54 protein-coding genes and 6 pseudogenes (1 of these 60 running past the window's edge) are annotated in these 51,010 nt (G+C 59.5%); 33 read left to right on the top strand and 27 right to left on the bottom strand.

The window, feature by feature from the left end:
- Positions 1-201: glycosyltransferase (locus tag NKH30_RS21610; protein ID WP_352996974.1), on the bottom strand; the 201-nt coding region annotated here is incomplete at its 3' end.
- 758 nt (positions 202-959) lie between these two features.
- Here NKH30_RS21610 and NKH30_RS21605 point away from each other — a divergent pair.
- Entirely contained in the window at positions 960-1,085 is a 126-nt protein-coding gene (locus NKH30_RS21605) for a hypothetical protein (protein WP_352474836.1), read from the top strand.
- A gap of 867 nt (positions 1,086-1,952) precedes the next feature.
- Here the strand turns inward: NKH30_RS21605 and NKH30_RS21600 are convergent.
- From NKH30_RS21600 to NKH30_RS21590, 3 genes and pseudogenes are all read right to left on the bottom strand, one after another.
- Positions 1,953-2,180 (bottom strand): annotated as a pseudogene (locus NKH30_RS21600) (helix-turn-helix domain-containing protein); the annotation flags it as partial.
- Positions 2,181-2,511: 331 nt separating this feature from the next.
- Positions 2,512-2,884 (bottom strand): annotated as a pseudogene (locus NKH30_RS21595) (type II toxin-antitoxin system VapC family toxin).
- Positions 2,884-3,141: a type II toxin-antitoxin system VapB family antitoxin gene (locus NKH30_RS21590; RefSeq protein ID WP_352474834.1), complete on the bottom strand. Its 258-nt coding sequence runs from the start codon at positions 3,139-3,141 to the stop codon at positions 2,884-2,886. Before NKH30_RS21590 ends, NKH30_RS21595 begins: the two are co-directional and overlap by 1 nt.
- Before the next feature lie 258 nt (positions 3,142-3,399).
- On the opposite strand from NKH30_RS21590, the gene trbB reads away from it, so the two are divergent.
- The 16 genes and pseudogenes from trbB to NKH30_RS21510 all read left to right on the top strand — a co-directional run bounded on the left by trbB (position 3,400) and on the right by NKH30_RS21510 (position 19,231).
- Positions 3,400-4,416 carry a P-type conjugative transfer ATPase TrbB gene (gene trbB, locus NKH30_RS21585; protein WP_352996972.1) on the top strand — a complete coding sequence of 339 codons (1,017 nt, stop codon included), beginning with the start codon at positions 3,400-3,402 and terminating at the stop codon, positions 4,414-4,416.
- A gap of 74 nt (positions 4,417-4,490) precedes the next feature.
- Positions 4,491-4,754, top strand: a complete 264-nt coding sequence (locus NKH30_RS21580) for a TrbC/VirB2 family type IV secretion system protein (RefSeq protein WP_352474837.1) — start codon at positions 4,491-4,493, stop codon at positions 4,752-4,754.
- Positions 4,754-5,017: a VirB3 family type IV secretion system protein gene (locus NKH30_RS21575; protein WP_352474832.1), complete on the top strand. Its 264-nt coding sequence runs from the start codon at positions 4,754-4,756 to the stop codon at positions 5,015-5,017. Before NKH30_RS21580 ends, NKH30_RS21575 begins: the two co-directional genes overlap by 1 nt.
- 11 nt (positions 5,018-5,028) lie before the next feature.
- A complete protein-coding gene (gene trbE / locus NKH30_RS21570) occupies positions 5,029-7,536 on the top strand; it encodes a conjugal transfer protein TrbE (protein WP_352996970.1) in 2,508 nt (835 codons plus the stop codon).
- Entirely contained in the window at positions 7,533-8,282 is a 750-nt protein-coding gene (trbJ, locus tag NKH30_RS21565) for a P-type conjugative transfer protein TrbJ (RefSeq protein WP_352542695.1), read from the top strand. The genes trbE and trbJ overlap by 4 nt, the downstream gene beginning before the upstream one ends.
- Before the next feature lie 12 nt (positions 8,283-8,294).
- Positions 8,295-8,663 carry a putative entry exclusion protein TrbK-alt gene (trbK-alt, locus tag NKH30_RS21560; RefSeq protein WP_352474828.1) on the top strand — a complete coding sequence of 123 codons (369 nt, stop codon included), beginning with the start codon at positions 8,295-8,297 and terminating at the stop codon, positions 8,661-8,663.
- Positions 8,660-10,027 carry a P-type conjugative transfer protein TrbL gene (gene trbL / locus NKH30_RS21555; protein WP_352474827.1) on the top strand — a complete coding sequence of 456 codons (1,368 nt, stop codon included), beginning with the start codon at positions 8,660-8,662 and terminating at the stop codon, positions 10,025-10,027. The genes trbK-alt and trbL overlap by 4 nt, the downstream gene beginning before the upstream one ends.
- Positions 10,027-10,713 (top strand): conjugal transfer protein TrbF, encoded by a 687-nt coding sequence (gene trbF / locus NKH30_RS21550; RefSeq protein WP_352996968.1) that lies wholly within the window; start codon positions 10,027-10,029, stop codon positions 10,711-10,713. The genes trbL and trbF overlap by 1 nt, the downstream gene beginning before the upstream one ends.
- The gene (trbG, locus tag NKH30_RS21545) at positions 10,713-11,774 is read left to right on the top strand and encodes a P-type conjugative transfer protein TrbG (protein ID WP_352996966.1); all 1,062 of its coding nucleotides are present in this window, start codon (positions 10,713-10,715) and stop codon (positions 11,772-11,774) included. The genes trbF and trbG overlap by 1 nt, the downstream gene beginning before the upstream one ends.
- On the top strand, positions 11,771-12,985 hold the full coding sequence (locus NKH30_RS21540; protein ID WP_352542694.1) for a TraB/TrbI/VirB10 family type IV secretion system protein: 1,215 nt from the start codon (positions 11,771-11,773) through the stop codon (positions 12,983-12,985). The genes trbG and NKH30_RS21540 overlap by 4 nt, the downstream gene beginning before the upstream one ends.
- Positions 12,982-13,098 (top strand): annotated as a pseudogene (locus tag NKH30_RS21535) (DUF2274 domain-containing protein); the annotation flags it as partial. The gene NKH30_RS21540 and the pseudogene NKH30_RS21535, both read left to right, overlap by 4 nt.
- Before the next feature lie 32 nt (positions 13,099-13,130).
- Positions 13,131-13,418 (top strand): DUF2274 domain-containing protein, encoded by a 288-nt coding sequence (locus NKH30_RS21530; protein ID WP_352474823.1) that lies wholly within the window; start codon positions 13,131-13,133, stop codon positions 13,416-13,418.
- Between the two features lie 307 nt (positions 13,419-13,725).
- Positions 13,726-14,487, top strand: coding sequence for a Tll0287-like domain-containing protein (locus tag NKH30_RS21525; protein WP_352474822.1), 762 nt, complete (start codon positions 13,726-13,728; stop codon positions 14,485-14,487).
- Positions 14,484-17,276, top strand: a complete 2,793-nt coding sequence (locus NKH30_RS21520; RefSeq protein ID WP_352542693.1) for an ATP-binding response regulator — start codon at positions 14,484-14,486, stop codon at positions 17,274-17,276. Before NKH30_RS21525 ends, NKH30_RS21520 begins: the two co-directional genes overlap by 4 nt.
- Complete coding sequence (locus NKH30_RS21515) at positions 17,273-17,644, top strand: response regulator (RefSeq protein WP_352542692.1); 372 nt, start codon at positions 17,273-17,275, stop codon at positions 17,642-17,644. The genes NKH30_RS21520 and NKH30_RS21515 overlap by 4 nt, the downstream gene beginning before the upstream one ends.
- 24 nt (positions 17,645-17,668) lie before the next feature.
- Positions 17,669-19,231 (top strand): adenylate/guanylate cyclase domain-containing protein, encoded by a 1,563-nt coding sequence (locus NKH30_RS21510; RefSeq protein ID WP_352996964.1) that lies wholly within the window; start codon positions 17,669-17,671, stop codon positions 19,229-19,231.
- A gap of 424 nt (positions 19,232-19,655) precedes the next feature.
- Here the strand turns inward: NKH30_RS21510 and NKH30_RS21505 are convergent, their stop codons facing one another.
- From NKH30_RS21505 to NKH30_RS21445, 13 genes are all read right to left on the bottom strand, one after another.
- Positions 19,656-20,048: a hypothetical protein gene (locus tag NKH30_RS21505; protein ID WP_352542690.1), complete on the bottom strand. Its 393-nt coding sequence runs from the start codon at positions 20,046-20,048 to the stop codon at positions 19,656-19,658.
- Positions 20,049-20,279: 231 nt separating this feature from the next.
- Entirely contained in the window at positions 20,280-20,918 is a 639-nt protein-coding gene (locus NKH30_RS21500) for a ribbon-helix-helix domain-containing protein (protein WP_352996961.1), read from the bottom strand.
- A complete protein-coding gene (locus NKH30_RS21495) occupies positions 20,915-21,217 on the bottom strand; it encodes a beta-barrel domain-containing protein (RefSeq protein ID WP_352996959.1) in 303 nt (100 codons plus the stop codon). The genes NKH30_RS21500 and NKH30_RS21495 overlap by 4 nt, the downstream gene beginning before the upstream one ends.
- A 202-nt stretch (positions 21,218-21,419) precedes the next feature.
- Positions 21,420-22,013, bottom strand: a complete 594-nt coding sequence (locus tag NKH30_RS21490) for a hypothetical protein (protein ID WP_352542687.1) — start codon at positions 22,011-22,013, stop codon at positions 21,420-21,422.
- Positions 22,010-22,594, bottom strand: a complete 585-nt coding sequence (locus NKH30_RS21485; RefSeq protein WP_352996957.1) for a L,D-transpeptidase — start codon at positions 22,592-22,594, stop codon at positions 22,010-22,012. Before NKH30_RS21485 ends, NKH30_RS21490 begins: the two co-directional genes overlap by 4 nt.
- A complete protein-coding gene (locus tag NKH30_RS21480) occupies positions 22,584-23,741 on the bottom strand; it encodes a CpaE/TadZ family protein (RefSeq protein WP_352996955.1) in 1,158 nt (385 codons plus the stop codon). Before NKH30_RS21480 ends, NKH30_RS21485 begins: the two co-directional genes overlap by 11 nt.
- Complete coding sequence (locus tag NKH30_RS21475) at positions 23,738-24,373, bottom strand: TadE/TadG family type IV pilus assembly protein (RefSeq protein ID WP_352473002.1); 636 nt, start codon at positions 24,371-24,373, stop codon at positions 23,738-23,740. The genes NKH30_RS21480 and NKH30_RS21475 overlap by 4 nt, the downstream gene beginning before the upstream one ends.
- Positions 24,374-24,375: 2 nt before the next feature.
- Positions 24,376-24,894, bottom strand: a complete 519-nt coding sequence (locus tag NKH30_RS21470; protein WP_352473017.1) for a TadE/TadG family type IV pilus assembly protein — start codon at positions 24,892-24,894, stop codon at positions 24,376-24,378.
- Positions 24,895-24,908: 14 nt separating this feature from the next.
- Positions 24,909-26,462 (bottom strand): TadE/TadG family type IV pilus assembly protein, encoded by a 1,554-nt coding sequence (locus tag NKH30_RS21465; RefSeq protein WP_352996953.1) that lies wholly within the window; start codon positions 26,460-26,462, stop codon positions 24,909-24,911.
- The gene (locus NKH30_RS21460; RefSeq protein WP_352542684.1) at positions 26,459-26,725 is read right to left on the bottom strand and encodes a hypothetical protein; all 267 of its coding nucleotides are present in this window, start codon (positions 26,723-26,725) and stop codon (positions 26,459-26,461) included. Before NKH30_RS21460 ends, NKH30_RS21465 begins: the two co-directional genes overlap by 4 nt.
- Before the next feature lie 10 nt (positions 26,726-26,735).
- Positions 26,736-28,181 carry a type II and III secretion system protein family protein gene (locus NKH30_RS21455; RefSeq protein ID WP_352542683.1) on the bottom strand — a complete coding sequence of 482 codons (1,446 nt, stop codon included), beginning with the start codon at positions 28,179-28,181 and terminating at the stop codon, positions 26,736-26,738.
- A 55-nt stretch (positions 28,182-28,236) separates the two neighbouring features.
- Positions 28,237-29,274: a Flp pilus assembly protein CpaB gene (cpaB, locus tag NKH30_RS21450; RefSeq protein WP_352502861.1), complete on the bottom strand. Its 1,038-nt coding sequence runs from the start codon at positions 29,272-29,274 to the stop codon at positions 28,237-28,239.
- Positions 29,275-29,357: 83 nt separating this feature from the next.
- Entirely contained in the window at positions 29,358-29,531 is a 174-nt protein-coding gene (locus NKH30_RS21445; RefSeq protein ID WP_352472996.1) for a Flp family type IVb pilin, read from the bottom strand.
- 529 nt (positions 29,532-30,060) lie between these two features.
- Here NKH30_RS21445 and NKH30_RS21440 point away from each other — a divergent pair.
- From NKH30_RS21440 to NKH30_RS21400, 9 genes and pseudogenes are all read left to right on the top strand, one after another.
- The gene (locus tag NKH30_RS21440) at positions 30,061-31,443 is read left to right on the top strand and encodes a TadA family conjugal transfer-associated ATPase (RefSeq protein ID WP_352816887.1); all 1,383 of its coding nucleotides are present in this window, start codon (positions 30,061-30,063) and stop codon (positions 31,441-31,443) included.
- Positions 31,443-32,414 carry a type II secretion system F family protein gene (locus NKH30_RS21435; RefSeq protein WP_352542681.1) on the top strand — a complete coding sequence of 324 codons (972 nt, stop codon included), beginning with the start codon at positions 31,443-31,445 and terminating at the stop codon, positions 32,412-32,414. The genes NKH30_RS21440 and NKH30_RS21435 overlap by 1 nt, the downstream gene beginning before the upstream one ends.
- Before the next feature lie 45 nt (positions 32,415-32,459).
- On the top strand, positions 32,460-33,377 hold the full coding sequence (locus NKH30_RS21430; protein WP_502898822.1) for a type II secretion system F family protein: 918 nt from the start codon (positions 32,460-32,462) through the stop codon (positions 33,375-33,377).
- Positions 33,378-33,431: 54 nt separating this feature from the next.
- On the top strand, positions 33,432-33,983 hold the full coding sequence (locus tag NKH30_RS21425; protein WP_353045347.1) for a tetratricopeptide repeat protein: 552 nt from the start codon (positions 33,432-33,434) through the stop codon (positions 33,981-33,983).
- A 9-nt stretch (positions 33,984-33,992) separates the two neighbouring features.
- Entirely contained in the window at positions 33,993-34,499 is a 507-nt protein-coding gene (locus tag NKH30_RS21420; RefSeq protein ID WP_352816890.1) for a prepilin peptidase, read from the top strand.
- A gap of 147 nt (positions 34,500-34,646) precedes the next feature.
- Positions 34,647-35,582 (top strand): MBL fold metallo-hydrolase, encoded by a 936-nt coding sequence (locus NKH30_RS21415; RefSeq protein WP_352996950.1) that lies wholly within the window; start codon positions 34,647-34,649, stop codon positions 35,580-35,582.
- A pseudogene (locus NKH30_RS21410) lies at positions 35,546-36,364 on the top strand (IS630 family transposase); the annotation flags it as partial. The gene NKH30_RS21415 and the pseudogene NKH30_RS21410, both read left to right, overlap by 37 nt.
- Positions 36,365-36,485: 121 nt before the next feature.
- Positions 36,486-37,283 (top strand): sterol desaturase family protein, encoded by a 798-nt coding sequence (locus NKH30_RS21405; RefSeq protein WP_352542677.1) that lies wholly within the window; start codon positions 36,486-36,488, stop codon positions 37,281-37,283.
- Positions 37,284-37,302: 19 nt separating this feature from the next.
- Positions 37,303-37,932: a methyltransferase family protein gene (locus NKH30_RS21400; protein WP_352816893.1), complete on the top strand. Its 630-nt coding sequence runs from the start codon at positions 37,303-37,305 to the stop codon at positions 37,930-37,932.
- A gap of 34 nt (positions 37,933-37,966) precedes the next feature.
- Here NKH30_RS21400 and NKH30_RS21395 read toward each other — a convergent pair whose 3' ends face one another.
- A complete protein-coding gene (locus NKH30_RS21395; RefSeq protein ID WP_352816895.1) occupies positions 37,967-38,251 on the bottom strand; it encodes a hypothetical protein in 285 nt (94 codons plus the stop codon).
- Between NKH30_RS21395 and NKH30_RS21390 the strand changes: the two genes are divergently transcribed.
- The 3 genes and pseudogenes from NKH30_RS21390 to NKH30_RS21385 all read left to right on the top strand — a co-directional run.
- On the top strand, positions 38,250-38,939 hold the full coding sequence (locus NKH30_RS21390; RefSeq protein WP_352542674.1) for a phosphatase PAP2 family protein: 690 nt from the start codon (positions 38,250-38,252) through the stop codon (positions 38,937-38,939). The genes NKH30_RS21395 and NKH30_RS21390 overlap by 2 nt on opposite strands.
- Positions 38,940-39,017: 78 nt before the next feature.
- A pseudogene (locus NKH30_RS33225) lies at positions 39,018-39,217 on the top strand (hypothetical protein); the annotation flags it as partial.
- Between the two features lie 484 nt (positions 39,218-39,701).
- A pseudogene (locus NKH30_RS21385) lies at positions 39,702-39,882 on the top strand (helix-turn-helix transcriptional regulator); the annotation flags it as partial.
- 258 nt (positions 39,883-40,140) lie between these two features.
- Here NKH30_RS21385 and NKH30_RS21380 read toward each other — a convergent pair.
- Entirely contained in the window at positions 40,141-40,947 is an 807-nt protein-coding gene (locus NKH30_RS21380) for a class I SAM-dependent methyltransferase (RefSeq protein WP_352996947.1), read from the bottom strand.
- A complete protein-coding gene (locus NKH30_RS21375; RefSeq protein ID WP_502904340.1) occupies positions 40,941-41,381 on the bottom strand; it encodes an RNA polymerase sigma factor in 441 nt (146 codons plus the stop codon). Before NKH30_RS21375 ends, NKH30_RS21380 begins: the two co-directional genes overlap by 7 nt.
- Positions 41,382-42,323: 942 nt before the next feature.
- Between NKH30_RS21375 and NKH30_RS21370 the strand changes: the two genes are divergently transcribed.
- Both NKH30_RS21370 and NKH30_RS21365 read left to right on the top strand, forming a co-directional pair.
- Positions 42,324-42,980, top strand: a complete 657-nt coding sequence (locus tag NKH30_RS21370) for a GHMP family kinase ATP-binding protein (protein WP_352996945.1) — start codon at positions 42,324-42,326, stop codon at positions 42,978-42,980.
- Positions 42,977-44,020: a cysteine synthase family protein gene (locus tag NKH30_RS21365; protein ID WP_352996943.1), complete on the top strand. Its 1,044-nt coding sequence runs from the start codon at positions 42,977-42,979 to the stop codon at positions 44,018-44,020. Before NKH30_RS21370 ends, NKH30_RS21365 begins: the two co-directional genes overlap by 4 nt.
- Positions 44,021-44,064: 44 nt before the next feature.
- On the opposite strand, the gene NKH30_RS21360 is transcribed toward NKH30_RS21365, so the two are convergent.
- From NKH30_RS21360 to NKH30_RS21335, 6 genes are all read right to left on the bottom strand, one after another.
- A complete protein-coding gene (locus tag NKH30_RS21360; RefSeq protein ID WP_352542329.1) occupies positions 44,065-44,796 on the bottom strand; it encodes an amino acid ABC transporter ATP-binding protein in 732 nt (243 codons plus the stop codon).
- Positions 44,793-45,449: an amino acid ABC transporter permease gene (locus NKH30_RS21355; protein WP_352542328.1), complete on the bottom strand. Its 657-nt coding sequence runs from the start codon at positions 45,447-45,449 to the stop codon at positions 44,793-44,795. The genes NKH30_RS21360 and NKH30_RS21355 overlap by 4 nt, the downstream gene beginning before the upstream one ends.
- A gap of 107 nt (positions 45,450-45,556) precedes the next feature.
- Positions 45,557-46,303: a substrate-binding periplasmic protein gene (locus NKH30_RS21350; protein WP_352996941.1), complete on the bottom strand. Its 747-nt coding sequence runs from the start codon at positions 46,301-46,303 to the stop codon at positions 45,557-45,559.
- A gap of 167 nt (positions 46,304-46,470) precedes the next feature.
- Positions 46,471-47,763, bottom strand: a complete 1,293-nt coding sequence (locus tag NKH30_RS21345) for a threonine synthase (protein WP_352996939.1) — start codon at positions 47,761-47,763, stop codon at positions 46,471-46,473.
- Positions 47,760-48,953 (bottom strand): M24 family metallopeptidase, encoded by a 1,194-nt coding sequence (locus NKH30_RS21340; protein ID WP_352816220.1) that lies wholly within the window; start codon positions 48,951-48,953, stop codon positions 47,760-47,762. Before NKH30_RS21340 ends, NKH30_RS21345 begins: the two co-directional genes overlap by 4 nt.
- Positions 48,943-49,734: an IclR family transcriptional regulator gene (locus tag NKH30_RS21335; protein ID WP_352996937.1), complete on the bottom strand. Its 792-nt coding sequence runs from the start codon at positions 49,732-49,734 to the stop codon at positions 48,943-48,945. The genes NKH30_RS21340 and NKH30_RS21335 overlap by 11 nt, the downstream gene beginning before the upstream one ends.
- A 128-nt stretch (positions 49,735-49,862) precedes the next feature.
- On the opposite strand from NKH30_RS21335, the gene NKH30_RS21330 reads away from it, so the two are divergent.
- Entirely contained in the window at positions 49,863-50,141 is a 279-nt protein-coding gene (locus tag NKH30_RS21330; protein ID WP_352996935.1) for a helix-turn-helix domain-containing protein, read from the top strand.
- Positions 50,142-50,169: 28 nt separating this feature from the next.
- Here NKH30_RS21330 and NKH30_RS21325 read toward each other — a convergent pair whose 3' ends face one another.
- The gene (locus NKH30_RS21325) at positions 50,170-50,385 is read right to left on the bottom strand and encodes a helix-turn-helix domain-containing protein (protein WP_352816226.1); all 216 of its coding nucleotides are present in this window, start codon (positions 50,383-50,385) and stop codon (positions 50,170-50,172) included.
- A 128-nt stretch (positions 50,386-50,513) separates the two neighbouring features.
- On the opposite strand from NKH30_RS21325, the gene NKH30_RS21320 reads away from it, so the two are divergent.
- On the top strand, positions 50,514-51,010 hold the 5' portion of the coding sequence (locus NKH30_RS21320) for an autoinducer binding domain-containing protein (protein ID WP_352816227.1). Its footprint extends 253 nt past the window's final position; only the first 497 of its 750 coding nucleotides appear in the window; it begins with the start codon at positions 50,514-50,516; the stop codon falls past the right edge of the window.

Here is a 51,010-nt window from a genome sequence, read left to right as displayed (position 1 = left end):
GACCCTGGGGTTCAGGCGCAGCGCGACGTCGCAACACGGCACCAGCTCGGCTGAGGTACGAGAATCGGCGCTGGCGAACAGCGTCACCTCGTGGCCCTGTCGGGCAAGTTCTTCGGTCAGATACGAAACAATTCGCTCGGTTCCACCGTAGGTTCGGGGCGGCACGGATTCGGTTAGCGGTGCGATCTGGGCTATTTTCATTTAGAAAATCTTTTCGGCGGCGATCGCCGTCTTTCAAACAAGCTTCGGCGGCAACCAAGACAAGCGAGAGCTTCCCGTTGCGAAGTATTCTCTGCAGAGCGTATTTATAGTTGTGCCGTCCGTGCTCCTCCCGTGCAATCAGGTTTCCCTTATTCAATTCCTCTGCATCCAGAACTGCGATCCCTGAGAAATGTTTCACCGGTCCCAGAAAAAGAATGGCGCTCCCGCCTCACATATGCCGCTACGGTTGACCAGGATCCGCGCAAGCTCCAACGTGAGAACTTCACGTTTTGTGCTCCGATTGGCACCGGGTCCTGACAGCATCGTGCTTTCGTTTGTTCTGTGGCTCCTCGACCGAGCAAGGACAGCGAGCCCGCGTCGCCGGAGGATAAGAACGACGCGGGCCGATCGGAGATATCCGATCTGGCAGCAAAAAAATGAGGGAAAGAGTTTGCTGCGTGGGCAGAACTTTTCCTGAGCGCCGGTGTTCCATCGCGTGAGGAAAAAAGCCCGCCGCACAGGTTGATGCGGCGGGTCGATCAAACGTGTTGCACCGAGCGGGGGGCTCGGGGTCGGGCATGCCCGGTGCGCGCGGACCACGCGAACTTTAGATGCACCAGCTGCGATGCGTCCACCAACCGACGGTTGGAGTTTCATTCCGAGAGCTGTCTCACAGTGCGAAGCGGGCAAGTAGTTTATCGGAACCCAGCCTTGGCACATCACGTTGCTCAGTCGCTGACCTTCGAAGGATGCATGCAATGGCGAAAGACATATCTCGCGAGGAAGAGCAACGCGGCACCGAAAAAGTCTTCTTCTGGGGCGCTGCAATCGCCCTTGTCCTTTTTGTGTCTCTGGTGACCATCGCCCTCATCGGAAGGTCCTGATCTGTTTCGACAGTAGGATTCGACCGGCGGGCGCGAGGTCTCGGTGGGTTCAGGGCGAATGCCGGGCTGTTGTACCCTATGAGCCGCTCCCATCCGCCGTTTGTCCTCTCGATCGCCAGTCGAGCCACGATGCACTGAATTCAGAAAATTTCATTGCGCGGGTCACAACCTGCAGCAAAACTGTCCCAATCCAACCCGATCGGCTGTCCTTCGCTGGAGACGAAAAGCCACGGGCGGACGCTACAGGCCTAACTTTCCCCGAGTGCATCAATGCGTTTAAAAGCTCCCGCCTTGCTAAGGCCGTCGGCATAGGCGTCAGGGTCGACGTTACTCCGGCCGATCCCACACACTGACCAGGTCGGTGACGAGCAGCCCCGCAAACGGTCTGAGAAAGCCTACCAAATGTAGCGGAACAAATCATGATCGTTTCTCATTGAGCTGATCAATCAAGGGGGATTGACCATGGGCGATCGGCACAACCCAAAAATCGAGGCATCGGCAAATTCGGAAAAGACCCGGAAGATTGGGTCAGCGGAGATGACCCCCGCACAAGCCTCATATCTGAAAACTCTGGCCGAACAGGCCGACGACCGCTGGCCGGGACCCGGACAACACGTCGACTGCGGCTGGATGGTAGTTCCCGCGCGGACTGGCAGCCATATCCTGCTCTGGTCGCCAACGGCGCTGACAGAGCCTCCAGTCTCAAGTATCAATCTTTGCGGAAGGGAGACACTTGGCGTGCCTCACTCCACGGAACCAGCACGGGTTGCCCTTCGCGGATCGAGACCCCCCGCCCAGCATTAGCGATGGCCTGCCGTTTTAGGCAGTTTGTCTCATCCCATCGGCGGACTTCGATATTGGCTTGGATCATGGAGATGCCTGCTCGCCGATCAGGCGGGCATATTCCGCCTCCGGCTGGCCATATGAGCTGTTTGCCAAGATGATGAGACCAGTTCGATCACGGACGATGACCTCGCCACGATTTGACCTGATCAGACCGCGGCCTTCCAGCATTTGAAGTGCCACGGTGACGCCCGGCCGTCGTACACCCAACATGACCGACAGGAATTCATGGGTAATCGGCAGCCGGTCGCCTATCTCGAGCATCTCACCTACGAAGCGAGCGAGCTTCGGGCCCTCCCCAGGGCTGTTTTCGACGAGGCCCATCATTTATTGGTGCAGCCAGCGTCGCGGCCGTGAATGTCTGAGTTACAAGTTGGCCGGCTGGATTGGCCCTCAACTTCCAAACCATCCAAGACGCGGCCCAGCAGCACCAGATCGGAAGGACGAAAGACGCCAGCTTGCTCTGCTTTTGCACCAATTGGCATGACGCCCCTCGATGCAGGCCCAGCCGACAGGGCCGAAACTAATTGGGCGCTACTACAGGTTCAAGCTGGAGACAGCCGATGATCTTACAATCTCGTGCTCATGCCGGTTCGATATCCGTTTGGCAGAAGTCTTTGCCGATGAAAAGCAGCGGTTCGTCTGCACGCTTTGCCAAAGCATAGGAAATTCAGCGCCGCCGGGTGGTGGCCCTTGCCGTAGGTCAGCCAACCCTGGGTCGCCAGATCAACCAATTCGGAGTCGACAGGAATGATGTCGGCCTCGACTTTGCGCAGCCAAAGATCGATCTCAGCCAACGCGTGTTCGCCGCGCCTGCTGACCAGCACCATGCGTGCCTCGAGCACGCAGCTTGCCGGGATCAGACGGATTGGGTCGGAGACCAGCGCTCGTTCCAGCCTTGCTGCCTCAGGCTCGCTCCGAAGGATCGCTACAACAGCTGAGGTATCGATCACCATCAGTTAGGGATTCCATGCTCGTCAAACCCGATGATCTCCTCGTCGCTGCGACAATCCAGTTCAGGCAATCGTGCCACTCTTTCTCGGATGGCGCGCAATTCTGCCAGCAGACGCTCCTGAGCGGTCTCTCCAAAGCCCAAGCGGTGCAAGCGCTCGCTAAGGGCCTGATGAATGGCTGCTGTCTTACTGATACCCTGGCGGCGTGCGAGTTCATCGGCGAGAGCAACGGTGGCTGGATTTTTGATGTTCAGGGACACGAGAAACTCCAAAAATCTACCTTTCTGGCAATTTCTACCACAATTCTCTAGCTCTTCAACATACCTGCTAGCCTTCGCCCACACCCGCGCCGGATTGACCACCACAATCGCCAGGCGGTCGCGGCACCGCATTTCGCAAGTCTCTGCACGTCATGCCACGATCGCCGGTTTTGCTTGTTGCAAGGCCGGCGCTCCTGCCTTTTCTAATGATCCCCGACCGCGGCAAGAGCCAGTTCGTGGCGAGAAACGGGGACCCGCATGGCGACCAACTATCATGCCAGTAAGGGAGCGGTATCGCGCGGCGCGCGCATGCTGCGCACCGCCCTCGGCCCGGCGATCGCAGGCTTCCTTGACGATCCAGCCATTGTCGAGGTGATGCTCAATCCCGACGGTCGCCTGTGGGTTGACCGTCTCAGCGAAGGACTGGCTGCAAGCAATGAAATGCTGATCGCGGCAGACGGCGAACGGATCGTCAGGCTGGTCGCGCACCATGTCGGTGCGGAGGTGCATTCGGGCTCGCCGCGCGTTTCGGCTGAACTGCCTGGGACCGGTGAACGATTCGAGGGCCTTTTGCCGCCTGTCGTCACGGCACCAACATTCGCCATCCGCAAGCCGGCGGTCGCGGTGTTTACGCTTCAAGACTATGTCGCTGCCGGCATCATGACCGAAGGCCAGGCTGACGTCCTGCAGCTTGCCGTGGAGACACGCAAGAATGTGCTGGTGGCCGGCGGCACATCGACGGGCAAGACCACGCTCGTCAACGCGCTTTTGGCGGAGGTGGCTAAAACCGCCGAGCGCGTCGTGCTGATCGAGGACACACGCGAGTTGCAGTGTGCTGCGCCCAATCTTGTAGCGCTGCGCACAAAGGACGGCGTCGCCTCGCTGTCCGATCTAGTGAAGTCATCATTGCGGCTTCGGCCCGACCGCATCCCGATCGGCGAGGTACGTGGCGCCGAAGCGCTCGATTTGCTGAAGGCCTGGGGCACCGGCCATCCCGGCGGCATCGGCACCATTCACGCCAATTCTGCCATTGGCGCACTGCAGCGACTGGAACAGCTCGTACAGGAGGCCGTCGTCACGGTCCCGCGCGCGCTGATAGCCGAAACCATAGACCTCGTCGCCGTCCTCGCCGGCCGCGGTTCCGCGCGCCGGCTCGTCGAAATCGCCTTGGTCGACGGGCTCGATCCGGCCACCGGTGACTACCGCACCCTGGAAGCAAATCTCGAGACCACAATGACCGTGAATCACCACTCGCCCTTTGGAGCTTCAAAATGACCCCGATCCGCTTCACTTCATCGGCTGTCCGCAAACTTGCCGTGGAGCTGTCGTATGCGACGACCGCCGCGATCATGACGATTGCGCCCGCCCATGCTGCCGGTTCCTCCATGCCCTGGGAGGAGCCCCTTCAGCAAATTCTCGAATCGATTGAGGGGCCAGTCGCCAAGATCGTGGCGGTGATCATCATCATCGTCACCGGCTTGTCGCTCGCTTTCGGCGACACATCGGGCGGATTTCGCCGGCTGATCCAGATCGTCTTCGGCCTGTCGATCGCTTTCGCGGCAAGTTCGTTCTTCCTGTCTTTTTTCTCCTTCGGCGGCGGAGCGCTGATCTGATGGAGGAGGAAGTCCGCGGCTTTTTCGCGCCGGTGCATCGCGCACTCACCGAACCGATCCTGCTCGGCGGCGCGCCGCGTGCGGTTGCCATCGCCAACGGTACGCTGGCCGGCGCGGTCGGATTAGGACTTCGCTTGTGGGTCGCAGGGCTCATCATCTGGTTGGTCGGACATCTCGTGGCCGTCTGGGCGGCAAAGCGCGATGCGCAGTTCGTCGATGTGGCACGCCGGCACCTTCGCTATCCCTCGCACTTCGGCTGTTGAGGTCCTTCATCATGATGAACCTCGCGGAATACCGAAAGAAGAGTGCCAGCCTCGTCGATTATCTGCCTTGGGCCGCCCTGGTGGCGCCGGGCGTGGTGCTCAACAAGGACGGCAGCTTTCAAAGGACAGTGCGTTTTCGCGGGCCGGACCTGGACTCCGCCACGCCGGCGGAGCTGGTCGGCACGACCGCGCGGCTCAACGGCGCGCTAGGCCGGCTCGGCTCCGGCTGGGCAATTTTTGTCGAAGCGCAGCGCAATCCTGCCAGCGGCTACCCAGACAGCCGGTTCCCGGATTGCGCATCGGCACTTCTCGACATCGAGCGTCGCGAACAGTTCGAAGCCTCCGGTGTGCTGTTTGAAAGCAGCTACTTTCTCACATTCGTGTGGCTGCCTCCGGCTGAGGAAGCGTCGCGAATGGAGAGCTGGCTCTATGAAGGCCGGGAAAAGACGGGCGTCGATCCTTGGGAACTCCTGAAGATTTTTGTCGATCGCACCGATCGCGCGCTCAACCTCATCGGGGGCTTCGTTCCCGAAGCTGACTGGCTCGATGACGGGGAGACGCTGAGTTACCTGCACTCAACCATTTCGACCAAGCGGCATCGCGTTCGCGTGCCAGAAACGCCGATGCATCTCGACGCACTGCTTGTCGATCAGCCGTTGGCCGGCGGACTCGATCCGAGGCTTGGCGATGCGCATCTGCGCACACTCACTATCATCGGGTTTCCGACGATGACCTTCCCGGGGATTCTCGACGATCTTAATCGGCTTGCCTTCCCTTACCGCTGGTCAACGCGGGCGATCATGCTGGACAAGACCGAGGCGACCAAGTTGGTGACCAAGATACGCCGTCAGTGGTTCGCGAAACGGAAATCCGTTGCCGCGATCCTCAAGGAGGTGATGACCAACGAGGCGTCTGTTCTCGTCGACTCGGACGCGGCCAACAAGGCGGCCGATGCGGACGCGGCGCTCCAGGACCTGGGCTCTGATCAGATCGGCGAAGCCTATGTCACCGCCACCATGACGGTCTGGGATGTTGATCCATCGATTGCCGACGAAAAACTGCGTCTAGTCGAAAAGATCGTTCAGGGCAGAGACTTCACCTGCATCGCCGAGGGCGTCAACGCTGTCGAAGCTTGGCTGGGCGGCATCCCCGGCCATGTCTATGCCAATGTTCGCCAGCCGCCGCTTTCCACGCTCAACCTTGCGCACGCGATTCCCCTCTCCGCGGTCTGGGCAGGTCCGACCGAGGACGAGCATCTTGGAGCGCCGCCGCTGTTCTTCGCCAGGACGGAGGGCGCCACTCCGTTCCGGTTCAGCCTGCATGTTGGAGACGTCGGCCACACCCTTGTCATCGGCCCGACGGGCGCCGGCAAGTCGGTCCTGTTGGCGCTGATCGCGCTGCAGTTCCGGCGTTACGAGAACAGCCAGGTCTTTGCCTTCGATTTCGGTGGCTCAATCCGCGCTGCCACGCTCGCCATGAATGGTGATTGGCACAGTCTCGGAAGCAATGCTGAAAGCGGACAGGGCTCTGACAATCCGTTGCCCTCGCTCACCTTGGCCGATCTGTCGGACGACGTTCAGGCCGTGTCGCTGCAGCCGCTTGCCCATATCCATCATACGCCAGAGCGGGCCTGGGCGGCCGCCTGGCTCTTCGACATTCTACTGCGGGAAGGCGTGGTCATCACGCCGCAGGTGAAGGAACATCTATGGTCGGCGCTGACGTCGCTGGCTTCTGCGCCAATCCAGGAGAGGACATTAACTGGCCTATCCGTGCTGCTGCAGTCCTCGCCGCTGAAACAGGCGCTTGGTCCCTATTGCATCGGCGGCGCTTTTGGCCGGCTGCTTGATGCCGAGCATGAGCGACTCGGCGAAGCCACCGTCCAGGCGTTCGAAACCGAGGGCCTGATTGGCACGGGTGCTGCTCCCGCGGTGCTTGCCTACCTTTTCCACCGCATCGAGCAGAGGATGGATGGACGGCCGACGCTGCTGCTCATTGACGAGGGCTGGCTGGCGCTCGACGATGGCGGTTTCGCCGACCAGTTGCGCGAATGGCTGAAGACGCTGAGAAAGAAGAACGCCAGCGTAGTCTTCGCCACGCAGTCGCTTTCCGACATCGACGGATCGCCAATCGCGCCGGCAATAGTAGAAAGCTGCCCGACGCGGCTGTTCTTGCCCAACGAGCGCGCCATCGAGCCGCAGATCACCGAGATCTACCGACGCTTTGGTCTCAACGATCGCCAGATCGAGATCATCGCCCGGGCGATACCGAAGCGCGACTATTACTGTCAAAGCCGCCGCGGCAATCGTCTGTTCGAACTAGGGCTCGGTCCAATCGCGCTGGCGCTCTGCGCCACATCGTCCAAATCCGACCAGGCCGCGATCGGCCGGATCGTCGCCGAGGCCGGCCGAGACCATTTCCTCGAGGCCTGGCTAGCGGAGCGCAGTCTGTCCTGGGCGGCCGACCTCATCCCAGGTCTCACCAACTTGATCAACCAGTCCACCGAGGAGATTTCGTCATGAATTCCGTTCTTGCAGGTCGCCGTATCCGTCGCGTGGCGGCAGCCGGCGCCATCGCCGTGGCCACGGCGCTGTCATCGGCACCAGCATCAGCGCTGATCGTGTTCGATCCCAGGAATTACGCCGAAAACCTGCTTTCGGCATCGCGCGCCCTGGAGCAGATCCACAACCAGATCACCTCGCTTCAGAACGAAGCGCAGATGCTGATCAACCAGGCGAAGAATCTCACTTCGCTGCCGACCTCGCTGCTGGGCCAGATCGAGGCCAATTTTGCCGAGATGAAGAGCCTGCTCGGCGAGGCCGACAAGCTGGCCTATAGCGTCCAGGAGGTCGAGAGCCAGTTTACCTCCGCTTACGAGAATTTCGGTTCGAATCTCTCCAGCCAGCAGCTTGTCGACGGCGCGCGTCAACGCTGGCAGACCTCGGTGTCGGCCTTCGAGCATTCGCTGAAGGCGGGCGCCGTCGCGGTCGACAACATCGCCGCGACACAAGAGCAGACGAGTGCGCTGGTCGGTGCCAGCCAGTCCGCCGTCGGCTTGCTTCAGGCGACGCAGGCCGGCAACCAGCTCCTCGCGGTCCAAGCCAAGCAAGTTGCCGACCTCACTGCGATGCTGGCCGCACAAGGACGAGCCGAAGCCCTTGAGCAGGCGAGGCGGGCGGCCGCGCAGGAGCAGGCACGGGAACAGTTCAGCCGTTTTATGACGGGCAGCAGCTACAGCGCGTCATCTGTAAAAATGTTCCACGACTGAGGCAAAGACCGCATGGATCTCAAGATCGCCGCCCGGATAACAGCCGTTCTTGCCCTTGGCGCCGCCATGACCGCCGCCTCCATGGCGCTGCGCGGCGGCGGCTCGCAGAACGCGTCCTCCCCGCGCTCTGCATATCCGGGCGGCGAGCCGGCTGGGGTCGAGCTTGCCCGATGCCGGGACATTGGCATGGCGGCGATTGATGACGACGCCTGCAGGAAAGCCTGGGCGGAAAGCCGCCGACGCTTCCTGCAACCATCCCGCCCCATCGCGCCAAACGCGGGTCCGTGGATCGAGAAGGACCAGAGCCGAATGCTGCCGCTCCAACCGCCAACTCCGCCTAGCGCGGAAGACCGGCTCCATCCGGAAACGGTGGCGCCATGAACGACACCGGCGTGATCGATCGCTTCCTGGAGACGTTTACCCGCTATATCGATTCCGGCTTTGGTCTGCTCGGTGGGGAAGTTGCGTTTCTTACTTCGACCCTCATTGTCATGGACATCACACTGGCCGGCCTGTTCTGGGCATGGGGTGCTGATGAGGACGTCCTGCACCGGCTAGTGAAGAAGACCCTCTATATCGGCTTCTTTGCCTTCATCATCGGCAACTTCAATCGTCTGGCCGGCATCGTCTTCGAGAGCTTTTCCGGGCTCGGCCTGAAGGCTGGAGGCTCGGCACTTTCAGGCTCGGCATTGCTGCAGCCGGGCCGCGTTGCACAAGTCGGCATCGATGCCGGCAATCCGATCCTCGAGGCCGCCAGCCAACTGATGGGCTACGTCTCGTTCTTCGAGAATTTCGTCCAGATCGTAGTGCTGATGATCGCCTGGGCGATAGTACTGATTGCGTTCTTTCTTCTGGCCGTCCAGATCTTCGTCACGCTGGTCGAATTCAAGCTGACGACGCTTGCCGGGTTTGTGCTGCTCCCCTTTGCGCTGTTCAACCGGACCGCCTTTCTTGCCGAAAAAGTGCTCGGCAACATCGTTGCCTCCGGCGTGAAGATCCTGGTCCTTGCCGTCATCGTCGGCATCGGCTCGGGGCTGTTCGCCGAGTTCACCCGAGGCTTCGGCGCGGAACAGCCCACAATCACGGATGCGCTGTCGCTTGTCCTGGGCGCCCTGTCGCTGATGGGGCTGTCGATCTTCGGTCCAAGCATTGCGACGGGGCTGGTCTCTGGTGCCCCCCAACTTGGCGCAGGTGCCGCTGTTGGCACGAGCCTCGTCGCTGGCGGCCTTGGCGCGGCCGGCGCTATGGGTGCTCGCACCGGATTGAGCGGCGCAGCAGGCGCACTCAATGCCGGGGTGCGTATGTCGGCAGCGGCCGCACGCGGTGGCGCACACCTGGCCGGCAGCACTTCGGCCGCCTGGGAGCTTGGCGCAGCGACATCTGGACGAGGTGGTGCAGGCTCGGTCGCCGCCGGCGTGGCAGGTGTCGCCAGGGCCGGTGCCAGCGCTGCCGTTCGACCGGTGAAGCAGGCCATGTCGCGCGCTGCGACGGCGTTGTCCGACAGCTATGAGGCCGGCCGCTTTGCGGCTTGGACTGCGACGAGTGGAGAGCGATCGTCGGGCACGGCCTCCTCCGGCGACTGGCCGTCCACCGGGGCCAGTGCCGACTCTCCGCCAGCATGGGCAAAACGCATGAAACGCAGCCAGGCCATGAGCCATGGCGCCAGCATCGCCGCCCATTCGGTCCACTCGAGCAATGATGGCGGCGGCTCGATGAATGTTTCCCTCGATCAGGACGACCGCTGATGACACCCTTTAGACGCCCTTTTGTTCGTTACTCAAAAACGCCTCACCCTGAGACGCCATATCAGCGCGCAGCCCAGATTTGGGACGAGCGCATCGGCTCGGCTCGCGTCCAGGCGAAGAACTGGCGGCTGATGGCCTTCGGCTCTCTCGTCTTGGCCGGCGGTTTTGCATCCGCATTGGTCTGGCAGTCGACGCGCGGCTCAGTGGTTCCCTGGGTGGTGGAAGTCGGCAAGTTCGGCGAAGCGCAAGTTGTCGCTCCGGCCGTTGCCGACTATCGGCCGACCGATCCGCAGATCGCCTGGCATCTGGCCCGCTTCATCGAACAGGTTAGAAGCATTCCGACCGACCCGGTCATCGTCCGCCAAAACTGGCTGCGCGCCTACGACTACACCACAGACCGCGGCGCCATTTCCCTCAATGATTACGCCCGGTTGAACGACCCTTTTGCCAAATTGGGCAAACTCCAGATCGCCATCGAGGTTTCCAGCGTCATCCGTGCTACGCCCGATTCCTTTCGCGTCGCCTGGATCGAGCGCCGTTACGAGAATGGCAACCTGGCCGGCACGGAGCGCTGGACCGCAATCCTCACAATCGTGATTCAGCAACCCCGCGACGCTGACCGGCTCAAAGCCAATCCGCTTGGCGTCTATGTCAACGCCATCAGCTGGTCGAAGGAGTTTTCATGATGGGTGCAGCACCAACAAGAACATCGGCGAGACCGGCCAAGCGCAATGCGCCCAAGGCACGTAGGCTTGCCCTGACACTGCTGTCGGCAACGGCGCTCGCCGGCTGTGCATCGAAGAAATACATTCCGCCGGAAATCGCCTACGACGATGCGGTGCCTGCGGTGCGCAGGGTCGAGCCGCCTGGTCCGGTCAAAGTGGTGGAAGTGCCGAAACCGCTTCCGCTGCCTGGTCAGTTGAAACCAGTCGACGCTACGAAGGTGAAGCCGGAGCCGACCGATCCGAAGCAGCGTATCAGCCAGGCGAACGAGGCAGCGAGGATGCAGCCGGTTCGCGACGGGTTCGTCAATGCCATCCAGCTCTATCCCTGGAGTGAGGGCGCGCTCTACCAGATCTATGCCGCGCCCGGCCAGGTCACCGACATCGCCTTGCAGCCCGGCGAGCAGCTTGTCGGCTCCGGGCCTGTGGCCGCCGGCGACACGGTGCGCTGGATCATCGGCGATACGCAAAGTGGGGCAGGGGAGCGCCAGCAGGTCCATATTCTTGTGAAGCCGACACGGCCGGATCTGCAGACCAATCTCGTCATCAACAGCGACCGCCGCACCTATCATCTCGAGCTGCGCTCGACCGAAAAGACCTACATGGCTTCGGTCTCCTGGCAGTACCCGCAGGACCAGCTGATTGCTCTGCGGCGCCAGAACGCGCAGGCTTCCGCCGCACAGCCGGTCGCGTCCGGCGTCGACATCCAGAAACTGAATTTCCGCTATCGCATCGAAGGCGACATGGCGCCCTGGCGGCCGCTTCGCGCCTTCGATGACGGTGCAAAAGTCTACATCGAGTTCCCGTCTGGCATAGGGCAAGGTGAAATGCCGCCACTCTTTGTCATCGGCCCATCGGGCGGCTCGGAGCTGGTCAACTACCGTGCTCGCCAGAACTACTACGTCGTTGATCGGCTGTTTGCCGCCGCTGAATTGAGGCTAGGCGACAAAACAAGCGAAAAGCGCGTCCGCATCGTGCGTACGGACGGCAAACGAACCTCGCCCAGCACGAGGCTGTTCCGATGAGCGACCCTGCAAATGCACCCAACCAGGACATTCGAGCGGAACTGCGCCTTCGGCCCGAACCGGCCAGGGTCACGCGACTGTCGCGCAAGGTGCTGATAGGCGTTGGTGGAGTTGCCAGCGCTGCGATCCTCGGCACGTTGATTTGGGCGCTCGACACCAGACAGCGCGGAACCGAACAGCCGTCCGAGCTCTTCACCACCGAAAACCGCTCAACGGCCGACGGGCTACAGAAGCTGCCGAAGGACTATGCCGGTGTTCCGCAACTCGGCCCCGCGCTGCCTGGCGATTTGGGCCGGCCGATCTTGCGCGCGCAGGAGCGCGGCCAGCCGATTGGGGCGTCCAACGTCAGTGGCCCGCGCGCCGATCCGGAGGAGCAGCGCCGACTGGCCGAGATCGAGGCCGCACGCGTGGCGAAGCTCTTCACCGATACGAACACGAGACCTGGTCCCACACGTCAGGATGCTGGCAGCAGGGTCATAGGACCGGACACCCAATCTGGTCTGACTCCGCCGCTTGGGCCGCCACCGATCGATCCTGGCGCCGCGCAAAACGTGCAGGATCGCAAGCTGGCCTTCGTCAATGCCGAGCCAGACCGTCGCACAGTCAGCCCCAATCGGCTCGCCGAGAAGGCCTCGCCCTATGTGGTGCAAGCCGGCAGCGTCATTCCAGCTGCCCTTATCACCGGCATCCGCTCCGACCTGCCCGGCGAGATCACCGCTCAGGTCACGGAAAATGTCTACGACAGCCCAACCGGCTCATACCTTCTGATCCCGCAGGGTGCGCGGCTGATCGGCCAGTATGACAGCCAGGTCGCGTTCGGTCAGTCGCGCCTGCTGCTGGTGTGGAACCGGCTGATCATGCCCGATGGCACATCGATCGTGCTGGAGCGCCAGCAGGGCGCAGACACGCAAGGGTTTTCTGGCCTTGAAGACGAAGTTGACCATCATTGGGGCCAGATGTTCCGGGCCGCAGCGCTCTCGACATTGCTGGGCATTGGGACATCGCTCGGGTCCAGCGACGACGAAAGCGAAATCGCCAAGGCCATCCGCGAAAGCGCGCAGGACTCGGCCTCCGATATTGGCCAGCAGATCGTGCGCAATCAGCTCAACGTGCAGCCGACGCTCACGGTGCGGCCCGGTTTTCCGGTTCGCGTGATTGTCAATCGCGACCTTGTTCTTGTGCCTTACGGGAAGTCAAAGGGTCCGTCATGACCAAGCTGAAACGCTCCGCCATTCCCGATGACCGTCCGGTCAAGATCACCGTCGAACTGCCTGCCGCCGTTCATCGCGACCTCGTCGCCTACGCAGATTATCTGAACAGGCAACATGTCTTTGTCTCACACGCAGGAGGTGAACAATGCCAGATCTGAGGCTCGGTCGGCTGCCGAAGGTTGGCGTCGTCCGCATGACCATCATCCTGCCGGAGCCTCTCAAGGAGGAACTCGATCAGTACGCGGCCGAGCACAGCCGGCTCTATGAACCCGTGGACACCGCTGCCCTGATTCCGCACATGCTGGAGGCCTTCGTCGGTTCGGATCGCGGTTGGCGCAGTCGTAAGGCGAAGGCCGGCCGTGCCCGCCAAAGAGGGGCGTCTCCGGCCAGCAGCACGACGCGAAGCGGTGCTGAAGGTGATGGCTCCGCCTGAAGCTGTCCCAGTGGCTTTACCCTAAGCGGAATGCCGGTTCCGACCCTAAGCGGAAGCTCGCTTGCTCCGGGCCAATTCACGGCCATCACCCGAAGCCGTCATCCAGTTGGTCGAGGCTGTGGGTTGGCAATGGGGTGGCGATGGGGTGGTAAGGGACGTTCGGCGGAGATGGGTTACACGCCAGGGACGCTTCGGAACAGACGGCGAATATTTCGTTCCCTCCTTCCCTGAGCTTCGAAGTTTGTCGCTGCCTCCCCGGCTTTTATCGTGCTATGCTGTTAGTGGCCTTCCTGGAAGGGAAACGGAAATGTCCGGCATGTCAGCGTTGACGCGGACTTTCATTGCCGCTGTTCTTGTCGGCTGCGCGCTCGTCGTGTCGTCTGCCATCGGAGCGGGAGTTACCGAGGATGTCGCGACGGGAACGCGACTCGCGGAATTGCTCCGTGCGGGGCGACGTATCATATCGAACTACCAGACGCTCATCAATGATCCTGCTGTTGGCGACAAGCACCTCGACGGTGAGCGCATTACGAGAGAGGCCATCGCCGAATACTCAAAACACATCGGCAACGACCCGCTTTCCGGCGAATTGACCGAGCGCGACCGGCGTCTGCTTGAAGTCCAGATTGAGGCGATGCGAGAGGTGGTGGACGAACAGCAAGATAACATCAACCGCGCGGGAATCGCTTTCAAGGGCTTCGTGCCAGCCGTGTTTGCGCGTCTGATGAATGACAAGTTCGTCGCCAAGGCCGGCAACGAAGCTCGGGTGCGCGTGACTGCGCCAGAGCAACTCGTGCGCAACCGCAAATCGCTTCCGGACGCCTGGGAAGCACAGATCATCGAAAAGGTCTTGGTGGATCCGCAGAGAGCGAAGGGAGAAGCCTACACGGACGTCACAGAGGCGGATGGACGCCCGGCATTTCGAATGCTGCTGCCCGAATACTATACCGGCTCGTGTCTTTCCTGTCACGGCGAGCCGAAGGGCGAGATCGACGTGACAGGATATCCAAAGGAGGGCGGCAAAGCGGGCGATCTGGGAGGCGCGATCAGCATCGTCTTGTTCAAATGAGCGCTTTGGAACAATCACCGCACCAAGTGGAAGCCGTATCGGCGCCGGCGAGGCCACTTGCGCGTAGCTTCGCCAATCTACCGATTTCGGCCCGCATAGCTGCGCTGACAGCGGCCGGCCTTGTCAGCCTCATCGTATCGTCCATCTTTCTCACCCAGGCACTTTATCGCAGTGCAGATCGAACCGCGGAGACCAAGGCATTTTTCGACGTCGCGTCCACTGCGGCTGCGGCCCACGTAACATTCGGCGAATTGCGATACTGGCTGACTGATTTGTCGGTTAGCTTGTTGATGAATTCTCAGCGCAATGCCGAGCAGGCGCGCGAGCGACTGCTGGCACATCTGGACCGCCTTTCGAAATCATCACCGGATGCGGTCAGGGAAATCCGCGTTGAGATCGATGCCTATGTCAAAACGGCGTTACGAGCGGCAGACAGCTATACTCAAGACAACCGCATCATCGGCAACACTCTCCTCGCCGAGGCGCGCACCCACAGCGCAAATGTGGATGCCGCGCTTAACAAACTCGTCGAACGAGCGAGCGCCGAGGCAGAAGCCGCTCGCAACGAGGTCGTAACGGAAACCCAGAAAACGGCGACGACCGCTGCCGTGCTGGTGGCCATCGTGGTGATGATCGGGTCGCTTCTCACCATCCTTGTTCTTCGCTCGATCGTCGGCCCGTTGCGGCGCTTGAACCGGGTGATCGGAAATCTGACGGAAGGACGCTATGACGTCGAAATACAGGCAGAGGGAGGCGACGAGCTCGGCGCGATGGCGCGGACGCTTCGGCTTTTCCGGGCGAGCGCAATTGAAAAGCAAAGACTGGAAGATGAGGCGGAGCGGCAAAGACGGACGATCGCAGCGGCACTCGAGGCGATTTCTGACGGATTTGTCCTGTTCGATTCGGAGGACAAGGTCCTTCTTGCCAACAGCAAATACTGCGAAATCTTTCCCGGCAATGAGCGAGCTACTCTTCCTGGGCAAAGCCTTCAGGATATTCTGAAAGGACGCTTGGCGAGCGGGCACGTCGACCTTGAGGGCGCGTCGCCGGAGGAATGGATTGCGGAGAGGCTGCGCATCCAGAAGGATCCGGCAGGCTTCGTCCACGAGGGTCGCTTCGGAGAACGCTGGGTCCGCGTCAGCAAACGAAAGACCCCTGACGGCGGGACCGTCGCCGTTTACACCGACATCACGGAACTGAAGCAGAGAGAGGTCGAACTCGAGCGGGCCAAGAGCCATGCTGAAGCGGCAAATGAGGCCAAGAGCAGCTTCCTCGCGTCCATGAGCCACGAGCTACGCACTCCATTGAACGCGATCATTGGCTACAGCGAGATGCTGATCGAAGAGGCGAGTGACGAGCAAATGAACGAGTTCGTCCCAGATGTGGAAAAGATCGCAGGGGCCGGTCGCCATCTCCTCGCGCTCATCAACGACATCCTCGATCTGTCGAAGATCGAGGCAAATAAGATGGAAAATTTCCTGGAGACTTTCGACGTCGCCGACTTGTTGCGCGATGTCCAGGCCACAGTAGCGCCACTGATGGCGAAAAACAGAAACAGTTTCGTGCTGGACCTCGCGGGAGACCTTGGGAAAATGCATTCGGACCAGACGAAGTTGCGTCATAACCTCTTCAATCTACTCAGTAACGCGGCCAAGTTCACCGAAGTGGGCCGTGTAACGCTGGCGGTTCGACGCAACAGGACATCGGATGGCGACTGGCTAATATTCGTAGTGTCTGACACCGGGATCGGGATGACGCCAGAGCAACAAGAACGGCTCTTTGACGCTTTTACGCAGGCAGACGCGTCCACCACTCGCAACTATGGCGGAACGGGATTGGGCCTTAGCATAACCCGGAGTTTCTGCCGAATGATCGGAGGCGTTGTAACGGTCAAGAGCGAGTTCGGAAAAGGCTCGACCTTCACAATGGAGATTCCAGCCGAGTGCAACGAGGAATCTAGCGAGCAGCGACTCGCCGAACCGCTGTCGTCCAGGGCGTCGGACAAGGCGGTTCTGATCATCGATGACGAGCCTGCCGCCCGAACCCTTATCGCCAGGGCCTTGGCAGAAGCGGGACTGGCGTCGATCGAAGCAGCAAGCGGCGAGGAAGGAATAGCCGCTGCGCGAGCGCATCGCCCTGTCGCAATCGTTCTCGACATTATCATGCCGCATCAGGACGGCTGGTCAGTGCTGCGCTCGCTGAAGAGCGACAAGGAGCTCTGCGAGATTCCAGTAATCCTTGCGACGATACTTGCAGATCGCGAACTCGGCCTCTCACTCGGTGCGGTCGAATACCTAACGAAGCCGATCGACACGCGGAAGCTTGTTCGAACGATAGAGGCTTGCGGCAGTGGCAACCGCGATGTGCTTGTTATTGATGACGATCAAGCCTCGCGCGATTTCCTTCGGCGTATTCTGGTCAAGAAGGATTGGCGGGTTCACGAGGCAAGCGATGGCCTGCGCGGCCTCAAGCTGATGAAGCGGTTGTTGCCGCGTCTGGTCCTGCTTGATCTGCTGATGCCCGAAATGGACGGATTCGAGACCTTGAATGAGATGCAGCAGGTGCCCGAGCTGCAGAACATTCCGGTCGTCGTCGTGACTTCCAAGGATTTGTCGGCGGACGAGCTCAAATGGCTTCGCGACAGGGCGGTCGCGGTTGTGACCAAGGGCGCAAACAGTCGGTCTCAGTTGGTCGAGGCCCTCGAGCGCCAGATATTCCCACTTGGATCGACAGGTGCCAGCATTGCCGATCCCGGAACCGCCCCCATGGCTGAAGGAAGCCGAGGATGACGAGGATCCTTCTCGTAGAAGACAACGAATTGAATCGCGACATGCTCTCGCGGCGGTTGTCGCGGCGTGGGTTCGAAGTCCTGATTGCGGAAAACGGACAGTCGGGCGTGGAACTCACCGTTTCGGAAAGGCCGGATCTCATCCTCATGGATATGAGCTTGCCGGTCATGGACGGGTGGGAGGCGACCCGGCGGATCAAGGCTGATCCGGCCACCTCCGGGATCCCGATCATTGCGCTTTCTGCGCACGCGATGGCCAGCGATCGCGAAATGGCGCTCGAGGCCGGCTGCGATGACTACGATAGCAAGCCGGTGGACCTGTCGCGACTTGTCCAGAAAATTGAACAATTGCTCGCCGGGGATCGATGAGGCCCAGGCCGACGGTTTGAAAACATGACTGCCAAGAACAAGTTCCAACGCCATGCGATCGCCGTCCATCTGGCACAGCAGCTCGCCGGACCGGCGCGGGCAATCTCAGGATTTCAGGAGTTGCTGACCGAACAGGTGCAGGATCTCGGTCTGGTCCACATGACACCGGATCTGGAGAAGGTCAGCGCCGCTGCTTGCGAATTGAATGGCCTGATCGACAGCTTGATCTATGGCAAAGCCGACAATCAGAACCGGGCAGGGGTCGAGATCGAGGCGAAACTGCGCCACGACTTGCGAACGCCGCTCAACGCGATCATCGGCTATTCCGAAATGATTCGTGAAGAAGCCGAAGAATTGCACGAATACGCGCTGGAAGAGGATGTCAGGGTGATGCTCGCCGCGGCGGCCGAGTTGTTGGCGCATGTCGATGCAATCGCCGGCCTCTCGCGCGCACCCGACAGCGAGGAACCGCGGACCACGGATCAGGCTGAGATCGATGCGGCAGGACTCGAACGGGCACTGATCAAGACGGAGCACCCCGTAAGCTCCGGCTGTGGCCGCATACTTGTCGTCGACGACATCAGCAGTAACCGCGGTCTCCTCTCCCGCCGCTTGCAACGTGACGGTCATCAGGTAGTCACTGCCGAGTCCGGTCTGTCAGCGCTGGCTCACCTTGCGGAACACGAGTTCGACCTGGTTCTGCTGGACCTCCTGATGCCGGACATGAACGGCATCGAGGTGCTCTCACGATTGAAAGCGGAGCGCCGATGGCGGCATATCCCTGTCATCATGATATCGGGGTTGGACGAAGTGGACGCAGTGGTCCGCTGCATCGAGGCGGGGGCCGACGATTACTTGCCTAAACCTTTCAATCCAGTCCTGCTGCGCGCCCGGATCAACTCGAGTTTGGAGAAGAAGCGTTGGCTTGACCGCGAGCACCAGTATCTTCAGCGGATCGAGGTGGAGAAGGGGCGGGCTGACTCGCTTCTTCATGCGATCCTGCCCGGTCAGATCGTGGCACGGCTGCATCGGGGCGAAGAGTTCATTGCCGACCGGTTCGATGAAGTGACCATTCTTTTTGCCGATATTGTCGGTTTCTCGAGCATAGCGGCAAGGTTGCCGCCGTCGGACCTGATCAAGCGCCTCGACAGGCTATTCGGCACGTTCGACGTTTTGGCGGAGAAGCATTCCGTCGAGAAAATCAAGACCATCGGAGACGCCTATATGGCTGCGAGCGGTGTTCCCGAACCGGCAGCTGACCATGCCGACAGGATCGTGGCACTCGGGAAATCCATGCTGGACGCGTTGAAGCCCTTAGCTTGGGGCAACGATAGTTTTCGGATCCGCATTGGCGTGCACACGGGACCGGTGACCGCGGGCCTGATCGGCCGGCATCGGTTCGTCTACGACCTCTGGGGCGAGACCGTGAATATTGCAAGCCGGCTCGAGTCCCAGGGCGTGGCCGACCGCATGCAAATCTCGGAGGCAACCAAGCAGGCCCTGCGCACCTCCTGGAAGCTCGAACCGCGCTGTAATCTAGAACTGGCAGGTGTCGGCAGGATCGAAACCTATCTCGTTCAACACTGATCGGAACAATGTCTGACTGCCCTTAGGGAAATTTCGCGAAGCGATGCTCTGTGCTCGGACCGCCGGCGCTCCGCAGCGTGGCATCGAAAGTGGCCCCTGGCCAGTGCAAGCACTGGGGTTAGCCCTGTGACGAGGGCTACATCGCCACACCTGCTACCCGAGATGAGATAGTGGGTTTGAGGAGCGCTACCGCCTTTCGGCTTCGGCTATTCCAACACGGCATGCGTTGACGGAAGGGAGAGTGTGAGTTTGAAGACGCAGACTTCTCAGTGGCACTCCGTCTGGCTTCAACCTGAAAATGTCTCAATCGATCAACGCTCAGCAGTGAGATTCGCGGCAAGTGGTCTCAAGACAGTCAACTGTCAGCGGCAAGCTGGGTCTCGAGATCGCCTTCTGAATTCGATATCAGGCGAGAGAACACTCGTTAGTCCGAATTGGCGGGCGCGGAGGAATACTGGTTTTTGCCTGTTGCCCTTGCTCGGCCCCGCCAATGCGATCCGTCGGGAAGTTTAGCCGATAATTCGCCTTGAGTCAGTGCGGCGACAAGTAGAGAGCAATCGAGTTCCTCAAGGAACGGAACCTTCAGGTCACTCTGAGCTGCCATCCGAAGCGATCTCAATCTTGCTGTCTTTTCGCTACGTTCGGCATGCTCAGCCTCGGCAATGACTTTCGCGGAGCGAATAAGCTTTCTATTTTCCAGCCAACACATGTGTTCGATCCTGCGAAATTTCTTCTTGGAGCTTGCCGCAGCTTTTCCGCGCGGATTTGCGCGACGATCAGCCCAGTCCGGATCCAATCCCGTTTTTCTGCTCGCCAAGCCTTCTCTGGCGCCAATACGTCGTCTTGCCCTCTCTCTTCGAGGTTGTCGCCCTTCATTGTAATGAATCCGGTTGATTGGTGATGGTGCCGCTCCCGCCACACGGTGCGGGCCGTCGGCTGGCAATAGCGGTCGGGCCTAATCGAAGTCTCGCAGACAGTTCCTATTCGCGCTAAATGACACGAAGGATCTTCAGCCCGGATAGAGCCTCGCTCACCGGAGGCCGCAGTTCTAGCTGTTGACGAACGCCATCAGCAATTCCGGTTCGGGTACGGGCGCCCGTACTACATTCAATTGACCTCGGTACCGGCGTTCGCCGGCCCCGATTACAAAGCCGCTGGCGATCGGTACTTCGCCGTTGGCGTCGAGTTGGGCAAAAATGTCGGCGACAGGGAGATCCAGCGCCAGCTTGAGATCTAGTCGTGCATCATTGTTTGGTCCGATCGGCAACTGACGCTTGACGAATTGCTGGAACGAAGCATTGAAAGTCAGGATCTTCTTCGATGACGCCAAGGCAAAAGCGGGCGAGGGGCAGGCAAGCAATATGGCATTGATCGTCCTGATCGATGCAAGCTTCCGCAGGGCCATGTTTTGATCCGCCAGCCCGTGTATGCAAGCCACCCGAATCGCCGATGTCAGGTTACCAGTCTTGGTCGGGCTGTCGGCGATCTCCTCGATCAGCATGCCGATTGTGCATTTCCTACTTTCAGCCATCTGCTTCAGAGATATCCAGAAAGCCTTTTCCAGACGAATGCCGCGGCGTATGCCGCCACGCGCGACGACCCGGAATTCCAGCCCGAAATCCTCTTTTGTGATCGTTAGAAGCAGCCGATCACGATTGATGGGAGGAGAGGTGGCGCTAGCGCTCACTCATGGTCTCCTGACGCGCCTTGTTGATCGGCTTTAAAAGGTAACTCAGAATCGCCTTGCGTCTTGATGTCTACTGAGCACATTATGCCCAGGATGGTTGAATAAGTCTCGCCATCCCTCGCGAGCGTCGATTTGTCCGCCGCGACACGAACCTGGTAAAAGGCTCCCCCGTTTTTCTGATCGACCAAACTGTCGGCGATCATGCTAGAGACCTTGCCTTCGATGCCGCCGAAGATCGAGAAGTCATAAGTGGTGACCTTTATCAGCGCCTCGCGGTGGTCGGGACGAATAGACGACATCGCGTAGCGAGACCCACACTTCGATCAGCAAGGTTTCGTGGGTTGGCACGATGTCAGCCACGAGCAGCAGGCTGGACGAAGGCACCGACGTCCACCCGACAAAAACGACGAAAAGCGCTCCCAGAACGAATATGGACGCCGACGCTCAAAGCGGCGGACGATCTTCTCTGGCAAGCATTCTCCACGCCCCCTTACCCCGCTTCTAATCGATCTTGCGGTAATAGACCTTGCCGTCAGGCTGCTCTATGCGCCGGTAGGAGGAGCTTGGGGCAGGGGGCACCGCTGCTGCGATCTTCCTTTTGGGCGGGCGTGGTGCTTCGACGATACTGCGTTCGGTCGCTTCTTCACCATCGAGATCGCTGACCGGCTCCGCCGTGGCGCTGGTCGTCTCAACAAAAGGCTCCGCCACGGTAGAAACGTCGTCGTTGACCAGCGGCAAGTTCTGTTCTATCCGAGCAATGCTGCCGTTGATCTGGCTGAAGCTACCCTGCAGTTGATTGTCCAGTTTTTCGAACCGGCTTTGAAAGCCGTTATTGACCATGTCGAGCCGGGCCGCAATCCGTTGCTCGAACGATCCGAGCTGTTCCAGCCTCCCTTCGACAGAGCGCAGATCGTTGATGCCGCGGAAGAGATAGACCGCGGCTATTAAATTTGCGGCTGTGATCAGCAAGGTGCCTGCAGCAACAACCCCGATCATCCTGGCATTGCTCGGTTTCCCAGCGACAGCTTGCTCTATAGCTTGGGTCGCCGGCCCAATGCCGATCGCCGGCATGTCCGGGTCGCTAATCATCGTCATTGGACCACCACCTTTGCACCGACCGAGACGCGCCTGAAAAGATCGATCACATCGGTGTTGGTAAGACGAAAGCATCCCGATGTGCCGTCGAAGCCAACGCCTGAAGGGTCGTTGGTGCCGTGTATGCGATAAAGCGTGTCGTGCCCGTCTCGGGATAAGTAGAGCGCCCGTGCGCCGAGCGGATTGTAGGGACCGGCCGGCACCATCTCCGGCAGCTCCGGCTGGCGCGCGCGCATTTCTCTCGGTGGGCGCCATTCCGGCCATTCGGTCTTCGCCCCCACTTCCACGGTGCCGGTCCAGCCAAATCCGTCACGCCCGACGCTGACTTGATAGCGCAGCGCCTCACCCTCTCGGGTCACAAGATAGAGCGCCTTCTCCTGCTTGCGGATAATGATCGTGCCCGGCTGTTCCGCGGTTTGGAAAAAAACGAACTTGCGCAGGCTGGGGCCCATGGCTGGCAGCGGCGGCTGGTCCGATAGCCCGGATCGGGCATGGGCGCAGTCCCAGGACGATGCCGCCAATGCCAGGCCCATGATGCAGGCGCCCGCAAGCGTTGGAACGAAGCGATATCTAAGTGTCATCGAGCCGCTCTTTGAACATCCGCTTCAGATCCTTGTTGAAGCGTGCCCGCCCGTCCACTTCGGAAGGCATGATGGCTCGGTTCAGCGCATCGGTCAGCAGCGCATTGTCCAAGGCAACCGATTTGATGTGCGGTGCCTTGAATATCTTTTCGAGTTCGCCGCGCGAAAAGTGATTGCCGAACCATTTGCTCTTGTGCTTGTTGGCGACCAGCGTGATGTTCACCGAATTGCCGCGCAAATCGCGGATCTTCTTGTAGAGCCGCTTGCCCTGCCGCAGCGAGGCGACGTTGAGCTCGAACACGATGAAGATCGCGTCGCTCGTGGAAAGCACAGGATTCTGCCAGGGAGTTTCGATGTTGGGCAGGTCGATGACGATGTCATCGAAGCGATAGGCGACGAGGTCCAGCAGCCGGAACACGAAATCTGCGCCCTGCGGCTCGAATGGCAGTTGCGGCCTTTCGAAGGCGTACAGCGTCAGGCCGGACGGGCGCGAGAGCTTGATGACATCCATCAGTTCGACATCGAGCCGTTCCGGCTGGCCGATGATGCCGGCAAGGTCGAACTGGTTGAAGAGGTTGAGATAGGCGCCACAATTGGCGCTTTGGAAATCGAGGTCGACGAGGCAGGTCGAAGCTGCACGTTCGGTGGATTTCGAGGCCAGGAACTCCGCCGCTGATAAAGCGAGCGTCGTAGCGCCGGCGCCGCCGCTAGCGCCGATAAAGGTGATGATGCGGCTCTTGGTGCCCTGGTTGCCGGTGTCGTGGAAGGTGACCGCGTTCAGAAGCTCCTTGGCATCAAGTGGTTTGTGCAGCCAGTCCGAGGCGTTCATTCGCACCAGGATGCGCGTCTGTTCAGAGGTCAGTTCGTCGGAAACCGCAATCAGCGGCACGGCCGCCCACAGGGCGCGCCCTTCGATAATGCCAGGCTTGCCAAGCAGCTCGCCATTGGCAAGGTCGAGGATTACGATGCCCGGCCGCGTGTCGGGGGTCGGGCCTTTGAGAAAATCATCCGTTTCGGAAATCCGGACGTCATAGATCGCCAGCGCATCGAGCCGCGTCGCCACGTCATGCTTGAACTGCGAATCAGACGAGAACAGGGCGACCTGCTTTCGTTTGGTTGGGAGAACCTTCGTGTTGATGGCGTTCATGGTGATGTGCTCTTCAGGTCTTCGCCCGTAACCGTGCTTAGCATGGACGGCATGGTGAGGTTCGCAAAGCCCATCAGCCCTTGCAGAAAGAAGAACTGAAAGGTCACGTTTTGAAGACTTACGGTGATTGTTGGCACCGGTCCGCCCAGCCGGGTCTGATAGCTCAAGCCAGTGGCGCTGTAGGTGACCACCACGTTATCGCGGCGCAAGCGCGGAAAGAAATGGCACATCCCGGGCCGTTGATTTGCTGCGAGTGGGGGACAGGCATCATCGTTGGTGTTTGCCGTGTCCCCGCGGAAGATACGGCTGAAGTTGGCGGCATTGAATGTGCCGCCGTTGGTGCAAGCTCCTGTGCCAGCAGTATATCTGCAGACGAAGGGGCCATATGCCGCGGCAACGACTGGCGCACCCGGCGTCGTCGTCGGCGCCGCAGTTGCAAGGGCCGTCGCAATTGGGTCTGAAATCGAGGCCAGCCGGGCGCCGAGTTGGACCGCCTTGGTAGCAGCGTTCCATTGGTAGAAGGCGTGACCGAAATCGATGAAACCGAGGACAAGGGCAAACAGCAGCGTCGAAACGATGGTCATTTCGACCATCGCCGCGCCGTCGTCCGAATCCGCAAAACGCTTGAACATGGTCAGAACCGGATCAGCCGCTCCTCGTGAGAGCCGTTCAACGTGATCGGGCCGATGCCGATGATCGATAGCATGCCGACCCCGCCGTACGCCAAGGTACCCGCAGCCCTGACGATACAGACCTGCGCGGTGGTTGATCGATATTGCGCGACGCCGGCAACCACAGCGTCATGGCAGGAACCGGAGGCGGCGATTGTCACCGTCACATTCGATTTCTGCCAGCCGCTGACGCGTGCACTGCCTGTTCCCGCGGCATTGCCGAACACAGCGATGTTTGCAGCGATGTCGGCGCAGTTGATCGCCGCAAGCCCGGCTTGTGTATACAATTGGCTGTTGCAGCGCGCGGCGAAGCGACTTGCATCTGAAAGTCCGGCCTCCATCAAGAGTTTTTCGTGAATCAGATTGCCGAACTCGAACACGCCACCCGCCAAAATCAGCATCAGCGGCGTGATCAGCGTCATTTCGATGAGCACTGCACCGCGTTGATCGCATCGAAATCTATCGAGATGACGCAATAGCATTCCAATCATCGCCATCACCGGTAAAGCTGAGCTTCGTCGCGGAGGAAATTGTCTAGCGTGCCCTGGCCGCCACCCCCAGTAATGTCTACCAATTCAACCATCACGGATGCGTCTTCCGATGGCGACTTAACCGGTTCAGTCAGTAAAAAGCTTCCAAAAGCTTCCACCGGCAGATCCGTGCTGTGGCCTGACAGATCGCTGCCGGCAGCGCGGAGTGCATTGCAGTTCAGGATCGCACCGTAAATCAACCGACGGTCAACCGTCGTGACAGGGGGTTGGCAAGTTGCCGACGGGGTTCCGATCTCTCCACCAGTCGACGCCATGCCTACCAACCCGGCTGATATCTCGTAACGGTAGACCTGATAGCGCGTCGGCTTGGTCGTATTCCATGAAGATGGGTAGGCAGCGGAACCAAAGTTGGTGCTCCAGTAACCAGAGAAATTCCAATTTCCATCGCCCATTCGGCCGCCGAGGTATGGAGTGGTCGCGTCGCGTGGAAGGCCCATTGTTCCAGCTTGGGTGAATGAAAGTTGGTTCATGGAAGGACATTGGTTTGCGCTTCCTCGGGTCTTGATTGCCCCTTTGCGGACGTTCGCGGCTGGACCGTATTCAGCACTATTGAAATGGTTGCCGCTGGCTGCAATGCCGAAACGAACATTGAAGGCGTCTTGCACTGGGCCGGCGTTCTGGCCAGTTTTCGTGCTAACGTTGGCGGAACTGTAGCAACCAATCGGCCTTGATGTTGCAATCGTCTGAGCGAGGGCTTGAGCACCGTTCCCCACACCGGCCGGAGGTTCGAGGAAGCCGAAGTTACCAGGGCCAGCGGCAGCCCCATTTCCGACCTTCCTCAGTTCGATCAGTCGACGATGTACAGCCGGGTTGGAGACGGCCTGCTCAAGTGTGAATCCGCCCGCTGCATTCGTGCCGTTCACCGTCTCGTAAGGGTTGCACATAAAGACCGGCGTGAAATCGCACACGCCGGAAGTGAAGCCCGCCACAGCGACTGCGCCGACATTGAAATTGTTGCTGGCGCTGGATGACAAGAAGGAAGCCGGGAAGATTGCAGCAAACCCGACCGGGGCTACAGTGACTTCAACAAAACGGGCAAGTTTGGCGTCATTCAGCTCGTCGGTGATCACATTGGCCGGCACAATCGGGAGATTGTCGGTGGCCGGCAATGAGCGAAGATATCGGCGGGTCACTCCGGCGGAAGCGAGCGTTTGAGGAGGGCCGGCGGTCGAGAAGGTGTATCGATTGCGTACCAGCGTGGCGATCGCCCTATCAGCACGGCTGATGGAGTCCGACGTCCCATCCAGCTCAGCCGCGCCTGCCAGGGCAAACGCATCAGCCCCCTTCTGCAGATCGTTATGCAGATTGTTGAGCCGGCTCATGTCGATCACCAGCAGAGAAAATCCGATGATCGCCGGCAGCATGACGCTTACCAGTATCAGCGCTATTCCCCTCTGATCGTGCCAGAACGCGCGAATAATACGCAGCATGGCCTTGCTCTTTTTGCTCCTGGACGCCAGGATTCCTTGTTTACCTGACGCGCTGATCCTTCTGTTCAATCCGCCGTGTCTTGCGGCGTCCCGACATTGACCGTGATGGCCGGCGGCGGCGGTGGTGGCGGTGGGAACTTGTAACTCTGGGCAAGAGCAGCAGCGCGTGCGCCATCCCCTTCAATAGCGGTCTTTTTCGACGCCGGATTGAGCGGATCGACTGTCTGCAGAAGCGAATTGTATTTCTGGGTGTCGCCTGCGGCCAGTGTCACCGTGTCGTAGCGGTTTAGATAGTCGGCGCAGCCCGTCAGCCCGCTGGCACACAAAAGCATGATCAACATCCTATTTCTTGACATAGATCATTTTGTCCTTGGATTTCAGGTCGAGCATGTGGCCATAGGGGCCGACGACGCCTTCGCCCAGTTCATATTTGCGCACCATGTCCTTGGTTACTTCCAGTTGGCCGAGCACGAAAAATTCCGGGTCGTTGGCCGGCCGTGTCTTGTCGAATGGGGTCGCCAGTTGCTCGCCGGGTTTCACCGGGCGCACGATGTGCGGGGTGACGATGACGACCAGTTCGGTCTCTTCCTTCTGATTGCTTGAATTGTGGAACAGCGCGCCGACGATCGGCACTTGGCCCAGCCATGGCACCTGCCGCTGGATTTTGGTATTCTTGCTGGACAAGAGCCCGCCGACGGCGAAACTCTGGCCGTCGCGCAACTCGACGACGGTCGCCAGCTTGCGGGTGGTGAAGATCGGGTCGCCAGCCGGCGTGAAGCCGTTCAGGTCGCTTACCTCCGGCGCTAGCTTGATATGGATCTTGTCGTCGTTGAGCACGATCGGCGTGAACTGCAGATTCACGCCGAACTGCTTGTACACAATGTTGATCTGGCCGTCGCTGTCGAGGCTGCGGATGGGCACTTCACCGCCGGCGTTGAAGCTGGCCGGCTCGCCGGAAAGCGTGGTGAGATTGGGCTCGGCCAACATGCGCACGACACCCTTTGCCTCAAGCGCCTCGATGATCAGATCGACCTTGATGTTGCTGTCGATGACGCGAGTGATCAGCGCCGCGAACGGATTGGTGTTCGAGAGCAGGCCAGTGAGCAGACCGCCCGGTCCGAGCACAACGTTATCTTCATCGACGGCGGCAATGCCCGTTCCAGTTCGGGTCGTTCCGCTGTTGTTCGTGCTCCTGATCGACACACCAAGGTCGCGACCGGCATTGCGCTTGGCCTCGAGCACGCGCACTTCCAGATTCACTTGCTGGCTGTCATCAACGGTAACGGCATTGATAATCGCGTCGGGACCGTATTGCTGGGCCACTTCCAGGATCGACGCCAGCGTCGCGCCGTCTTTCACATGCCCGCCGAGCCGGACCTTGCCATTGACCGAGCCGATATCGATCCGCGATCTGGGCGCTACCTGCCGAATTGCTTGCGCCATATCGTTGACGTCGACGCCGACCTCGATCTGGATTACGCCAAGCGAGCGCTTGTCTTCGGAAAAGAGATTGACGGTTGTGGTACCGGCGCCCTTGGCAATGACGTAGAGCGTCTTGTCCGTCATCGGCTGGGCATCTGCGATCTTCTCGTCGGCGACGACGATATCGCCAAGAGTGGCATTCACCTCAATCGTCAGCGATTGCGACATGGGCAGGAAGACACGATGGACCTTGGGGTTCGACACGTCGATACGGCGATCGGCTGCCGTAGCCTCAAGGCCGATCGGCAGTAATATCACCGAACAGGCCAGCGCGGCGGCTGCCAGTGTTTCCCGGACCGTTCGCATCTACATTCCCCCCTTTGGCGGCTCTTCGGACGCTCTTTATCTCAACATACCAGAGTTATCTTTGTCGCGGTACGTCATATTTTTCGAGCTTCACGCCCCGAAAAACGCCGATAGTCGCACGGGCTGACGGCTCCGGCTGCACATATTTGATCACTTCCTTAACGACCTCTTGCGCTTCGGGTGCCGAGGTCACGGCCGGAGCAGGCTTTGCTTTGCTCAAGTCGTCGAGCCGGTTTCCGACCTGTTCGACGGCCCGAGTCAGGCCATTGATCTTGTCGTCCGCGCGCTTGCGCTCGGCTGCCGCAGCAGCATCGGCCGTCGCCTGCCTGGCGAGTTCGGCCTGCCTGGCTGCGACATCGGCCGGCGTTTCGCCGGTCAGGTCGGAAAGCGTGATGCGTTGGGTGATCTCGTCCTTGCCGGCGGCTGCCTGGCGAAGCGCGAGCGACAACTGGCCGGCGCCGGCGGCCAGCGTCAGCTTCTGGGCGTCCTTGGTGCTAGCCTCGACAGTCACCGATTTCACCACCGTCGGGCTGTCGGTGCTTTCATCGGCGACCTGGTCGACGGCGAGCACCTTCATGCTCTGCAACAGCACGTCGACGAAACTCTGGTCTGCATCTCCAGGGTTGCGCACGGTGCGCGTCAGGAGCACATCGACCCGATCACCTGGGAAAACGAATCCTGCGACGCCGAGCACATCGTTGACTCTGATGGAAACAGCTTTCATGCCTTCGCCGAGCACCGCCGAAAGCGTGGCGCGCTGGCCGGGGCCGGTAATCTTGGTGGCGAGAACGGGTTCATTGGCGCCGATCGCCTGCAGCGCCTGCTTTGTGCCTTCGCCAGCGAGTAGATCTTTTGTCGTCTTGAAAGCCCCGGCCGGAACCGCGCCCGCCGGCCATGTGATTTCACGCAGCTTGTCGGCCGACAGCGTGTCGCCGAATTTCAAAGATACGGCCGCCACCACGACGGTATCGCGCGGCACGTCCGTCTTCGCCATAGCGCTGCGTTGGCTGGTCAGCCAGATATTGGCGAGAACCACTGCGAGCACGCCGAATACGCCGGCGAGAACGATCATGATGACAGTGTTTGCACGCACTTTCTTTTCCCGCCAGACTCCGTTCACCCACCACCTGGATCGACGCCGGGGACCTCCCCGGCGTCGATGATAGGACTAAGCTATCACGGCAATAACGCGTAAAGCCCCGTCCATTGGGTGCTGACCCAGCCACCGACAAGAATGATCGTGGCGATCACCGCCACGGTGATGATGCCGAGCAGGATGGTATATTCGACCATGGCGGCGCCGTGTTCGTCGTCGCGGAACTGCCGGGTCATCGTCATGAGCTTTTTCATGCCAATTTCTCCCTTTGGAGGTTCAAACCCTGACGAGACGAGCCAAGGATGAAATCGCATACCTGAGCATCCTCCGTCGACCTAATCCTAGGGGCCGATAAAAAGCAGAGTCAAATATGTTAGTGGTTCTTTAACTTATTTATACCTGTGCTATGCCTGAAATGGTAATATCGTTTCGAGGTCTCTCTGCAGCAAGACGTTGATTCTGCCTGCTTTTCGCCCGTCTTTAACCATCCGTTCACAATTTCGCCGCGTCTGTGGCAGAAGCGAGGCGATATTAGCAGATAGGCATATGCCATTATATCCAAGGGCTTGCCAGAGCCCGTAAGGGCCATCGTGGCCAAAAAGACGCAGGGCGATGTTTTGGCAGGCCCTTGTATATTTACGGTCGGACGCCTCGTTCGAATAGATGAGATGTTTTTTCGACCTGGATGTTAAATATGCACGAAGTATTGAGTTCGGGAACGTGCTCGGTGCCTGCTGTCTTGCGGGTATTCCCCCCAAGGCGTGTCCAAAGGGGTAGCGCAAAATGCTGGGCCGATTCACGAAAGGGCCAAGCGAGCCGCGGGTCGAGCCGAAGCTTGATCCGATCGTGCCGGCAGTCCCCGTACTGTCCCGTTCTGCGGAATTCGAATCGCCGGGGGATGATTTCCTTACGCTCAAGGTCGAGCTCCACCGCCACTTGATTGATCGCTTCAACCTGACGGCCCTTGAAAGTGCGTCCAAGGAGGAAATCCTGAACGAGATCCGCCCCATCGTGCGGGAATTCGTTCGTGCTCGCAACGTGCCGCTTAACGCCCGCGAACTTGACCAATTGACCAGCGACACCGCTGACGAGATGCTCGGGCTGGGTCCGATCGAGCCTTTGCTCAAGGATGATTCGATTTCCGATATTCTGATCAACACCCACAAGCGAGTCTTCATCGAGCGGCGTGGAGTCATAGAGGAGACGGCGATCCGCTTTCGCGATGAAGCCCATCTGCTACGTGTCATCAACAAGATCGTCTCGGCTATCGGCCGGCGTGTCGATGAATCGGCGCCAATGGTCGATGCGCGGCTGGAAGATGGGTCGCGAGTCAATATAGCTGTGCGGCCGATCTCGGTGGATGGCCCGCTGGTCTCGATTCGCAAGTTCTCCAAGAACCCCTATTCGCTCGAACGTCTGATGGCGTTTAATTCGATCCGGCAACCGATGGTCGACCTGTTGCGCATTGCCGTGCAGGCCCGCAAGTCGATCCTGGTTTCGGGCGGCACAGGCAGCGGCAAGACGACCCTGCTCAATGCCCTGTCGAGCTACATCCCAGCCAGGGAGCGCCTGATCACCATCGAGGACGCAGCGGAACTGCAACTGCAGCAGCCGCATGTGGGCCGTCTCGAGACGCGTCCGCCCAATGTTGAGGGCAAGGGCGAAGTTCGCCAGCGCGAATTGCTAAAAAATGCGCTTCGCATGCGGCCGGACCGCATCATCGTCGGCGAGGTGCGCGGCGAGGAAGCCTTCGACATGCTGCAGGCTATGAACACCGGCCATGAAGGTTCAATGACCACCATTCATGCCAACACGCCCCGAGATGCGATATCGCGATTGGAACAGATGGTCGGTATGGCCGGCATGCCGATGAGCCACGATTCAATACGGGCTCAGATTGCCTCGGCCATCGACATCATTGTGCAGACGCAACGGCTTTCCGATGGTGGAAGGCGGGTTGTTTCCATATCAGAACTCACCGGTATGGAAGGCAATGTCGTACAGGTTCAGGAACTTTACCATTTCGTCCGCCGCGATGTGAATGCCGAGGGCCAGATCGTTGGTGAATTTCGGGCGACCGGCATTCGTCCGCGCTTTGCCCAGGAAGCGGCGACCCTTGGCCATCAGTTCGCCAAGGACGCGTTCAACCCACAGGTCCCGCTCTAATGTTGACCGGCCAGACATTGCTCTACTTCATCTATGTACTGGCGGCTGCGTCGCTCATCCTCGCGGCCGAGGCTCTGTATGTGACTTACTCCAAGCGGCGCTCAACGGTCAGCACGATCAACCGTCGACTGAAGCGGCTCGCCGACGACGCTCCGGCCGAACAGACCTTGCAGCGATTGCTGCAAGAACGTGGGCTTACCAGCTCGGGCGACTTTCTTTTCAATGCGGTCGGCCTGAACAGGCTGTACACGCAATCCGGCGTTACCGGAAATCCGCTGTCGTTCGTCGCGACATTTGCTCTCGGTGGACTGGCCCTGGCACTGGTATTTGCGTTCCTGCTGCACTTCTCCGCCGTGTTTTCGTTTATCATCTTTCTGCTCATCGTATTCCTCCTGCCGTTTCTGGTTCTCCGCCGCGCGCGCGCCAGGCGAATCCAGAAATTCGCGAAGCAATTGCCGGATGCCCTTGAGATGATCGTGCGTTCGCTGCGTGCCGGTCATCCGACTTCCGTGGCTATAAGCCTTGTTGCACGAGAAATGCCTGATCCGCTGGGCACCGAATTCGGCATTGTTTCCGACGAGATCACCTTTGGCCTCAGCCTTGAAAACGCGGTGCGAAAACTCTCGCAGCGCGTCGGTTTCGAAGGTCTGCATTTGCTGTCGGTGTCGCTGTCGATTCAGGCCAAGACCGGCGGCAACCTTACCGAAATTCTGTCGAATCTCTCAGTGGTGCTGCGCGAAAGGCAGAAACTCAGGTTGAAGATTCGGGCGCTCTCTGCCGAGGGGCGAATGTCCGCGTGGATCATTTCCCTGTTTCCTCTTTTGATGCTCGCCATCCTCACGGGCCTAGCCCCCAGCTACTACGGTGATGTATGGGGCAGCCCCTTGATCATGCCTGTGTTCTTGGTTTTCGGGTTCTGGGCGCTGCTCGGCGACTTCATCATGTACCGTATGGTCAATTTCGATTTTTGAGCGATCGGAGCTATAGAAGTTGTGACCCAGGATCTGAGCCTTCTGGTGTCCATCGCCGTCTTCCTGGCGGCCGTAGCGCTGTTTCTGGTGGGCGCGCTCGTCGTCTTGCCGGCGCTGCAGACGAGGAAACTGGTTGCGCAAAGCCTGCTGGCAGAGGGCATTCCCAACCGCCGCTCGCTTTTGGGCCAGGAAGAACTGGCCAAGATTTCAGCACAGCGGCCGGTCGACGCCTATTTCAGATCGATCGAAAAGGAACGTGACGAGCCAAGTGCGCTGGACGCAAAACTTTTTCGCGCCGGCTTCTATCAGTCAAGCGCGCCATTGATCTATACTCTGTCACGCCTTGGCGCGGTCTGTCTTGGCTTTTCCGTGACGTATGCGCTCCTGTCGCGGATGTTGCCACCCGAACTTCCCGGTCTTGTCGCCTTTGCAGGCTCTGCCCTGCTTGGGCTGGGATGCATCGTGATTCCGAGCATCGCTCTCGATCGGTTCGAAAAGGGACAAAAACAGATATATCGTCGCGGCTTTCCGGATTTCATGGACATGATGATCACCTGTGCCGATGCCGGCATGAGCCTCGAAGCGGCTGTCGAGCGTGTCGGCAGCGAACTGGCTGGCACCCATAGATGGCTCGGCATCCAACTCGCAATCATGAATCTTCAGTTGCGCGCGGGTAAGCCGTTGCGCGAGGCCCTGCGCGAATTATCCGACCGCGTTGGACTGGAGGAGGCGCGCGCGCTGGCTGTGCTGTTCCGTCAATCGGAAGAGCTCGGTACCAGTTTGACGGACGCCTTGCGCGTCTACAGCGACGAAATGCGGGGACAAAGAATTCTCTTCGCCGAGGAACGCGCCAATGCTTTGCCTGTCAAGATGATGATACCGCTGGGGCTATGCATCTTTCCTGTTGTGATGATGGTCGTGATGCTTCCGGTGATCATTCGAATGAAGGGCATTTTCTTCTAGACAGGGATGTGCTTTGGTCAGGGGACCGGATCGGCAAGATCCCTGGGGGATAAAATGAAAAGGCCAATGTGCCTCGTTGCCGCTGCCAGTTTGCTGGTTGTCGTGCTTTCCGGTTGTCAGTCGAATGCGACGGACCCAACGGGGGTCGTCCGGACTAACGAGCCGGCGAAAGTGGAGCTTACTGCCTTCGGCGATGCCTTCGACGGACTGAAGACGGTCAGCGACGTCGAATATTATGCCTCCGACCAAGCCGTTGCCGAAGCCAAGAACCAGTTCCGCTCGGAAAATTATGGCAATGCGGGCGCCCTGTTCTACAAGGCGACGCAACTCGCCCCCAACGACGGTGCCGCATGGCTGGGCCTCGCCGCCTGCAGCGACCGCATCCACCGCTTCGATCTCGCCGACAGGGCCTATGGCCAGGCCTTCCGGCTCATTGGGCCAACGCCCGAATATTACAACAATGTCGGCTATTCCTATCTGCTGCGCGGCAAGCTGCAGGACGCGCGCAGTAATTTCCTCAAAGCATACGAACTGGCTCCCAATGATCCGACCGTCGCCAACAATTTGCGACTCCTGTCGTCCAGCGTGAAGAATCTCGAACGGTAAGGCGCTAGCATGTTGCTTGCCGGAGCGCTGCTGATGAAGGGGCTAGCGGTTCCTTTGCTGGCAAGGATTGCATGGCTCGACTTCACGACCCAAAAAATATCTAACCGTGACGTGCTGCTGCTTTTGTGTCTTGGGCTGGGTTCGCTGCAGGTTATGTCGATCCTCAGCGGGTCGTGGTGGGACATGGGCCTGAGCGCGGTTGCCGGCCTACTGCTGTTCGTGGCGCTTTTCTTGTTGTGGGCCATGCGCAAGGTCGGCGCTGGCGATGTCAAACTGATGGCGGTGGTTTCGTTTCTGATCGGCGGCAGCGGGCTTCTGGTGTTTTCCGTGCTGTTGCTGGTCTTCGCGCTTGCGACCGCGTTAGTCGTGAAGAATCCCTTGATGCTGCCCGAAGGGGCCTTCCGCGTCTACGTTCAGCATCTGGACCGCAAAGGCGTCGTCCCCTTCGGCGTGCCGATCTCGATCGCTGCTATCTGCACGCTGGCGCTACAGATCTATGGCAACGCACGGTTCTAGTGGTTAAGATCTAACGATTGGTACCCGATCGTAAGCGCGGCCACATCGCGAGCGCCTCCGTCTTCCTATCGGAAGAAAGGTCTGACGCCATCTTGCCGCAAATGTTATATCTAGCGATCCGTCCTCGGTCGAAGAAGGATCGCATCAATGGACGATTGGAGAATCGGGAATATCTGGGTAACCAGAATTCTGGAGATGTGCGACCCTCTGCGGACGCCGTCGGAATGGTTCCCCGACTGCACCGACGAAGCACTCGAACCGCATCTTCATTGGCTCACGCCCCGATTGATATCGCCGGCAACCGGCCGGCTTATTCTTCCCATCCAGAGTTTTCTGGTTCGTACCGGCCACCACACCATTCTGGTCGACAGTTGCGTCGGCAACGACAAGACGTGCGCATACTTCCGGCATTGGCATCGCCGCAACGACGGCACCTTTTTGGCGCGCCTGGCGAATGCAGGTGTTGCTCCCGAGCAGATCGACTATGTGCTGTGCACCCATCTTCATATCGACCATTGCGGCTGGAACACACGATTGGTGGACGGGCGTTGGATACCGACATTCCCGAACGCCCGCTACATCATGGCGCGGCGCGAGTTCGAGGCCGCACAGGCCGCCTCCGGCGATGCCGACGAACGGACCTATGAGGACAATGTGCTGCCAATCGTCGAGGCTGGTCGGGCTGTGCTTGTCGATATGGATTATGAACTCGATGGCGAAGTGTGGCTGGAGCCGACGCCGGGGCACACCCCGGGGCACGTAGCCATCGGGCTGAGATCTCGAGGCGTAGGGGCAGTGTTTTCCGGCGATCTCATGCATTGGCCGATGCAATGCATATACCCCGACTGGAGCTTTCGGTACGACACGGACCCTGACCAGGCACGTCGGACGCGGTGGGCATTCCTGGAGGCTTGCTCGGACAATGGACGTATCGTCATGACATCGCATTTTCCCTTGCCGTCGGTGGGAACTATCTTGCGACGCCAGTCATCATTCTGGTTCGAGGATCATCAGCCGCCACAATCGCCGAGGACGCCGACCACGCGCTCGGACCCGAGGTGGCCGAGCGCGTGGTGGCGCTGACGCTTGTCAATCTGCCGGGCGAGACGACGCACTGGACCGCCGACATGATGGCGCAAGCGGCTGGCATCAGCGCAAGCGCTGTGCGTCGCATCTGGAAGGCGCACGGGCTGCAGCCCAACCGCTGGCGCCAGTTCAAGCTTTCCAACGATCCGCAGTTCGTCGATAAACTGCGCGACGTCGTCGGCCTCTATGTCGATCCGCCTGCTCACGCCATCGTGCTGTCGGTCGACGAGAAGAGCCAGATCCAGGCGCTCGACCGCACCCAACCCGGCCTGCCCATGAAGAAGGGTAGGCTCGGCACCATGACTCACGACTACAAGCGGAATGGCACGACCACACTGTTTGCCGCCCTCAACGTGCTCGACGGCTCCGTTATCGGCAAGAACATGCAGCGGCATCGCCATCAGGAATTCATCCGCTTTCTCAACGCCATCGAGGCGCAAATGCCGGCCAGCAAGGCCGTCCACGTGGTCCTCGACAACTACGCCGCTCACAAACACCCCAAGGTGCGGGCCTGGCTCGGCCGCCATCAGCGCTTCACCTTCCACTTCACACCGACCTCATGCTCGTGGCTCAACGCGGTCGAGGGCTTCTTCGCAAAACTGTCGAAGCGTCGCCTCAAACGAGGCGTCTTCCACTCCGTCGTCGACCTCCAGGCCGCAATCAACCGCTTCCTCGAAGAGCACAACCAGCAACCAAAGCCCTTCAGTTGGACCGCCGATCCCGACAAGATCATTGCCGCCGTCAAACGCGGGCACCAAGTGTTAGATTCCATCCACTAGGCGGGCTCTCAGCCTGACATGTTTGGCGCGCAAATTACCTTTTCAACTAATCTCCGAGAACCATTAGCTTGCGCTCAAGTTGGCGAAGTGCTTGGATTGCGTCTTGCCGGCGGGACGCCGTATGGACATTCTGAATATCAAAGCGCTCTTAATTGCGGTTCTGATCTTCGTTCCGATCGAATACCTGTTCGCTCTGCGCCCCCATCAAAAGATACTCAGGAAAGCCTTTTTCAACGATCTCATCTATGCGCTGTTTAATGGCATCCCGATAAGCCTTGGCCTGATCGCGGCTCTCACGCTAGCAACGAGTACGGTGGGGCGGCTGGTGCCGGCCTATGTCGGCAGCGCAGTATCATCGCAACCTGTTTGGCTCCAGGTATCAGAGATCATTGTCATTGCGGACGTTGGCTTTTACCTGGCCCACCGCACCTTTCACGCCGTTCCCTTTTTGTGGCGCTTCCATTCGATTCATCATAGCATCGAAGAACTGGACTGGTTGGCGGCGCACAGGATTCATCCTGTTGACCAGGCTCTGACAAAGAGCGCGTCGCTCGTGCCTGTATATCTGCTGGGTTTCAGCAGTCCGGCGATCGCCCTGTTTGCAATAATTTTTCACGTCCACGGACTTTTGCTGCACGCCAACGTCAGGCTGAACATCGGCCCGCTTCGGTGGTTGATCGCGTCACCCCAGTTCCATCATTGGCATCACGCTCACGAGCGCGCGGCATACGACAAGAACTTCGCAGGTCAACTTTCATTGATCGATGCGCTCCTCGGAACCATGTACCTGCCCGGTAACGCTGTCCCGGAGCGCTATGGCGTCGATGATCCGATTCCATCAACTTACGTCGAGCAACTCGCCTATCCAGTGATCCCGAAGGGCAGAATCAATGAAGCTCCCTCCACCAGAGATACGTGATTTCGTCGGGCGTGCAACGATGACACTCTACTTCACGTTCTGCGCGACTTTGAAGGCCGAAACGTTCTTGGTAGCTCTTGCCGGCGCAGAATGGACAGTGGCGTGGATTATCCATCTCACCGCAGATGTCGCCGCTGTCGGCTTTCTCGTGCTCATCGTTGGAATGACAGTGGCGCGTCTTCCGCCCCTGGGAACAGCGCAGGGAATTGAACCGCGAATCTCCGCGCTCATCGGATGCTTTGCCACCGCAACTTTGATCGCGGTCCCTCGCATCCAGGCAGCTCCGCAGATCGAGTTTGTTGCGGACCTGACCACCATAGTTGGTTTCGCGCTTTGCATCTTGTGCCTGTGGTGGCTCGGCAGATCCTTCAGCATCACTGCGCAGGCCAGACGGCTCGTCACGGCAGGCCCTTACCAGATCGTGCGCCACCCGCTCTACGTCTGCGAAGCGATCGTCTTGGTCGGTATTCTTCTCGGCAATGCGACATGGGCGACCGTCGGAATCTGCGCCATTGCCCTCGCTTTCCAATATCGGCGGCTCGTAAACGAGGAGAGGGTCTTGCGAGCGGTGTTCCCCGAATACGATGCGTATGGGCAGACCACGCCAATGCTCATTCCATCTTTATCCTCATTGTACTGGTGGCAGTGACTGTGCCCCATGCTGATCCGCAGTCTACTCGAAATCACTTAGTAATTATTGCCTTGGCTACAGCTCTTTTCGGGTTGATCGACATTTTGTGGCTGCCATTTTCCACAGTGGATTTTTCACCGAGGAACTGGATTGACATAGGCAAGGTGGCCCTTGTCCTCAGTGCATCTTGGATGGCATCGGCAATTGCGCTCCACAGAGTGCGATCTGACACAAGCCCAATTGCGAGCGTAATCAAATATCTTTGTGGCTGCCTGAGAATTGTGGTCGTTTCCGCAGCAGCTTTCATTCCGCTCGCCATCACCACGACCGTCTTCATGTACCTGGCGTCGGCCACCTCAAGGCCTCTGGCGGACCCGGTTCTAGCTTCTATCGATTCCGCCCTCGGTTTCGACTGGCAGTGGTTCCTCGCGACGACCAACAAGCCAATTACAGCATCCGTCCTGGTTTTTGCTTATCACGCCCTCGCGTTCCAAATGCCGTTCGTTCTGTTAATCCTCGCGGTGACAAACCAAGGAGAACGAGCACTGGAGTTTGTCGCTCTTCTAGCGGTTGCTTCGGTTTTCACGGGCGCAATGATGGCTTTGGCCCCAGCAGAAGGCGCTTATGCCTATTTCAAGCCGGCGCCGGGGCAATTTTCGAACTTCACCACTGATGCCGGAATGTGGCACCATCAAGTGCTTATGGCGCTGCGATCAGGCGAGCCGTTTGATCTGATTATGGCCAAAGGCACAGGGCTCGTCACGTTCCCGTCGTTCCACACGGCACTTGGATTGGCAGTGGTCTATGCCGCGCGGACCATCCGGCCACTTTTTATCGTGTTGGCCACGGTGAATGCCGCCATGATCGTGGCCACTCTGCCTGAAGGCGGTCATCATTTAATAGATGTAATCGCCGGCGTAGTCATCGGCATTCTCTCCATCATTGCAGTCAAGATGCCAAGCTATGTACGTGGAAAGGCCGACGGCGTTGCGAGATCAGCCGTGGGATCGGACGCGGACCACTGAGTTGGCCAGGGCCGTTGCCCTTCAGCTGCCTGGCAAGGTCGTGGCGGCGGTGAGACACGGGGAGGAGGACCGCCGCCCTGCGGCCGCATCTGCATACACAGGAAGACGATCAACATCTCCACCGTGCTCGCCGGCCAGAGGCTCGGAATCACGAAGTCGACGACGGCATTTGGCTCGTCTCCTTCATGCATTATGATCTCAGATATATCGACTTGGAACAGAGGACCTTGCAGACCTACGACAACCCGTTCGGCACGAGGGTGTCACCCATGTCTTAGGTACAACTGTTACCCATGTCTCCGGGCCGCACAGTTTGAAGATGGTAGCGGAAGGCCGCTACATCGCAAGACGCCCCCATTGAGGAGGCATTCTTTTGCTATCGTCGCCAAGCGGCCTGACAGCAAATCGAGATCGAGCACCACGAACTCGGAAGCGAGTCGGGACGATGATGGACTGAGCGGAAACAAATAATTAGCGAGCGATGTGCACATGCCGTGCACACGGGTTTGCACCTTTTCTTTTGTTTCTGTTTCGTCGAAACACCGAGCCAAAGCGTGATGAGCACTCGACGATTACCGCAGTAGTGCCCCGTCACAGCCGCATGGCCAATTGACCACGCAGCACCACTTCATAGTGCGACGGCGAGTAAACTTGTCCGGGGCGTGTGCGGGGAGGGCGCAACCAGCGGGGCTTGGCGCATTCGCTAAATTGTAAGCCTCTCCTCGGCGCACCTGCATCTGGTGCGAACAGAAAGGAGAAAACATGTCACGATCAGACGCCTTCCCTCTCCGTCTGCTCAAGACGGAGGAGGCCGCCAAACTTGTCGGCCTTTCCCGCGGACGCTTGAAAAGCATCGCACGTACGGCACCGGACCTGCCTATCGGAAGTTGGGTGGTCGCGTGGTCTATGCCCCGCAAATCCGCAAGAATGGGCCGACAGGGGGTTGAAGTCATAGACCTCTGATCCGGGTGTCGGCCGCGGTTATCCGGCCAAGCCTACAGGTCGAGTGAAGTCCAGGAGGGGATAGCTTGTGCAACCTGCGGGTGGCGCATGACACTGTACTCGCAGGCGCCAGCGCCCGACATCGAGGGCGCGAGCTGCCCTCCGAAGGCAGAGGTCACAGGTGATGCGCCTGCCCACAGTAGCGATGATCGCCACCAGGGATGGCGTCGGGAACTTCGCGCTCTCAATCCGAATTGTGTTACTCGGGCCGTTCGGCAATAAAGAGAGTATCGGGGAGAAGCCCAAGACGCTCGCGATCGGCGGCAGGTATACGGTCTGAATTTATTCGAGCAACCGTAAAACCCGCGTCCTCGATACGCTCCTTGATATCGGGACCGTAGGCTCGCACGTGATCTGATCCGCCGAAGCGTTCGTCGCGCTCGCTCCGTGACATGGATGGCGTCGCTTCGAGCGTTTGACGATAGATAAGCGGTACTTGGATCCAGACCTGTCCTCCAGGCTTAAGGGATGACCAAACTTGCCGAAAGACATGCCGATCGTCAGGTACGTGCTCCATGACATGACACAAGACGACAATATCGAGATCGCTGATGCCGTTCATGTTCATTAGGTCAACCTGCACGGTATCGGGGCCGTACCGTCCGGGCTCAATATCGCCTTTAATGAGGTTGCCCGCCTGAGATAGTCTCTTTGAAAGCCCCTTTTCGCTCGGCGCAATCTGGAGAATTCTATGCGGTCCCGCCGGAAGCCCGAGAAGCTTACGGTCTAGAGCACAAATCAAAAACCGCTCACGATCCAGGGCATGACAAAGCGGGCAAATAAGCGTGTATCCCCCGAAACGGTAAAAAGCCGCCACACCGCGATCGCAGGCATTGCAGTGATGAGCCTTCCTCGTCGGGAGTAGTGTCAGGGTGAGGGCTCTCAGCCAATCTCCGTACGAATCAAGTTTGCGTGTGACCCGCCGCGTTGTGATACGATCAGCATAGCTGCGAAAAAGAGATAGAAGTCGGCTTCCTCGAGCGTTGTTCCACGATGGTTTCAGCATGTTGGCCTTCTAAGATTTTTGACCCGAGGACCGATAATTAGCGCCCCCTGATGTAACGTCGAGTCAGCGGAGCAGCAGGAGATTCGCCCCGTCATGGCATCGACCGTGATATCGAGCAGACCGGCGATCTCAGCCAGCGGCTCGTCAAGCACATCCTTCAGGATAATGACGCTGCGCTGGAGGATCGGGAGTTCCGTAAAGCGAGACACCGCAGTTTGTATCGCTTCCTGAAGCATCAAAATCTTCACGGGGTCCGGAGCGGCGTCGACAACGACTTCAAGGGCCGCCTCGATAGGCTCTGCTGCGCGGATCGCACGGCTGCGCAGCAGGTCCGGCGCACGGCTATGGGCAATCCGGAAGAACCAGGGTCGCAGCTGCGGAATCTTGCACAACTGGTCGAGAGCAACGAGGGTTCGAGCAAAGATCCTGCACAACGTCTTCGCCGTCGACGACCGACCCCATGAGACGCGAGCAATAGCGGTGCAGTTCAGGCCGTAACGAGACGGCAAGGGTGACGAACCCGGTGAGGAACTCCTCCCGACTGCCGCGGTCCATGGTAGATCCTGCACCGATCAAGGCGTCGCCACCCTGTGCCTCCGTCATCACCACCGCTTCGACGACAAGAGATTCGTGCGCGACGATATGCAGGGCCGGTGAGGTCGCAATCGAACGCTCAAGCCGCCACGCAGCCTAGCCGCGCAAGACGCGCAGAGGCAAGGAGCTAAAGCGCCGACGCCTGGGTGAGGCCGCTATGGGCTATCGCCAGATCTCAGTATTGACTCAGGGTGAGCAGTCCAACCCTCCTTACAAGACCAATACTGAAAATACCGTGCATGGCCGCACTTGTTTCGGAATGGTTGGCCGCAAGACCAACGGTTCCCGAAACGAGTGCTGCTGTGTCTAGTCCAGTATTGGAGGCTCCAATTGATGGGGCAATCTTGTCCGTATCTTTGCATGATGTGCTTGCCAATGGGACTACCGAGATTTGGCGAGTGACAGCACGGGTCAGTCGCACGCATCATCGCCCAATGCCATGGTGAGGAGATGATGCGGTGACCCAGACAAGCACACCGAGATCCGGCCAGCAGACACATTCGAGGAAGATCAACAAGGAGACTGTCACATGGCCTCTGGTGGTAGGAGTCGGTCGGGCACACGCCCATCACGGGGAATTCCTCCAAGGCGTCTTTGAAGCGGACAACGGACGGCTTTGTCGCGGACTCGTCACGCTTCCGCTGACGTCGCAAGGGTCGCTAGCGACCTTCTGGCCGGATGAACAAGATGGCATTCGGCCGCGACCCGCAAACCGGGTCAAAGCGGCGCGCGCGGCGGCCCTCACGCTCGAGCATGTCGGGGTAGCTGGCAGGGGGGGAGAATTGACGATCGAAAGCTCTATTCCGATAGGGCACGGCTACGGTTCCTCCACGGCAGACGTCATTGCCTCGATCCGCGCGGTCGCGGCTTCGGCGCGCGTCACGCTGCGCCAGTCAACTGTTGCGCGACTGGCCGTTGCCGCGGAAAGCGCAAGCGACGCCATCGCCTACTGCGACCAAGCTCTCCTCTTCGCTCACCGGGAAGGCCGTACAATCGAACATTTCGGAGGCGAGTTCCCGCCCTTTCTCGTAGTGGGTTTCAGGGACGGCAGTGCCCGACCGATCGACACGCTAGGCATGCGACGAGCACGCTACGACAGTGAGGAAATCGGGCTGTTCCGTGTTCTGCGGGGACTGGCGAACCGCTCCATCCGGCAACAAGATCCCCGCCTGCTTGGACGTGTCGCAACCATCAGCGCCAGTATCAGTCAGAAGCACCTGCCGAAGGCATCCTTCGACACCATTTTGGATATAGCGCGGGCGCATGACGCGTGCGGTGTGCAGGTGGCCCACAGCGGAACATTGATCGGCATCCTTCTGGATGCGACTGCGCCCAGGGCGGCCATGCGCGCTGCTGGGCTCGCAAGGCAGGTGAGCGGCACAGGTCTGCAAGGCGTCCATACGTTTGCCCTTAATGCCGAAACGAGGCTAATCCAGTGACCGCGGCGCAAGACTATTTACGCGCCTACGAGACGCCGCGTTTTGCCCAACTCGCACCTAACCTCAACGCCGCCTGCTTTTCCCTCATGAAGCTGATCCCCGCCCGGTTCATGGTCGATCAGGCGGAAGCGTCAGGGCGCCTCAGGCGGGAAGGTCACATCATCGAAACGACGTCGGGCACATTCGGCCTCGCCATCGCCATGCTGGCTGCGGCTCGTGGCTATGCGCTTATACTTGTCACGGCCTCCAGCCTCATCGACCTGAAACTCAGGCGGCGACTGGAACAACTTGGTGCCAAAGTCATGGCCATCGACGATCCTCAAGGAGACGGCAATCAGCGCGGTCGGCTCCAGTATCTTCAGCAGACCCTGCAAGATAGCCCGGGCACGTATTGGCCTCGGCAATACGACAATCCGGAAAACCGCCTTGCTTACGCGCGCCTGGCGGACCTCGTTGTTCGATCATTCGGCCGCATCGATTGCCTCGTCGGCTGCGTGGGCACTGGGGGATCGCTTTGTGGAACCGGAGGCTTCCTTCGTGAGCTCTTTCCTGATCTCAGGATGATTGCTGTCGATACCCACAGAAGCATGCTCTTTGGCCAGCCTGTCGGACGTCGCATGCTGCGCGGGCTCGGCAACAGCGTTTTGCCGGACAATGTTCGTCATGAGATGATCGACGATATTCATTGGGTGGGCGCATTGCCGGCCTACGCAATGGCGCATGGGCTGTTTCGCGATCACGGGCTGTTCATGGGGCCGACCAGCGGCGCCGCAGCCGTGGTCGGCGCCTGGTTCGCCAGGCACAATCCGGAAGCCTCCACCGTCGTGATAATGCCAGATGAAGGGCATCGTCATTCCGATACAGTCTACAACCCCGACTGGCTCGCCGGTTTGAAGCATTGGCCAATCTCCATTCCCCTTGAACCAACTGTTCTCACGCAAATTCGTCCGGCCGAAGAGACGGCATGGACGAGATTCCCTTGGAACCGCAGAACTTTAAACGCCGTCCTCGCGGGGGACGGCCTGTCCCCTACGCAGTGACAGGTCCGAACTGAGGCTAGGCGACAAACAACATCGGCCAGCAGTCACACAGGGTGCATGACCCGGTGAAGAAAATCCCTAGTGCGTTCGTGTCTCGGATTTCGAAGCAGTTCCTTGGCCGGACCTTGCTCAACGATCCGGCCGCCGTCGAGAAAGAGGACGCTGTCGGAAACCTCGCGGGCGAACTGAATTTCGTGCGTAACCACGAGCATGGTCATGTTCTCGTCTGCGAGCGCGCGCATGACCTGCAGGACCTCGCCGACCGTTTCCGGGTCAAGTGCGGAGGTGGGCTCGTCGAAAAGAATGGCCTGTGGGCGCATCGCCAGGGCACGGGCGATGGCCACGCGCTGCTGTTGACCCCCCGACAATGACGCGGGATAGGCATTCGTCTTGTCGGCCAACCCGACGCGATTGAGCAATGCCGTGGCCCGCTCCCGGACCTGGTTCCTATTTTCCTTCAGCACGTAGAGCGGCCCTTCCATGACATTTTCCAGGGCTGTGCGGTGCGGAAACAGGTTGAAACGTTGGAAAACCATGGAAACGCGGGTGCAGATGGCGTGAACCTGGGGCGAGGCGGCATCGACCACGGTGCCGTCGATACTGATGCGACCGCGCTGATAGGTCTCAAGCCCGTTCACACATCGCAGAAGCGTCGATTTGCCGGAACCCGAGGGCCCAATCAGACATACGACCTGTCCTTTGGCGATCTCGGCGTTGATTCCCTTGAGGACTTCGTGGGAGCCGAAGGACTTGTGCACGTTTTCAAAGGTGATCATCCCGCCGCCCCAAGATAGCTTTCGATTCTACGCATAAACAGGTTCAGCGGAACCGTCAGGCACAGGTAAAGCAGTGCCACCAAGGTAAAAACTGTCATGTTGTCGAATGTGGACGACGCAAGCATCTTGCCCTGCATGGTCAACTCCTGAACCGAAATCACCGACACAAGCGAGGAGTCCTTCAGCAGCATGACCATGTTGTTGGCGTAAGGCGGCAGGATAATCTTGAATGCCTGCGGCAGCACGACGCGGCGCATCATCAACGGACGCTTCATTCCGATCGATTTTGCCGCTTCGACCTGACCCTTATCGACCGCCTCGATGCCAGCCCGGAAAGTTTCCCCGAGATAGCAGGAGTGAGCCAGCCCCAGCCCGATCGTGCCAGCCTGGAGCGCAGTCAGGTTGATGCCGATCTCGGGCGCGACAAAGTAGATATAAAAGAGAACCACCAGCAGTGGTATGCCGCGCACGAAGTCGACAAGGAGCCGCGTCGGCACGGCGAGACAGCGTATCCCCGATGTCCTGAACAGCGCCCAGACAAGGCCGAGCGCCGTCGCAAGACACAGCGCAAGAAGGGTTATCATGACGGTCAGCCAAACGCCGTTAAGAAGAAGCGGCAGATATTCCGTTGCATGCGCGATGAATTTGGTCATGGCCGGCTTCCTCTTGGCACGTACCCCGGCCGTCAAAGCCGGTCATTCCGATGCGATCCTTTGGTCCTGCCAGCCGGCGCTTCTGTCGAGGTCAGTGCGGGTCGGCCTCAAAGGCCATACTTGGCAAATATTCGGCTTAATTCGCCGCTTTCCTTCAGCTTGGCGATGGAGGCATTCACCTTTTCGAGAAGCAGTGGATTTTCCTTGGCAACCGCCAACGCGACCTCGCCTTTTTTCATCGGCTGATAGCCGTCGACGAGGCGAACACCCAGCTCGGGATTCTTTGAAAGCTGATATGCGACGATCGGGGCGTCACCGAAACCGGCCTTGATGCGGCCCAGAACCACATCCCGCATCATGTCAGCGATTGAGTCGTAGAGCTTGACTTGACCGAAGACGCCAAGCGCTTCCAGAGCGTCAGCGTAGGTCGAGCCGATCTGCGCCCCGACGGTCGCACCTCTGAGCTCCTCGATCGTGTAGTTTTTGCTATCGCCGGCAGCAACAAACATCGCCTCGCCATAGGCGTAAACCGGCGTGCTGAAATCGACCACCTGCTTTCGTTTGCCCGTTATGAACATGCTGGCGGAAATCAGATTGATTTTGTCGGTCGTCAATGCCGGGATCAGGGCTGGAAAAGCGTTTATTTGAAAATCGGCGGTCGTGCCAAGGCTCGCGGCAATCGCACTTGCCAGATCGACCATCGCGCCTGTCGGCTTTTGGGTTGCGGTGTCGACAAACGTGAACGGCACTCCGGTTGGCGTGACGCCGACTCTGAGCGTTTCCTCGGCTATTGTCTGCGTTGCCATTCCGACACCGATAGCTGCAAGCCAGCCGATGAGCGTTTTGTGAAGCATGGACATTCCCCTTACATCATGTTTGAATAATCGAGGTTCCGCTCGCTGAGCGAGTTGAATTTGCCTCTCCTGGATAGCTTTTAGGAAGTCGCAATACCGTCCAATGGTGGACGAGATCATCAATCGATCAGAAATCGCATCCGTTCATGATCGCCTCTATCTTCTCTTCAAGACATCTTGGTCGCGCGTCGTTCAAGTGAGGGCGTGAAATAGTCACCGCCCTCGGCAACGTATTCCCACGCTTCGGCAACTGACTGAAACGATGGTTGTGCTTTGTTCGGACCGGTCGAACGATCCAAATCCTTGAGGCCGCTCGCTGTCACGATGGCAACGACGCTGTCCGACCGCGCGATGGTGCCTTCTCGCCTCAAGGATTCGATAGCTGCAAATGGCGTCACCGAGGCAAGCTCGGCAAAAACACCCTCGGTGGCCGCAAGCTGCTGCTGCATCGCTATCAAGCCGATATTGCCGACTGGCATTGCCGTGCCGCCAGATTCACGCAGGGCGTTGAGCGCCTGAAACGTGCTTCGTGTGGTGCCGATCGAGATGGCAAGCGTGTCGAAGCTTGCGGGGACTTCGGCAACCAGATCTCCCTTGCCGGCAAGGGCTCTGGCCAAAGATCCGTGCACTTCCGCCGCCACGAGTCTCGGCAACCGCTCGATCTTGCCTTGGCTGAGAAGATCCTTGAATCCGGCCCACAGCCCGGCAAGCGCATCCCCATAGCAAACAGGCAAGGCGCACCAGTCCGGCACGGCACCGTGCATTTGTTCGACGATTTCGTAAGCCAGGGTCTTGTAGCCCTCGATCCCGACAGGATGACTGCCGACCACGGGGCTGTGAAACGGTGATGTTGCAAACCATCCGAGGCGCTCGGTACCAGCGGCAAGCAATGGCCAGCGATGGGACTTGTCGGCCAGGGATACGACGCTTGCGCCGTATTTGCGGATCTGCGCCAACATTGCGCCGGCGGTGCCTGAGAATGTGACAACGACGCATTTCAGGCCCGCCCGTGCAGCATAGGCGGCAAGTGAGGCCCCGGCGTTTCCCGACGAAGCAGTCGCCACCACGCGTGCGCCACTCAAACGTGCCATCGACACCGCCACGGTCGAGAAGCGGTCCTTGTGGGACCAGGTAGGGTTTGCGCCCTCGTCCTTGATAAGCAGCTTGGGGACGCCGAGCTGCTTTCCCAGCTTCTCGGCGCTCAGCAATGGCGTCAGGCCCTCGCCCAAGGAGATTGCATCGCTGAGTCCACAAGGAAGCATGTCGGCATAGCGCCAGAGCGAGGGCAGGGCGGCACCCGTTGCGGAAGCGGCCGATGTAGCTCCGGATGGATCGTAGACGACCTTAAGATTGGCCGGTGCTTCGGCACAGCATTTCGGGCAGCCGCGTGAGTCGATTTTGGTATCGATCCGGAACAAGGCGCCGCATCGAATACAGGAAAACCCTGCCGCGCGGCTCATAACGGCACCCGGGTGATTGCATCGCGCGTCTGCGTCAGCCGCTCCACTCCGCGCTCGCGAACAACCACCATGTCCTCCACCTGGAGTCCCCAGCGGCCGATTTCGTAGTAGGGGGTCTCCACGCACAGCACCATTCCTTCTTCAAGGATGTCTGTACTGCGCGCCGAGAGCGTCGGCGCATCATAACCATCAAGGCCGATGCCATGTCCGACGTGATCGCGCTCGTAGTGGGCAATTCCTTCGCGCTTCACCACACGCACGACCGTTTCGAAGAGCTGTGCTGCTGCCATGCCCGGCCGGATAATGTCGCAGGCATGCTGAACGCCGCGCAGCAGCGCCTGCTGAAGCCGATGCGCCTGCGGCGGCGGCTCGCCCAGCGTGGCGATACGGGCAATGTCGGCGCGGTAGTGCCGGAACCGGCCACCGACGTCGAAGCGGATGATTTCTCCAGCGCGCAACCTGCGGTCAGACGGCTGGACGTTCATGAGCGCGCTGCGCTCGCCAAAGCCGATGCATCCCAGTACGGGCAGGGCGCCTTCCTCGACCGTCCTGACATGAAAAGCGCGCGCCAGATCTGCTTCGGTGGCGCCTTCCTGAGCAACGCCGAGTGCTGCTTGAATGGAGCGTTCGGCAATCTGGGCAACTTGGCCGAGCCGTTCGATTTCACCTGCCGTTTTTACGGCACGAACCTCGCGAAGCAATGCGGTGGCTGGTAGGAACGACGCATTGGGAAAATGGGCTCTGAGGGTTTCCTGGTATCCTGGTGCGAGCCCGGCCTCGTCTATGCCGATCCGCCCACGGCCGAGCTGAGCTTCTTCCAATGCGGCGACCAAAGCCGCGATGGCATCGCCATGCCTCGGCAGGTCTCGAAGCTGGAGGTGTCGTTCATTGGCGAGGTCCACGGTGGTCGAGGAACCGACATTGGCGTAAAAGTCGCCATAGCGCCGAACCTTGCTCACCCAGACTTCCTGATCGGCTACGAGGTCGAGCGTGCTGGAGCTGGCGATGATTTCAGGCGTGCCCTTGTCAGGAGCCGGCCACACGACATAAGCCTGCGGGCCGCGACGGATCCATTGCGGCAGAGCCCAGAAGCCGCTCATGTAGGTCACGTTTTCCGGGGCAGTCGCTATAATTGCGTCAAGCCCGGCTGCCGTCATGCATTGTTTCAGGCGCGCTTGGTTAAGCAGCATGATGGGAATCCCGAGCCTGTTTTGCTTCCATAAAGCCGAGGCCGGTGGAAATGCGCGCCGCAGCCGCCATTACTGCCTCTCCAATCTCAGCGATCTCCACATGCGGTCCCACTGACCGGGGGTAGGCCGCACTTATAGCCGCGATGATTGTGCCTGATGCATCGCGAAGCGGTGCGCCGACCGCAATCAGCCCGGTAAAGTTCTCGTCCAGGGATGTTGTGTAACCAATGGGCTCGGACGCTCTGATTTGAGCAACGAGCTTGTGCGGATCGGTGACTGTGCGTACGGCAACCTGCTCCAGTGGACCTCGTCCAAGAATCGCAATGACCGCCTCGCCGCTCAGCTCCATCAGGAGCGCCTTGCCCAACGCGGTGGAATGCAAGGGGAAGGTCTCGCCAGGTGAAGAACGAATGACGACCGGACTCTTGCTTTGCACGGTCAGGAGATAAATTCCGCAGCTGCCCCGCCTGATACCGAGGAATGCGTTGAAGCACCCTTCGGCGGCCAGCGCCTGCAGTTCGATTTCAGCCAAACCAACCAGGCGATCTCTGCCCAGGACCTTCCGCGCCAGCGCCAGCACGGAGTGACCCAGCCGGTAGCGCCGCGAGTCTGGCGACTGCTCGACATAGCCCTGCTCTGCCAGGGTATTCAGAATTCGCTGCACGGCGGGAGCACTCTGCTCAAGCCGGCGGGCGAGTTCGCGCACCCCGACTGCTTCGTCCGCTTCCTTGAGGACATTGAGAACCGCAAGCCCACGTTCCAACGAAAGATTTCCTGTCACTGACGTTCCTTATTTCGGAATGGCGTTCCTTAATATGATGAGAAAAGCAGCAATAGCCGCGCCTGTCAATGACGAATGTTCATTATAGTGTGTCGTCCTAAAGTGTGCCCAGCGACGACCATGCCGTCATGGACCTACGGTTGGTTGTCGGCCTCAACGTACAGAGGATTCGGCGCGCACAGGCCCTCTCTCAAGAGGAACTGTCGTTCCGTTCAGGATTCACGCGCGCCTATCTGAGTGGTCTCGAGGCCGGCCGTCGCAATCCCACACTCCTGTCGCTCGCAAAGCTTGCCACCGCGTTAAGCGTCGACATCGACGAGCTGACGAAACGGCCCGGCAAAAACGCCCGAGCCCCAGCTGGTAATTGTGCAGTGGCGTCGAGTGAGCGGCGCAAGGGAAAATCCTGATGCTCTCGGCGGCCTGCTGGCCAGTGCGTCACGGCGAGTTTCGACGGATGAGCTGCTCCACGTTAACTTGCAATGCCAACGCCAGCACCTCCAGCGTATCGACGGTCGGTGAGTTTTCCTCCCGCTCGAGCTTGCCGACATAGTTGCGGTCGAGGCCGGCAAGGTCCGCGAGCTGCTCCTGCGACAAGCCGGCGCCCTGGCGAAGCAACCTCAGATTGCGAGCAAAAACAGACCTCAGCCTCATGCGGCGAGGCAGTCAGAACGCGCCCTTTAGTGCCACCTACTATAGTAGTCAAAAGTCATGCCGGACGTTGCGGTTGGACCTAAGTTATTTATTTTGTTCTTTGTCTCAGTACATTGAAAGGGCCTACAATGGCGGCGGTTCACGGGAGCGTCTTACAGGATCAGCTAATACAAATCTTTGAAGCAACCGCGCAGATTGACCGTGCAACCAGCGCCGCCGAGATCATTCGGCAACTGCGCAAGAGCATCGAACGTCACGGCTACGCAGCCTGTCTGGTCACCGAATTGCCACGCCAGGACACCGGATCGCTGGATGGACACATCCTTGTCAACGGTTGGCCGCAGGAATGGTACGACCGCTATATGGCTGCCGGACACTATCGCCATGACCCTTGTGTTGCTGTGTGCCGTGGTGCGATCGGGCCCTTCCTCTGGCGGGACGTCCATCACGGCTTGACGGACGGAAATGCCAGGAGGGTGATGGATGAAGCGAAAGAGTTTGGGCTTTGCGACGGGATCTGCATCCCGATTCAGGCTGCGTTTGGCGATCCGGCCTGTGTAACGGTTGCCGGAAGTGAAATTGATTTGGCGCCGACGGTGCGCTGCACCATTCATGCCCTTGCGCG

Origin of the sequence: Mesorhizobium sp. M1273 (genome assembly GCF_040318195.1) — a bacterium.
Lineage (GTDB): Bacteria > Pseudomonadota > Alphaproteobacteria > Rhizobiales > Rhizobiaceae > Mesorhizobium.
This window is presented reverse-complemented; position numbering and strand designations above follow the sequence as displayed.

Excerpts from the sequence above, each read along its gene's own strand:
- NKH30_RS21605 (WP_352474836.1), top strand. The coding sequence starts at position 960 with ATGGCGAAAGACATATCTCGCGAGGAAGAGCAACGCGGCACCGAAAAA.
- trbB (WP_352996972.1), top strand. The coding sequence starts at position 3,400 with ATGGCGACCAACTATCATGCCAGTAAGGGAGCGGTATCGCGCGGCGCG.
- NKH30_RS21580 (WP_352474837.1), top strand. The coding sequence starts at position 4,491 with ATGACGATTGCGCCCGCCCATGCTGCCGGTTCCTCCATGCCCTGGGAG.
- NKH30_RS21575 (WP_352474832.1), top strand. The coding sequence starts at position 4,754 with ATGGAGGAGGAAGTCCGCGGCTTTTTCGCGCCGGTGCATCGCGCACTC.
- trbE (WP_352996970.1), top strand. The coding sequence starts at position 5,029 with ATGATGAACCTCGCGGAATACCGAAAGAAGAGTGCCAGCCTCGTCGAT.
- trbJ (WP_352542695.1), top strand. The coding sequence starts at position 7,533 with ATGAATTCCGTTCTTGCAGGTCGCCGTATCCGTCGCGTGGCGGCAGCC.
- trbK-alt (WP_352474828.1), top strand. The coding sequence starts at position 8,295 with ATGGATCTCAAGATCGCCGCCCGGATAACAGCCGTTCTTGCCCTTGGC.
- trbL (WP_352474827.1), top strand. The coding sequence starts at position 8,660 with ATGAACGACACCGGCGTGATCGATCGCTTCCTGGAGACGTTTACCCGC.
- trbF (WP_352996968.1), top strand. The coding sequence starts at position 10,027 with ATGACACCCTTTAGACGCCCTTTTGTTCGTTACTCAAAAACGCCTCAC.
- trbG (WP_352996966.1), top strand. The coding sequence starts at position 10,713 with ATGGGTGCAGCACCAACAAGAACATCGGCGAGACCGGCCAAGCGCAAT.
- NKH30_RS21540 (WP_352542694.1), top strand. The coding sequence starts at position 11,771 with ATGAGCGACCCTGCAAATGCACCCAACCAGGACATTCGAGCGGAACTG.
- NKH30_RS21530 (WP_352474823.1), top strand. The coding sequence starts at position 13,131 with ATGCCAGATCTGAGGCTCGGTCGGCTGCCGAAGGTTGGCGTCGTCCGC.
- NKH30_RS21525 (WP_352474822.1), top strand. The coding sequence starts at position 13,726 with ATGTCCGGCATGTCAGCGTTGACGCGGACTTTCATTGCCGCTGTTCTT.
- NKH30_RS21520 (WP_352542693.1), top strand. The coding sequence starts at position 14,484 with ATGAGCGCTTTGGAACAATCACCGCACCAAGTGGAAGCCGTATCGGCG.
- NKH30_RS21515 (WP_352542692.1), top strand. The coding sequence starts at position 17,273 with ATGACGAGGATCCTTCTCGTAGAAGACAACGAATTGAATCGCGACATG.
- NKH30_RS21510 (WP_352996964.1), top strand. The coding sequence starts at position 17,669 with ATGACTGCCAAGAACAAGTTCCAACGCCATGCGATCGCCGTCCATCTG.
- NKH30_RS21495 (WP_352996959.1), bottom strand. The coding sequence starts at position 21,217 with ATGTCGTCTATTCGTCCCGACCACCGCGAGGCGCTGATAAAGGTCACC.
- NKH30_RS21490 (WP_352542687.1), bottom strand. The coding sequence starts at position 22,013 with ATGACGATGATTAGCGACCCGGACATGCCGGCGATCGGCATTGGGCCG.
- NKH30_RS21485 (WP_352996957.1), bottom strand. The coding sequence starts at position 22,594 with ATGACACTTAGATATCGCTTCGTTCCAACGCTTGCGGGCGCCTGCATC.
- NKH30_RS21480 (WP_352996955.1), bottom strand. The coding sequence starts at position 23,741 with ATGAACGCCATCAACACGAAGGTTCTCCCAACCAAACGAAAGCAGGTC.
- NKH30_RS21475 (WP_352473002.1), bottom strand. The coding sequence starts at position 24,373 with ATGTTCAAGCGTTTTGCGGATTCGGACGACGGCGCGGCGATGGTCGAA.
- NKH30_RS21470 (WP_352473017.1), bottom strand. The coding sequence starts at position 24,894 with ATGCTATTGCGTCATCTCGATAGATTTCGATGCGATCAACGCGGTGCA.
- NKH30_RS21460 (WP_352542684.1), bottom strand. The coding sequence starts at position 26,725 with ATGCTTTTGTGTGCCAGCGGGCTGACGGGCTGCGCCGACTATCTAAAC.
- NKH30_RS21455 (WP_352542683.1), bottom strand. The coding sequence starts at position 28,181 with ATGCGAACGGTCCGGGAAACACTGGCAGCCGCCGCGCTGGCCTGTTCG.
- NKH30_RS21445 (WP_352472996.1), bottom strand. The coding sequence starts at position 29,531 with ATGAAAAAGCTCATGACGATGACCCGGCAGTTCCGCGACGACGAACAC.
- NKH30_RS21440 (WP_352816887.1), top strand. The coding sequence starts at position 30,061 with ATGCTGGGCCGATTCACGAAAGGGCCAAGCGAGCCGCGGGTCGAGCCG.
- NKH30_RS21435 (WP_352542681.1), top strand. The coding sequence starts at position 31,443 with ATGTTGACCGGCCAGACATTGCTCTACTTCATCTATGTACTGGCGGCT.
- NKH30_RS21425 (WP_353045347.1), top strand. The coding sequence starts at position 33,432 with ATGAAAAGGCCAATGTGCCTCGTTGCCGCTGCCAGTTTGCTGGTTGTC.
- NKH30_RS21420 (WP_352816890.1), top strand. The coding sequence starts at position 33,993 with ATGTTGCTTGCCGGAGCGCTGCTGATGAAGGGGCTAGCGGTTCCTTTG.
- NKH30_RS21415 (WP_352996950.1), top strand. The coding sequence starts at position 34,647 with ATGGACGATTGGAGAATCGGGAATATCTGGGTAACCAGAATTCTGGAG.
- NKH30_RS21405 (WP_352542677.1), top strand. The coding sequence starts at position 36,486 with ATGGACATTCTGAATATCAAAGCGCTCTTAATTGCGGTTCTGATCTTC.
- NKH30_RS21400 (WP_352816893.1), top strand. The coding sequence starts at position 37,303 with ATGACACTCTACTTCACGTTCTGCGCGACTTTGAAGGCCGAAACGTTC.
- NKH30_RS21390 (WP_352542674.1), top strand. The coding sequence starts at position 38,250 with ATGTACCTGGCGTCGGCCACCTCAAGGCCTCTGGCGGACCCGGTTCTA.
- NKH30_RS21395 (WP_352816895.1), bottom strand. The coding sequence starts at position 38,251 with ATGAAGACGGTCGTGGTGATGGCGAGCGGAATGAAAGCTGCTGCGGAA.
- NKH30_RS21380 (WP_352996947.1), bottom strand. The coding sequence starts at position 40,947 with ATGCTGAAACCATCGTGGAACAACGCTCGAGGAAGCCGACTTCTATCT.
- NKH30_RS21360 (WP_352542329.1), bottom strand. The coding sequence starts at position 44,796 with ATGATCACCTTTGAAAACGTGCACAAGTCCTTCGGCTCCCACGAAGTC.
- NKH30_RS21355 (WP_352542328.1), bottom strand. The coding sequence starts at position 45,449 with ATGACCAAATTCATCGCGCATGCAACGGAATATCTGCCGCTTCTTCTT.
- NKH30_RS21350 (WP_352996941.1), bottom strand. The coding sequence starts at position 46,303 with ATGCTTCACAAAACGCTCATCGGCTGGCTTGCAGCTATCGGTGTCGGA.
- NKH30_RS21345 (WP_352996939.1), bottom strand. The coding sequence starts at position 47,763 with ATGAGCCGCGCGGCAGGGTTTTCCTGTATTCGATGCGGCGCCTTGTTC.
- NKH30_RS21340 (WP_352816220.1), bottom strand. The coding sequence starts at position 48,953 with ATGCTGCTTAACCAAGCGCGCCTGAAACAATGCATGACGGCAGCCGGG.
- NKH30_RS21330 (WP_352996935.1), top strand. The coding sequence starts at position 49,863 with ATGGACCTACGGTTGGTTGTCGGCCTCAACGTACAGAGGATTCGGCGC.
- NKH30_RS21325 (WP_352816226.1), bottom strand. The coding sequence starts at position 50,385 with ATGAGGCTGAGGTCTGTTTTTGCTCGCAATCTGAGGTTGCTTCGCCAG.